The sequence below is a fragment of the Xanthomonas sp. AC360 genome (genome assembly GCF_979258225.1).
On the sequence record NZ_OZ409846.1, the window covers coordinates 4,650,478 to 4,708,148 of the forward strand.

Here is a 57,671-nt window from a genome sequence, read left to right on the forward strand (position 1 = left end):
CGTGTGGCAGCGCCAGGGTCTGGATATCGGCAGCGACAAAACTCAGCCGTTGGTCGTGGCCGAACACGCGCGCGGCCTGCGTGAGCTCGGTGCGATTGACGTCGATACCGCACACGTCACGTTGTAGGGACTGCGCCAACAGTTGGGATAACCAGCCATTGCCACACCCCAGTTCGAGAATGGCGCCCTCACCTGCACCCTCGCCTGCGCGTGCTTGCAGATGCTGCACCAGCAACCTGCTGGACAGCGCGCGCACCTGCCATTCCAGGCTGGCACCGAGCTTGCCGCTGGGGCGCGGCAGGCTACGGACCTGCGCATCGGTATATAGCCGGCCTTCCTTGCGCCGCACCTCCAGATAGCGATCCTCGAACGGATCATCGGCAAGCGTGCGTTGAACGAACACGCCATCCACGCTGTCCAGCGCGGGCAGTTGCGCCAGGCGCTCACGCAACACGGGAAATGCAACCGTCATGCGTGCCGCTCAGCGCAGCGGCTTGGCGCTGTCGGCGGGCGGATCTTCCAGCCCCACGTTGGTGGATGCCGACTCATAGACCGTCTTATCCAGCAAACCGGTTTCCTTGGCTACCAGCACTGGCACCAGCATCTGCCCGGTAACGTTGGTCATCGTGCGCATCATGTCGAGGATGCGGTCGATGGCATACAGATATCCGATCACTTCCAGCGGCAGGTTGGCAGCGCTGAGCACCACGGTGGCCATGATGACTGCGGTGCCCGGCACACCGGCAGTGCCGAAGCTGCCCAGCACCGAGGCGATCAGCACCACGAAGTATTGATTGGCCGTCAACGGCACGCCGGTGTATTGGGCGATAAACACCGCACACAGCGCCGGGTAGATCGCGCCGCAGCCATCCATCTTGATGCTGGCGCCCAGCGGGACCGCAAACGCAGCGTAGTCCTTGCTGACGCCCAGATTGTGGGTGATCGAACGCATCGCCACCGGCATCGCGGCAAAGCTCGACGAACTGACGAAGGCCACCTGCATACCAGGCGCTGCACCGCGGAAGAACTTCCACGGGTTGAGCCCGTGCACCAGCAACAGGCTGCTGTAGACCACCAGGATATGGATGGCGCAGGCCACATACAGCGCGAGCACGAAACTGCCGAACGGCAGCAACTTTGCGAAGCCATAGCTGCCGACCAGCCCGGCAATCAGGCCGAAGGTGCCGAGCGGAGTCATCTCCAGCACAAAGCGCGTCACCTGGATCATGATGTCGCTCAGTTGCCCGGTGAGCTTGCGCGCCTCGGCCACCCGCTCGCCAAGCTTGACCATCGCAAAGCCGAGCAACGCGGCAAAGAAGATCACCGGCAGGATCGACCCGCGCCCGGCCGCCAGCACGGTTTCGCCAGCCGCGTTGGTCTTGGTGCCGATGCCGGTCAGTGCGTAGAACGGGTTGGACGGCACCACATCCAGCAATACCTGGATCGGGCTGGGCACATCGCGCGGCTTCCACGCCGAGTCCACGCTCAGGCTGAAATGCCCGGCGCCCGGCTGCATGAGCGTGCCCACCGCAAGGCCGACGCCGACCGCCAGCGCGGCGGTGATCACAAACCACAGGAAGGTGCGCCCGCCGAGCGCAGCGACCGACTTTTGCCCGTGCAACGACGAGATCGCATTGATCACCGCGAAGAACACCAGCGGGATCGCAATCATCTTGATCAGGGTGACATACAGATCGCCGAGCGGGCCAAACCACACCTCGGCCGCCGGGCCCATCGCCGCACCGGCAATCGCGCCGAGAACGAAGCCGGCCACCACGCGCTGCCAGAACGGAATGCGCAACCAGGCCGCAACCAGTCTCATGTCGTCGAATCATCCGGGGGAGAGTGCATGCACCTTAGCGCAGGCCTGGCTTGCCCGCGAGGCCACGACTGGAACAGCAGCGTGTCATCTGTGCGACGGACACAGGCCGGCATAATGGGCACTGATTCAGCCACGAGTTCGAACCCGATGCGTTACCGCCTGCCTGCCCTCGCCGCCCTGACCACCCTGTGCGTGGCCGCCTGCGCCTCCACTGCCGGAACCACCGCGTCCGCACCCGCCGCCATCCGCGTGGACGTGCCGCCGGTGACGCACCCGGCCGGCGAGACCCCGCAGTGGTGGTACCGCTCCGGCGCCGCACGTGCGGCCGGCAACGGCGCCATGGCCGGCAAGGCACGCAACGTGATCCTGTTCCTGGGCGACGGCATGAGCCTGACCACGGTGGCAGCCGCGCGCATCCTGGACGGCCAGCGCAAGGGCGGGCCGGGCGAAGAGAACCTGCTGTCGTGGGAGCAGTTCCCGGCCACCGCCTTCAGCAAGACCTACAACACCGATTCGCAGACGCCGGATTCGGCCGGCACCATGACCGCGATCACCACCGGCGTGAAGTCGCACATGGGCGCGATCGGCGTCAGCAGCGGCAACCGCAGCGACTGCGCCGACAGTTTGAACAAGGGGCTGTTGAGCTGGTTGCAGTTGGCCGACAGCGCCGGCATGGCGACCGGTGTGGTCACCACCACCCGTCTCACCCATGCCACCCCGGCAGCGACCTACGCGCATTCGCCGGACCGTAACTGGGAAAACGATACCGACCTGCCCGAGGCGGCGCGCGCGGCTGGCTGCCAGGACATCGCCCAGCAGCTGTTATCCACCGCCCGCTACGGGCGCGGCCCGCAGGTGGTGCTCGGCGGCGGCCGCAGCCAGTTCCAGACCGTGCAGGAGCGCGACCCGGAGTACGACGACAAGGTCGGCCTGCGCCTGGACGGCCGCGACCTGGTCGCCGAATGGAAACAGGCGCATCCGCAAGGTGCGTACGTCTGGAACGAGCAGCAGCTGCAGGCCGCTGCCGGCGCCCCCGCGCTGCTGGGCCTGTTCGAGCCGGACCACATGCAGTTCGACCACGACCGCAATCGCGGCCCGCAGGGCGAGCCCAGCCTGACCGAGATGACCCGCACCGCGATCCAGTCGCTGTCGCGCGACCCGAATGGTTTCGTGCTGATGATCGAAGGCGGCCGCATCGACCACGCCAACCACGCCGGCAATGCCTACCGCGCGCTCGACGAAACCGTCTCGCTATCCGACGCGGTGCGCGCCGCCGTGCAGACCGCACCGGCCGACACCCTGATTATCGTCACCGCCGACCATTCGCACACGCTCAACTTCGTCGGCTACCCGGTGCGCGGCAACCCGATCCTGGGCAAGGTGCGCGGCACCGGCGGCGAAGAAGGCGACCGCAGCCAGTTGGCCACCGACCTGGCCGGCCAGCCCTACACCACCCTCAGCTACGCCAATGGCCCCGGCCACACCGGCGCGACCAACGCACAGACGGCCGGCCCGAAGAAGTACCCGCACGAGCCCAGCAGCAGCGAGCCGGCCCACGGCCGCCCCGACCTCACCCATGTCGATACCGAAGCGCCCAGCTACATGCAGGAATCGCTGGTACCGACCAAGTCCGAAAGCCATGGCGGCGAAGACGTCGGCATCTGGGCCATCGGCCCGGGCAGCGCGGCGTTCCGCGGCACGCTGGAAGAGAACGTGATCTACCACGTCATCGTGCAGGCCACCCCGCGTCTGCGCGAGCGCCTGTGCAAGGCCGGCACCTGCGACAGCGCCGGCGTGCCGGTGCAGTTGCCCACGCCGACCACGTTCGAGGCGGCGGCGAAGCGTTGATGTGCAGATGGCGGCGCAGCGGCGGCTGGTGGGTAGGCGATCAGCGCCACCGTGCCGGACACGTCTGCCGCATGGGCGGACCGCGTCTCGCATGACGTACGGCGATGTGATCTTTTCGCGGCATCGGCACGTGGTTGCCAATGCGCCACGTGCTGCGATGACCATGAGCATGACGTGGACGTGGACGTGGACGGGAACGGGGACGTGGATGGAGCGTCGATGTTCCCAGGCCGCGCGGTGCGGTCCACGGATTGCAACTGTTCGCGCACATCGGTGGTTTGCCCATCCAGCACTGTTCCGCATCGATTGAGCACCCGGTGACCGACACACCGCCACTGCTGCCCGCTACCCCACCCGGCCCGGTGCTGATCGCCTACAGCGGCGGCATGGATTCGAGTGTGTTGCTGCATGCGCTGGCTGCCACGCCGGCGTACCGTGATCGCGGCGTGCGTGCGCTGCACGTGCATCACGGGCTGCATGCCGATGCCGATGCCTGGGCCGCACATTGCCAGCGTACCTGCGAGGCGCTACAGGTGCCGCTACACGTCGTGCAGGTGCAGGTCGCGCGCGATAGCGGTCTGGGGCTGGAAGCAGCCGCACGCCAGGCGCGCCACGCCGCCTTTGCCGACCTGCTCGCACCCGGCGAATGGCTGGCGCTGGCTCACCATCGCGATGATCAGGCCGAAACGTTTCTGCTGCGTGCGCTGCGTGCATCGGGCCCGGACGGCTTGGCGGCCATGCGTGCGCAGCGCACGTTTGCCGCCGGCACGTTATGGCGCCCATTGCTGGCACATCCGCGCGCCGACCTGCACGCCTATGCACGCCTGCATGCCTTGCACTGGATCGACGATCCCAGCAACGCCGATGCCCGCTACGACCGCAACTTCCTGCGCACGCGGGTGCTGCCATTGCTGCAGCAACGCTGGCCGCAAGCCGCCGCTGCGCTGGCACGCAGCGCGCAGCTGAGCGCCGACGCCAGCGATCTGCTGCAGCATGACGATCTGGCCATGCTGCCCGGCCTGATGACCGCGAGCGGCGCACTGGACCTGCACCTGCTGCGTGCACAGCCAGCCACACGCCGGCCGCGCTTGCTGCGTGCGTGGGTCACCGCGACCGGTGCACCGCCGCTGCCCGCGCAGGGTGTGGTTGCGCTGGAACGGGAAATCGACATCCACGCGCCGGATCGCCAAGCCTGCTTTGCCTGGCAGCAGGTCGAAGTGCGGCGCTGGCGGCATTGCCTGTACCTGCTTCGTCCAACACCGGCATGGCCGGCGCAGTGGTCCGCGCAGTGGGATGGCGCGCAGCCCTTGCTGTTGCCCGATGGCGCACAGCTGCACTTGCATGGCCGCTCAGAGCTGCGCTTCGCGCACCCGCTGCTGGTGCGTGCCCGAGACGGTGGGGAGCGCATCGTGCTACCGCAACGCACGCATTCGCATCGGCTCAAACATGTGCTGCAAACGGTCGATCTGCCGCCGTGGCACCGCGATCGCCTGCCGATTCTGTGGGCCGACGACCAGGTGCTTGCCGCCGGCGATCGCATTGTCTCCGCTGCATTGACGGACTGGCTGCAGGCCAATGGCGCACGTCTGCAGTGGCGCGTCGACGCTGACGCGAATTGACCCGCCTGCGCGCGCGCCGCACACTTTAGCGATGGCCAAGAAGTCCTTGAACGAAACATCCCCGGTTGCCCGCTTCGAACAGTCGTTGGAAGAACTCGAGCAACTGGTGCAGAAAATGGAAGTCGGCGACCTGAGCCTGGAGCAATCGCTCAGCGCCTACGAACGCGGCATCGGCCTGTACCGCGATTGCCAGCAGGCGCTGGAACAGGCCGAACTGCGGGTCCGTCTGCTGACCGACCCGGCCCGTCCCGAGCTTGCCGAAGCCTTCGAGCCGCCGTCGCTGGACGGCGGCTGAGGTGAGTCCCGCGCTGTTCGAACACTGGATCGCTCGCACCGAACGCAGCCTCGACGCAGGCTTGCCAAGCGCCACGCTGGCACCGCAGCGTCTGCACGCGGCGATGCGGCACGCGGTGTTGGGCGGCGGCAAACGCATGCGGCCGCTGCTGGTGTACGCCACCGGTGCGCTGTTTGGCGCCGATGAAGACACGCTGGACACCCCCGCCGTGGCGGTCGAGCTGATCCATGCCTATTCGCTGGTGCACGACGATCTGCCGGCGATGGACGACGACGCGCTGCGACGCGGCCAGCCCACCGTGCACATCGCCTTCGACGAGGCCACCGCCATCCTGGCCGGCGATGCACTGCAGACACGCGCCTTCGAACTGCTGGCCACCGCGCAAGTCAGCGCCGAGCTGCGCGTGGGCTGGTTGCAGAGCCTGGCCACTGCGGCCGGTGCGGCGGGCATGTGCGGCGGCCAGGCCCTGGATATCGATGCCACCGGTCAGTTGCAACCGTTGGATGCGCTGCAACGCATGCATGCGCTCAAGACCGGCGCACTGATTCGCGCCGCAGTGCGCATGGGCGCGTTGACCGGCAGCGCCGCGCCGGCCGACCAGCAGCGCGTGGACGACTTTGCCGATGCGCTGGGCCTGGCCTTCCAGGTGCGCGATGACATCCTGGATGTGGAATCGAGTTCGGCGCAGCTGGGCAAGACCGCCGGCAAGGACGCCGCGCAATCCAAATCCACCTACCCGGCCTTGCTCGGCATGGACGGCGCCAAAGCCAAGCTCGCCGAGCTAGCGACCCGCATGCACGACGTGCTGCAGCCCTATGGTCAGCCGGGTGAAACCCTGGCGACCCTGGGCCGGTTTGCGGTGGACCGCGCCCACTAGGCGCGGCTAACCACGCTTAGCGAGCCGCCGCCAGGGTGCGATCAGCGCGCGGGCAGCGGAGAACGCACAACAACCGCGCCAGATCACGGCACGGCAAGACGGCAACGCATTCAGAGCGGATGCCGCACGCACCACCCCGCCCTCAACTTCGCCTCGCGCAACAGGTTTGCGCATTCCGTGCGCCACCGCACGGTCGATTGCCTGGGTCCATTCAGGCAACAGGCGAGCCTGATCACAGAACGACACATTGGTCAGTAGAGTTTGTGTCAGTCGGCGACACACAACTGGCATCTTTTTATGACAAACCACACACTTTATTGCTGAATTATCTACACCAGTGATGTTTTTTGATGAATAACCAATGCGCGACATCCAGAAATATCGCTAATTGAACAACTTGTCGCGCCCGCTCGCTCTACCTAGGTTTGGGCTGCCCGCGCTTGCGGGCATCCCCCGACCAAGGAGAGTCACTGGTGAAGAATGTTTTTCTCGCATCGTTTGCAGCAGGTACGCTCGCCGTCGTCGGCGTGCTCGGTTCAGCGCAGGCGCAGTCCGTACGCGGCCCGGTTCCGTTGACCATCGAACTGGCGCCAGTGGCCGACCAGGCCGGCCGGCATCAAGGCAAGATCGCAGTGACGGTCACCAATAACGGCAGCCAGGTTGCCCGCGTACCGACCTATCAGCTTCCGCTCAAGTCGCTGGACAACGGCATCCTGGACGTGAGCCGCGATGGCAAGCCGGTGGATTACACCGGGCGCCTGGTCAAGCGCGGCCTGCCCAAGGCTGCCGACTTCACCATTCTGCAGCCGGGCCAGAGCGTCAAGGGCGAGGTGGATCTGGCCGGTGCCTATGACCTGTCTACCAGCGGCAACTACACCATCCAGGTGCGCTCGTCGCTGCAATACGCGTCGTTGTCCGACGGCAGCCTGATGAAGGCCGCCAACGGCTTGCCTGCAGTCGCCACCAGCACCCCGCTTACCGTCTGGCTGGACGGCGCCAACCGCGGCGTGCAGCGGCAGCTGACCATCGGCCCGACCGCCGTGGTCAACGGCATCAACTATCTCAACTGCAGCACCACGCGCACCAACCAAGCCGCCAGTGGCGTCACTGCCGCGCGTAATTACTCGCAGAACGCGCGCAACTACCTCAACGCCGGCAGCACCGGTGCGCGCTACACCACCTGGTTTGGCGCCTACAACGCCTCGCGCTACAGCCGGGTCAGCTCGAACTTCGTCAACATCGACAACGCGCTGGACCAGAACAACGGCCAGCTCACCATCAACTGCAGCTGCGAAGCGGATCTGGCGGACGCCTTCGCCTACGTCTATCCGAACCAGCCGTACGAGATCCATGTCTGCAACGCGTTCTGGAGCGCGTCGACAACCGGCACCGACTCCAAGGCCGGCACGCTGGTGCACGAAACCAGCCACTTCACCGTGGTGGCCGGCACCGACGATGTAGTCTACGGCCAGAGCGGCGCACGCAGCCTGGCACGTAGCAACCCGGCGCAGGCCATCACCAACGCCGACAGCCACGAGTACTTTGCCGAGAACACCCCGGCACAGAACTGATCGCGTCAACGTCTGAAACGACAAAGGCCCGGCAGCGATGCCGGGCCTTTGCGTTACGCGGGCCGGATTACTTGATCAGGCGCAGCGTGAACGGATAGCGGTAATGCTCGCCGTTATTGGCCTTGACCGCGGCCAGGATGCAGAACACCAGGTTGGCGACCCACACCAGCGTCGGCACGAAGAACAGGATGCCGAACGACACCACGGTCAGGATCACGGCCAGCACATAGGCAATGATCACGGTGATCTGGAAGTTCAGCGCTTCCTTTGACTGATCGGTGGCAAACGGCTTGGACGGACTGGCGTCCTTGCTGATCAGCCAGATCACCAACGCGCCGATGAAGGACGTCAGGATGCCCAGCAGATGTGCGGCGAGCGCGAGGGTGCGCTCCTCCGACGGCGTGCTGGTGCCGACCGGCGGCGGTGGCGGCGCGGCGTGTGTCTCGAATTCGCTCATAGATCTCCCCGAACATGATTGTGGTGCGGCGGACTATAACAACGATTCAGTCAGCCACCAGTGCGGGAAGACATGGTCTGGTTTGCGTCACCCACCAGAGGCGATGGCACGCCCCCTACGTCGAGGCGATGACGCTAGCGATCGCGCTGCGGCATGGCGCAGCGACGTTGGGTTAGGCCCATCGTTCCTAAGTACCGGATAGGCCCACACCATGCACCTCTGGCGGGGAGCCCGGACAGCCCGCGCGCATGGCCGGCCGGGGGCTCAACGCTGCATGGTCGGCGCGGACCATTGCGCCGACCATGCCCGTCAGGCATGGCCAGACCTCAGCCCGAGCGACGGCTCAGCTGTCGCCCGCCACGGTCATCCGATTGACCAGCACCGAGCCGATCTTGACGTGCGAGCGCGGGTCGACGTCGCTACCGACCGCTTCGATGCCGGCAAACATGTCGCGCAGATTGCCGGCGATGGTCAGGCCATCCACCGGATAAGCAATCGCGCCGTTCTCGATCCAGAAGCCGCCGGCACCGCGCGAGTAATCGCCGGTCACCGGGTTGACGCCATTGCCCATCAGTTCGGTGACCAGCAGGCCGCGCGACATGCCGCCGATCATCGCGGCCAGATCGCCCGCGTTGGCGGTGACCTGCAGGTTGTGCACGCCGCCGGCATTGGCGGTGGTCTGCAGGCCGAGCTTGCGTGCCGAGTAGCTGCCCAGCACATAGCGCTGCAGCAAGCCGTCGGTGATCAGCGCCGACTGCCGGGTGGCGACACCTTCGCCATCGAAGGCGGCCGAGCGCAGCCCGCGGCGCAGATGCGGCAGCTCTTCGATGTTGAACCAGTCCGGGAACAGCTTGGTGCCGACGCTGTCGAGCAGGAAGCTGGCGCGGCGATACAACGCGCCACCGGAGACCGCACCCAGCAGATGGCCGACCAGCGAGCGCGCCACCTCCGGCGCAAACAGCACCGGCAGCTGGCCGGTGGGCAACGAACGTGGCGCCAGGCGCGCCAGGGTGCGTTCGGCGGCATGCCGGCCGATGGCATCCGGCGCTTCCAGGTCTTCGCGCGCCAGGGCGCTGCTGTACCAGCCATCGCGCTGCATGCCGTCGCCCTGCCCGGCAATCAGCGCACAACTGATCGCGTGGTGGGTGCCGCGCTCGCGCCCGATGAACCCGTGCGAATTGGCGTACACCGACAGGCTGAGCCCGGTGCTGGCCGAGGCGCCATCAGAATTACTGATGCGTGCATCCGCATCGCGACCGGCGGCCTCGCAGGCCAACGCCAGATCCACTGCCGTGTCGGCGTCCAGCGCCCACGGGTGCCAGCTGTCCAGGTCGGGGAAATCGCGCGCCATCAGCGCCGGGTCGGCCAGGCCGGACGCCGGGTCGTCTTCGGTATAGCGCGCAATCGCGCAGGCCTGGGCCACGGTGGATTCCAGGCTGGCATCCTGCAGGTCGGCGGTGCTGGCACTGCCCTTGCGCTTGCCGAAGTAGACCGTCACCGCAATACCGCGGTCGCGGGTGGATTCGACCGTTTCCACATCGCCCAGGCGCACGTTGACGTCCAGGCCGCGCTCTTCGCTGCAACTCACTTCGGCCTGGGTGGCGCCGGCCGCACGGGCGCGCTCGAGCAGGCGTTGCGAGATATCGGTCAGTGCGTCCAGACGCTGCAGGCTGTCGTCGGCGACACGGGTTTCGGAGGAGAGTGCGTTCAATGCTTTATCCTTTGGATGCGGATCCGTCCGCGAAAGCCCGGCCATCATGGCCGGACTGTCTGAATGTGGATGCGGATCCGTCCGCAGAAAGCTCGGCTATCCATGGCCGCAGTGTCTGAATGTGGTGCGGAGTCTTCCGCCGGAGTCCGGCCGTTCGTGGCCGGAAATTTAACTAACCAAGTTTCGGGATGTAGTGGCAATGCGCGGACGCGATGAAGATACCGGTGAATTTCGTGGCACCAGCCGCAGCCAGCAGCGGCGCGAGGCGCTGGAAATTTTCGACCTGGGCGAAAAGCTGGTGGCGCTCACCCCGGCGCAGCTGGCCAAGCTGCCGGTGCCCGAGTCGCTGATCCCGCATATCGAAGAGAGCAAGCGCATCACCTCGCATATCGCGCACAAGCGGCAGCTGGCGTTTCTGGCCAAGCACATGCGCCGCGAGGACGACGAGACGCTGGCCGCCATCCGCGATGCGCTGGATGCCAACAGCGACACCGCGCGCCGTGAAGTGGCGGCGATCCATCGCGTCGAGCGCTGGCGCGAGCGCCTGCTGGCCGAGAACGACGTGGCGCTGGCCGAGCTGCTGGAAGCCTACCCGGCTGCCGATCGCCAACAGCTGCGCCAACTGGTGCGCAACGCGATCCACGAACGCGCCAAGAACAAGCCCCCGCGCGCCTACCGCGAACTGTTCCAGGTGCTGCGCGACCTGTCGCAGGAGCAGGGAATCGAGAGCGAGGAGCCGGACCTGGAAGACGATCTGGACCCGGAAGACGACACCTAGGCATCGACCGGCGCAAAGGCGGAGCCGCGCAGCACGCGCCTCCACCCAGCCCGACGCACGGCTCTCACCGGCCTGCGTCCGAACCGAAGACGCCCAAACACCCGACACGCGACGTCGCGCACCCGCCGTCGCAACGGTCCAACCTCGCTTACCAAATCGCCTCCCGCGAACCGACGAATCGCAACCGCCAGAGGCACTGCTTAGCGCCCCCGCCGTTGCGAATCGCCAATCCCCACGCACCAATCCACGCCACCTCCGAACCGGAGCTCCGCAAACGCCAGACCCGCGGACAGCCGCCCCTGCCGTTGCGATTCCCGATTCCCGATTCCCGATTCCCAGCATCTCAGGCCTGCGTTCCGCCGACCGTAATGCCGTCGATTAACAGCGATGGCTGGCCGACGCCGACCGGCACGCTCTGCCCGTCCTTGCCGCACACGCCCACGCCTTCGTCCAGGGCCAGATCGTTGCCGATCATGCGCACCTTCTGCATGGTTTCCGGGCCATTGCCGATCAGCGTGGCGCCCTTCACCGGCGCGGTGACCTTGCCGTCTTCGATCAGATAGGCCTCGGTGGCCGAGAACACGTATTTGCCGCTGGTGATGTCGACCTGGCCGCCGCCGAAGTTCACCGCGTAAATGCCCTTCTTGACCGAGCGGATCATTTCTTCCGGGTCGTGCTGGCCGGCGCGCATGTAGGTGTTGGTCATGCGCGGCATGGTCAGGTGCGCGAACGATTCGCGGCGGCCGTTGCCGGTGGGCGCCACGCCCATCAGGCGCGCGTTGTGGGTGTCCTGCATGTAGCCCACCAGCACGCCGTCTTCGATCAGCGTGGTGCACTGCGTCGGCGTGCCCTCGTCGTCGATATTGAGCGAGCCACGGCGTCCGTCCAGGGTGCCGTCATCGACGATGGTCACGCCCGGCGAGGCAACGCGCTCGCCCATGCGCCCGGCGTAGACGCTGGTGCCCTTGCGATTGAAGTCGCCTTCCAGCCCGTGGCCCACCGCCTCGTGCAGCAGCACGCCGGGCCAGCCGGGGCCGAGCACCACCGGCATCACGCCGGCCGGCGCGGGGATGGCATCCAGATTGACCAGCGCCTGGCGCAGTGCTTCGCGCGCAAAGCCTTCCGGGCGGCCATCGGCAAATAGTTCGGCGTAGCCGTAACGACCGCCGCCACCGGAATAACCGGACTCGCGACGCCCGCCGTGTTCGACGATCACCTGCACGTTCAACCGCACCAGCGGGCGCACGTCGGCCGCCAGCACGCCATCGCTGCGGGCGATCAGCACCGTGTCCACGCCGCCGGACAGGCTCACCATCACCTGTTTGACGCGCGGGTCGGCGGCGCGCACGTACTGGTCGATGCGGCGCAGCAGGTCCACCTTGGTGGCACTGTCCATGTCGTCGATCGGGTCGGTGGCCGGATACAACGCGCGGCCATTGCCACGCACCAGTGCGCGGGTGGATTGCGCGCCGCCGTCACGCGAGATCGCGCGTGCCGACTGCGCCGCTTCCAGCAAGGTCTCGCGCTGGATGTCGTCGGAATACGCAAAGCCGGTTTTTTCGCCGGCAATCGCGCGCACGCCCACGCCTTGTTCGATGGAATGCGCACCGTCCTTGACGATGCCGTCTTCCACGCTCCAGCTCTCGCGTCGCGAATGCTGGAAATACAGATCGCCGAAGTCGATGCCCGGGCCCAACAGGGCGCCGAAGGTGCGGTCCAGATGGCCGGCATCCAGGCCGGAAGGAAGCAGCAGCCGGGTTTCGGCCAGAGTGAGAGCGTTATCGGTCATGCAGTCAGGATGGGGCCCGCGCGCCGGGGAGACAAGTCGTCCGGCTGAACATGTGGCGCGGCTATCATCGCCGGCTCGCTCTGCAACCATCGCCTGCGCATGAAGCTCATCGCCCACGTTCTGGATGGCCAGCACCCTGGACATCCGCCCTGCCCCGCATGCGCGCGACTGGATGGACGCCACCGATCAACGCTATGCGTACCGTTGCCTGCCACTGGCGATTGCGAACGCGCATGGCTGGGAGCTGCTGTGCCAGTCAGGCTTCCAGGCCAGTTGGGATGGCCGCGACGGGCTGGACGCGCTCCGGATCGTCACCGATGCCGGCAACGCAGCGCCGGCGATCAGCCACTTCGGCTACGGCGTGCTGACCTTCCATGTGCCCTGCCTGTTTCGCACCGACGAAGGCGTCGACCTGTTCGTCACCGGCCCGTTGAACCGGCCCAAGGACGGCATCGGCGCGTTGAGCGGCCTGGTGGAAACCGACTGGAGCCCATACACCTTCACCATGAACTGGCGCTTCACCCGGCCTGGCCAGGTGCGCTTCGACGCAGGTGAGCCGTTCTGCCATCTGTTCCCGCTGCAGCGGCAGGTGATCGAACAGGTGCAGCCGCAGTGGATGCCGCTTTCCGAAGCACCGGAACTGGCGCAGCAACATGCCGACTGGACGCACAGCCGCACGCGCTTCCTCGATGAATTACCCGATACGCAATCGGCCGCGGCGCGCGAGAAATGGCAGCGCGGGTATTTCCGCGGCGTCGCGGGGCCGGAGCAGCCAGTGGTGCCGGGCCACCGCGCGCGACTGCGCCTGCCGATGTTCACGCGTGCCGGCAGCGACGATGACGCTGCCGCCGACTGAGTGCGTCAGCGCGGCGGTGCGGCGGGCTTGCCGGCGGGCGCAGGTTTGCTCGGTGCACGCTCGCGCGTTTCGCGCTCGACCACGTCCACCTGCGGGTCTTTCCACGGCCCGGTGACGTGGTAGGTCTTGGCGCCGATCGCGCCCAACGGCTTGCCGAGCACCGCGTTGGCGGCCGCGCCCACTGCCGCGCCCACCGGCCCGCCGGCCACCGCACCGACCACGGTCAGCAGGTTGCCGGCCTTGGGATTGACGTCCACGGTCTGGTCGAAGGTCTGCGCACGCAGATCGGTCTGACCGCGGATGGCGATCTCGGCAGCGGGGCCTGCAATGCGAATGGCGTCGGTGCGCGCGAAGCCGTCGCCGAAGCGCACCTCGCCGTCCAGCGTGTTGAAGGCCAGGCCCTTGGAGAAGAAATCGCGGAAGTCGAACATCAACCGGCGCGGCAACTGCGCCACGCTGAGCAGGCCCAGCACGCGGCCGGCGCCCGGATCCACTTCCAATAGCTGGCCGTTGCGGACATCCACCTTCAGGTTGCCGTCCAGCGAGCCGAGCGCAAAACCGGTCGGCGAGCCCTGCCAGCCGGCGTTGAGTTCCAGCTGGCCTTCGCCGCCGCGCAGCTGGCCGCCCAGGGTGAGGTTCTGCAACAGGTTGCCGAGGTTACGGCTGTCCACCCGCGCCGACAGCCGCGTGCTGGCGGCATCGCCCTTGCCGCGCCAGGCGCCGGTCAGGCCGATGCTCTGGTCGTCCGAGCGCAGTTGCAGCTGATCCACCTGCATGCCGTCGGTGAGCCGGCTGCTGCGCAGGATGGCCGCGCCCAGGGTCATCTTGCCCACGCGCAGGTCGTCGATATCCAGCGCCAGCGGCGGGATGGAGACCGGATCGAACTCGGCGACCGCGCGGCGTGCCGGTTCCGGAAGGGCACCGGCCAGCGGATCGCCGGGCTCCGGGGCCGCAGGCTCGGGCGCATCGGCCACCGGCTGCCAGCGCACGGTGTTGAGCTTGCCTTGCACGATGCCGCCGTCGGCATTGGGCACGGTGAGTTGACCGGCCAGCGAAGGGCCATCCAGGGTCACCGCCACCGCATCGCGGGTCGGGCGCAGCCGCAGCCGCGTCTGCGGAAACACCCCGCCGATCATCAGCAGTTTGTCCGCCTGCACGTCCACCTGTTGCAGCGGCACGGCGTCTTTCTTGGGCGTTGCCGGCTGGCCCGGCAGTGGTGGCATGTCCTGATCGCTGCTGCCGCGCGCCAGGCTGATCCAGTCGATCGCATCCAGCGAGGCGGTGCGGCCGGTCACCACCAGCCCGTTGGCGGGAGGGCGCTCGGTCACCGTGTCGGTGCCCATGACCACGCGCACGCCGGTCTGCTCGCCATGGCTGCTGGCCTTGAGCGCCACCAGCTTGCCGAAGGCCACGTCGATATCGCCATCGCCGACCGGCAGGGCCACCTTGACCTGCGTGTCCAGCGCCTGGGCGGCCGGTTTATCCAGCGGCGCAGGCAAGTCCAACGTGGTGCCCACCAGGTCCGAGCGCAGCGTCAGCAGCGCCTGCGCATCCGCCTGACCCGGGTTTGGCAGCGGCACATTGACCCCCACCTGCCACGGCGCGCTGCCGTGTACATACGGGCGCAGCCATTCCATCTGCGGGGCGCGGTCGAACAATTCCCTGGCATCCAGGGTGGCGTCAAGGCGCGCTTCGAAGGCCTGCTTGGGGTCCTGCACAAAGCCACCGGCGCGCAGTGCCAGCTCGCCGCTGCGGCCCTGGTGCTGCACGCTCAGATGCTCGGCCGCAAACCCGGTATCGCGATACTCGGCCTGTCCGCTGACCTGGTCGAAGGCCAGATTCCAGCGCGCGTCCGCCAACTTGGCGCCCTGCAAGGCCACCGTGCCCTGCAGATGCCCGCCCACGCCCTTGGTGCGCAACGGACGCAGCAGGTCGAAGTTCACCGCCGCCGGGCCGGACACGGTGAGGTTACGCAGGGTATCGCCGTAGCGGCGCTCCAGCGGGCTCTTGCGCAGCATGCCCAGCAACTGCGCCGCGTCGGCCTGGGTGGAGGCGCGCACGTAGAGCTCGGACGTCTTGAAGCTGGGAATGCCCGCGTCCAGTTGCGCGATCGGGGTACCGGCAAGATCGCCACTGCCCTGCAACGAAAACCCATTGCCGATGAAGCGCAGATCGGCCTGCACCTGCTCCATCGCCGGCCACTCCGGGTTGAAGCGAATCACGCCGTCGCGGATCTGCCCGAACGCTTCGAAGCGCCCGTCGTTGTCGTCGAACGGCCATTGGTCCAGATCGCCGCTGACCAGGCCGGTGCCACCGGTGATCACGCCGCCGGCCACGGCCATGTCCAGCCAGTCGATGGCGGCCTTGCTCATCTTCGAACGGATCCAGAACTTGCGCGCGACCGGCAGCGCCACATCGTCCAGTTGCGCGGCAAGTTGCAGGCGCGGGCGGGTGCCGTCGTTCTGGAACCACAACCCGCCGCGCACATTGGCGCCGTAATCCTTGGCCTGCACACGCAGCGCCGGGGTAGCGACCTGCCAACCCGCTCCTTCGCGCCAGCCGACGATCTTGCCGGCCAGTTGAATCTCATGCACCACGCCAAAGCCGGTGGGCCAGTCGAAGCGCACCGTGGCGTCCGGCGCGGTTTCCAGCTCGCCGCCCTGCGCGTCGCCGTCGACGCGGCCGCGCAAACCGCTGATCCCCGGCGAGTTGCCCACCGGCAGGAAACCGAGGTCTTCGATCTGCCCCTGCGCACGCACGGCGCCGCCCTGCTCACCGGCGATCTGCAGATCGGCCACACGCAGCTGCGGTTTGGACAGGATCAGCCAGCGGCGCAGCGCAGGCGACAGCTGATCGCTCAATGCGGCGGCTGCAATCAGGCCGGAGACATCGCCCTGTCTGGCGGCCACCGCATAGCGACGCCCGCCGGCAATACTCAGCCCGTCCAGATGCTGCAACGTGGCCGCCTGCCCCAGCCGCAGCAACGGCGCGTCCAGCCGCCAACCGCCATCGATGGTCTGCCAGCGCGCACGTGCCTGCAGACGCTCCCAGCGCAGCGTGCGGCGGGCGGTCTCGCCCGCCAGCGGCGCTCCGGACAAGGCGACCTGGGTGAGGTCGGCATCGACGGTGACGCCGGTAATGCGGCGTGCATGCAGCTGCGCCCAGGCCTGCAAACGCCCACCGCCGCTTTCCACGCGCATGCCGCCGACCTGCAGCAGCGATGCCCATGCCGCCAGATCGACCGGCTCGGCCTGCACATACGCGCTGCCGTCGCCGCTGTCACGGTCGAACTCCAGGACCGCGGTCAGCGGCGCACGCGTGAGATCGATCCAGCTGCGGCTGCCCACCCTGACCGTCGAACCGCTCACGCGCAGGCGCAGGTCGATCCGCGGCAAGGCGGTGTCCAGGCCGATCGATGGCGCGTTCACTTTCAGGCGTGCCTCGGCCAACTGGATCTCGCCAAGCCGACGCAGTGCATCCAGCGGGTCGGCACCCTTCCCGCTCGGCAGGCCCTGCACCGACCACACGCCGTCGTCGCTGCGTTGCAAGGTCAGCGCCAACCCACGCAGGCGTACTTCGGTCAACGAGTGCCCAGGCAATAACCCGGCGTACATCGCCAGCAGGATCTCTGCCTGGCCCACGCGCACCTCGCCCTGCGGGCCGATCCGCAGGCCGTCCAGCCGCAGCAGTGGGCCGCGCCGGGTCCACTCGGTCTCCAGATGATCGAAGGCGATCTGCTGCCCGGCGCGCTGGCTCAACCAGTCGGCGATCTGCTGCGGATGCTCCTCAGCCAACGGCAACGCCTGGCTGGCCGCGCCCACCAGCAACGCGACCGCCACCAGCGCAAGCGCGCAGGCAGTGATCGCATAGCGGCGTAACAGACGCAGACGGCGGCGCAGCGGGGTGGGCATTAGAAGCGGGGAGTGGGAAATCGGGAATCGGGAATCGTAAGAGCGCGCATCGCGCAAAGCGCATGATCATCTGTTCGCGCGCGGCACCATTCTAAAAAAGATGTCAGTCGCGTCCCGAAGAGTGGCTTTCGCTCCACCCCCATTCCCGATTCTCGACTCTCCATTCCCCGCCTCACAGCAACACCACGTCGAACTGCTCCTGCAGATACTGGTCGTCGGACTGGAAGCGGATGCTCTTGCCCAGGAATTCTTCCAACTCGGCCACCGCCGCGGATTCTTCGTCGGTGATGCGCGCGACCACCTTCGAGGAGGCGATCACCAGCAGCCGCGCGGCATCGAACTGGCGCACCGCACGGGTGATCTCGCGGAAGATCTCGTACGTCACCGTTTCGGCGGTCTTGATGGTGCCGCGCCCGCCGCACTGGCCGCAGGTTTCCGACAACTGCCGCTCCAGGCTTTCGACGGTGCGCTTGCGGGTCATTTCCACCAGACCCAGCGGCGAGAACTCGTACACCGTGGTCTTGGCGTGGTCGCGGGCCAGCGCCTTTTCCAGCGTACGCAGCACCTGGCGGCGGTGCTCGGGATCGTCCATATCGATGAAGTCGATGATGATGATGCCGCCCAGGTTGCGCAGCCGCAGCTGCCGCGCCACCGCCTGCGCCGCCTCCAGATTGGTGCGGAACACGGTTTCTTCGAGATTGCGCTGCCCCACGAACGAGCCGGTGTTGACGTCGATGGTGGTCATTGCTTCGGTCTGGTCGATCACCAGATAGCCACCGGACTTGAGCGGCACCTGCTTGTTCAACGCGCGCCCGATCTCGTCCTCGACCCCGTACAGGTCGAAGATCGGCCGGTCACCGGTATACAGCTCCAGCCGCTCGGCCAGCACCGGCATGTACTTGGCCACAAACGCCTGCAATTGCACGAAGGTCTCGTTGGAATCGACCTTGACCTTTTCCACATCCTTGCGGATCAGGTCGCGTACCGCACGCAGCGGCAGACTCAGGTCTTCATAGATGATGCTGCACGGCGGCGCTTCGCGGCCGCGCCGCTCGACCACGTTCCAGACCCGCGACAGGTAGGCGATGTCCTCGGCCAGGGCTTCGGCCGGCTGGCCTTCGGCATTAGTACGGATGATGTAGCCGAAGCCACCGTGCTGGGCCGAGACCTCGCTGACGATAGTCTTCAGACGTAGGCGCTCGGCCTCGTCCTCGATCCGCGCCGACACCCCGACGATCTTGGACTGCGGCAGCAGCACCAGGTAGCGCGAGGGAATGCTGATCTGTGTGGTCAGCCGGGCGCCCTTGGTGCCGATCGGGTCCTTGACCACCTGCACCACGATGTCCTGGCCGTCGCGCAGCAGCTCGACAATCGGAACGGACGCTGCCGGCGGTGGCGGAATCGGGGTTTCTTCGGTATCGACCACGCTGGCCGGTGCCGGTGCCGGGCGCACCACATCGTTGGCGTGCAGGAACGCCGCGCGCTCCAGCCCGACTTCGACGAACGCCGCCTGCATGCCGGGCATCACCCGCTGCACCTTGCCCTTGTAGATGTTGCCAACCACGCCCCGGCGCCAACCGCGCTCGATATGCAGCTCCTGCAGCATGCCGTTCTCGATCACCGCCACGCGGGTTTCGCGCGGAGTGACGTTGACCAAAATCTCTTCCGACATCAATGCGCTCCGAAAGCTGTGAGCAACTGCGAGGTGTGATGCAGCGGCAATCCCATCACGCCGGAATAGCTACCCGACAAATGGCTGATAAAACGTTCTGCACGCCCCTGGATCGCGTAGGCACCGGCCTTGCCCATGGGCTCGCCACAGGCGGCATAGGCAGCAATCTGCGCGTCATCAAGCGTGTCGAAGGTCACCTCCGACACCACCAATGCCTGCGCCGGGGCGCGCTGTGCACAGACTAGAACCACCGCCGTGAGTACCTGGTGGGTGCGACCGGACAACACGCGCAGCATCGCGATCGCATCGTCGACATCGACCGGTTTGCCGAATACGCGCTCGCCCAGCGCCACTTCGGTATCCGAGCCCAGCACGATCGCATCGGGGTCGCGTGCCTGCACCTGCGCAAGGCCGGCGCGCGCCTTGTCCAGCGCAACCCGCTGCACGTACTGTTCGGGCGATTCGGCGCGCGCGCGCAGCTCGGGCACGTCCAGTTCCAGGGTCTGGAACGGCACATCCAGGCGTTGCAGCAGTTCTTGTCGGCGTGGCGAACGGGAGGCGAGATAGAGCATCCGCCCAGCATACCTGTTGGCCGTGCTCGCCCGCTGACTTCGCACCCGCGCGGCGGCGGCGCGGCGGCGTTCGACTCACAACATATTCATCGACCTCCCAACACGCTCGCACCACAGACAAGGAGATCTCATGCGTACCACCCTCAAGCCGTTGTTGCTGGCCCTGTCCATCGCTGCCGGAACCGCCATGACCGCACACGCCCAATCCGCGTCGAACTACACCATCCCCAACGACGGCACTCTGCTCAACGTGTCGGCCGAAGCGGAAGCCAAGCGCGTGCCGGATATCGCCACCCTGTCTGCAGGCGTGGTCACCCAGGCTGCTGACAGCAACGCCGCCATGCGCCAGAACGCCGAACAGATGAGCAAGGTCATGGCTGCCGTGAAGGCCGCCGGCATCGCCGACAAGGACGTGCAGACCAGCGGCATCAACCTGAGCCCGCAATACACCTACAAGGAAAACGAAGCGCCGAAGATCATCGGCTATCAGGCCAGCAACACCGTCAGCCTGAAGGTGCGCGACATCTCCAAGCTCGGCAAGGTGCTCGACACGCTGGTCGCCCAGGGTGCCAACGACATCAACGGCCCCAGCTTCTCCGTCGACCAGCCCGAGGAGGCCTACGACGAAGCCCGCGTGGCCGCACTCAAAAAAGCCCAAGCCCGCGCAGAGACCTATGCAAAATCGCTGGGACTGAAGGTGCGCCGCATCGTCAGCATCTCCGAAGGCCGCAGCGGCGGCGGCGTGGTGCGCCCGATGATGATGGCCGCCTCGATGCGTTCGGCCAAGGCCGAGATGGATACCCAGGTGGCGCCCGGCGAAAGCACGCTGTCGATCACGCTAGAGGCGACATTCGAATTGGGGCGCTGAAGAAGCGGATCTCTGCCCCAAACTTGTCACCCCACTGCCCTCTTCGGAGGGCAGTGTCGTTTCTGGAATGCGATTGCGAGGCGTATCTAAACGGAAGCGCGAAATCGGAGCGCAATACCAGGACGCAAGTTTCACTTAAAACTTGAAATAGGTAACTTTCAAGTGCCCAAGGTCACACATTATCAATGTGAATAGGCGACTTTTAAGGGTTGTGCTTAAAAGAACATGAAATTTAGCGAAATCATTCTTTAAGCAAGCCCTACAGCGCTCTAGCATCGGTTGTCAGCGCACCGTCATATTCGTGATGGCGCTCCTCTGGAGAGAGATGATGACCGGCCACCCTGTCTCGAAGCGCAGCTTCCATCCACCATCGCGCGCACGCCATGCCCGCATCAGCGTGCTCGCGCTTGCGTTGAGCGGCGCCGTCGGCGTGCTGACTTCCGGCACTGCCGCTGCACAGAGCACCACCGCCGGCATCTACGGGAGCGCGCCCGCTGCTGCTGGTGCAACCATCACTGCACAAAGCGATACTGGTTTTGCCCGGACAGCGACCGTCGACGCGAACGGGCGATACGCCATCGGCAATCTTCCCGTCGGTACCTACACGGTCACCTTGCAACGCGACGGACAGGCCGTCGAGACACGCAAGAACATTGCCCTGCGCGTCGGCGCGGGCACCGATGTGTCATTCGGCGGCGGTGCCGCCGGCGACACCGCCACCCTGGGCACGATCACCGTGACCGGCAAGAACATCTCGCCGGTGGATGTGTCCGCCACCGCCTCGCGAACGGTGATTACCGCCGAACAGCTGCAGCGTTTGCCGCTGGCGCGCTCGGGTGAGGCGATTGCGCTTTTGTCACCAGGAGCCGTGCAAGGCAGCGGCTATTTCGGCAATGCCATTTCCTTCGGCGGTGCGGGCGTCACCGAAAATGCCTATTACCTCAACGGCTACCTCAGCTCCAATCCGCTCTCCAACATCGGCGGCGTCACCTTGCCGTTCGGCGCGATCGACCAGCAGGAAACCTATACCGGCGGTTACAGCGCGCGTTACGGCCGCTCCGCAGGCGGCGTCCTCAGCCAGCTCGGCAAGCGCGGCACCAACGAATGGCATTTCGGCGCGCAAGTGCTGTGGCGTCCGAAGTCGCTGTCCAGCGACAACAAAAATGTCTTCTTCCCGAATGCGGCCCCACCTGCCGGCTATGAATACAGCGACGACAGCCTGCCCGGCACTCTTTACCGTAGCCGAAAGGACGACACTTTTTGGAATACGGTCTATAGCGTTTATGGCGGCGGCCCGCTGATCGAAGACCGCCTGTTCGTCTTTGTCGCCGCAGAGCAGGAACGCACCGAAGGCGTTTCCACCGCACGCAGGGACGACCCGGTGATCGGCCGCAACAACTACCGCACCGATGAGCCGAAGGTCTACGCAAAGATCGACTGGAACATCAACGACAGCAACATCCTCGAACTGACCGGCGTCAAGAATAATTCGCGCGATGGCGGTGTTTACAGCGATTTCAACGGATACCAGGGCCTCAACGGCGACGCCAACGGCGCATTCGCCGATACGGTCAAGGTCAACGACCGCTATTACATCGGCAAGTACACCAGCTACATCACCGACGATCTCACCTTGAGCGCCACCTACGGCAAGAGCCGTCAGACCGATTTCCGCAACAACCCCAGCACCGCACCGCTGCTGACCAACACCAATCTGCAGGACCCGGCCATCACCGGTGGCAGCGAGATCCGCAACAACCAGACCTCCAGCCAGGCGCGCGATGGCGAAAACAAGACGCGCGGTCTGCGTATCGACCTGGAATATGTGTTGGGCAGCCACACCCTCACTGCAGGTGTGGACAATATGTATTTCAATGCCAGCAACGAAGGTGTCATCACCACCGGCCCGGGCTTCCGCTGGATCTATGGACGCTCTTCGCGCCCCGCCTCGCCCATCAGCGCTGCGCTGGGCGTGGGTCCGGCCGGTGGCAATGGCTACTACGCCTATCGCTCCGTGTTCAATACCGCGACCAGTATGTCCGTCGAGCAAAAAGCATACTTCCTCGAAGACAAATGGCAGGTCAACGACAAGCTGCTGCTGACGCTGGGTATCCGCAACGACAAGTTCACCAACTTCAACGACGCGGGTGTGCCCTACGTGACCAGTGGCGATCAGTGGGCGCCGCGCTTGGGGCTGAGTTGGGACGTGTTCGGCGACTCCTCGCTCAAGGTCTACGGCAACGCCGGTCGCTACTACCTGGCATTGCCTAACAGCGTGGCCATCCGTGGCGCATCGCCGTCCACGTTTACGCGCGAGTACTTCACCTACACCGGCATCGATGCGCAGGGCAGCCCGACCGGGCTGACGCCGGTCGCGGTCGATCCATCCGCCGGATTCTCCTGTTCGGGCAATGTCGTCTCCTCCAATCTGGAATGCGGCCAAGCACCGGATGCCGCCGGTATCGCCGCCACCGACCTGAAGTCGATGTACCAGGACGAGTTCATGCTCGGCTTCGACAAGACGCTTGGCGAGAACTGGGTGACTGGTGCCAAGGCGACCTATCGCTCGCTCGGCGCCACCATCGACGACGTCTGCGATGCGGATCGGATGCGCACCAAGTTGACCGCGATCGGCGTGGATCCCAGCACCGTCAACGTGCCCGGCTGCATCATCTTCAATCCCGGCGAAACCAATTCCTTCAGCCTGGCCAACCTGGATGGCTCCGGCCGCACGTCGGTATCGATGTCGCCGTCGGACTGGGGCTTCGACAAGAAGGCCAAGCGCACCTATCTGGCGGTGGACCTGTTCCTGCAACATCCGTTCGACGGCAAGTGGGAAGGCCGCATCGATTACACCTGGTCGCGCAATTTCGGCAATACCGAAGGGCAGATCAAATCCGATATCGGCCAGACCGATGTCTCCAAGACCCAGGACTGGGATGCCGCTGCGCTGATGTGGTACTCGGGCGGCTACCTGGCCAATGATCGCCGCCATCAGATCAAGATTTACGGTTCCTACCAGATCGCGCCCGAATGGCTGATTGCGGGCAACATCCGCGTGCTGTCCGGTACGCCGAAATCCTGTCTTGGCTACGTGAGCATCAACGGCATCAGCGAGGATTCCGATGCCGGCGATCCGGTGGGTTATGGCTCCGCGTACCACACCTGCAACGGCCAACCCTCGCGCCCGGGCGACGCAGGTCGCCTGCCCTGGACAAAGATCGTCGACCTGGGCCTGACCTATCGCCCCGCGTTCGCCGACAACAAGCTCTCCATGACGCTGCAGGCCTTCAACATCTTCAACGAGCGTAAACCGCTGCAGGTCGATTCCACCTGGGAAGACAGCGCGTTCACGCTATCCAACACCTACGGTATGGGCGCGTTCTTCACCCAGCCACGCTACGCGATGTTCTCGGTGGCGTACGACTACTGACGCACTCTCCCGTCAGCGTCGTTTCCCCAGCCTGGCAACGGGCTGGGCTTTTCTACCGCAACGCCCAGCTTCGGCTGGGCGTTTGCATGCGCGAACGCTGATCCGCGTTGGCACCGCAAAGAAACTCAGCTAGCTATCGACATCGCCGTCGCGGCGATATCGATCCGCCATCGTCGGCGATATAGAAAACCCGTCGCAGCTACGCGTCGTACTTGTGCAGCCGCGCGCGCTGCGGTAAACCTACGCTACCGGATGGTGTAGTGCGTCCGGGCCGCGCAGGTCCTTTCCGCAGTTCCGTTTTGGAGGTGGATGATGGTTCGCACGCAATCGCAAGTTTCTTCCCGTCCCCTTGGCATCGACACCTCGCGCGTCCTGGCGATGAGCACCGCCGTGGCGCTGCATCTGCTGGCCGGTGGCTTGTTGCTGATCCCGCTGTCGCATCGGGCGGTTCCGCAAGCGCCACCCGAGCCGCGTTGGGTCATGCCGATCACGATACCGACCGCCCCACCACCGCCGCTGGTAATCCCGGTCACTGTGAATTTCACACCGAAGACGCATACACCACCCAAGACCGTGCCAGTCCCGGTGCAGGTGCCGACTCCTCTCATCGACCAGACATCCGTGGTCGACACCACGTCAGTTACCCTCCCGGCAACCGGCACCGCGATGGACAGCGCGCCCACGATCGCTGCACCGAGCGGGCCGATCGAGGCAGGGCAGTTGCAGTATCTGAGTTCGCCCGCACCGAGTTACCCGGTGGCTGCATTGCGTGCGGGGCAGCAAGGCACAGTGCTGCTGCGCGTGCTGGTGGGTACCGATGGACGCCCGGCCGAAGTGAGCGTGCAAACCAGCAGCGGTCATCGCGCGCTCGATCTGGCCGCGCGTAGCCAGGTGCTGCGCAGCTGGCGCTTCCAGCCGGCGATGCAAAACGGCCAGGCCGTGCAGGCCTACGGATTGGTGCCGGTGAGTTTTTCGTTGAATTGAAGCTTCGTTGAATTGAAGCGTGGACCGACGCGGCGGCCTGCAACTGCGGCCGCCGCACCACTGCGAACCTCTACGCATCCGCTGGCGGCAACTATCCCGCTACCAACGCACGCGCGCCAGGCAGCAAGCGTAGCGGCCACGCCGCAGTGTCCTTCGCCTGCCGCATGAGCACTAGGAGCGCCAGTGACGACCCGCCGCATCAATGGGCTGGGGGCGGCCAACAGAAGGAAGCGAGCGAGCGGCACGACGGATCCCGCCGACGCGATCAAAACCGGCAACAACGCGCGACACACCTCGGCCATCGCTTCGGTTCGCATTCGTCCGGAAGCTGAGCAGGCGTCGCGCAGTCGCGCTATCCAGCAAGCCGTTGCGTGCTGACGCAGATCCCGACCAACGCGCTGAATCGAGTGATTGGCCAGCATCGCCGCAGTGCGATGCAACTGCTCGGCGACACTCAAATGTACCGGTATGTGCGGCAGCGTGAGCGGGCCGATCTCGGGGGTTTGGATGATCAGCCGCTCCGATGACGCCAGCTGCACCGCGCGCGGCATCACGTCACGACGCCATTACGCCCGGTGATACGGATGATTGGCCAGCATCGCCGCAGCGCGGTACAGCTGCTCGGCCACGACCAGGCGCACCAGCATGTGCGGCAAGGTGAGCGGGCCGATCGACCAGCTTTCGTTGGCGTTTTTCAGCACCTCGGCCGCGTGGCCTTCCGGGCCGCCGATCAGGAAGGCCAGGTCGCGGCCCTGTCCACGCCAGTGTTCCATGCGCTGGGCAAGTTGCTCTGAACTCAGCGGGCGACCGGGCACATCCAGCGCCACGACATGCGCGTTCTTGGGCAGCGCGGCGATGACGCGACGGCCTTCATCGTCGATGGCGCGTTGCCCATCGCGTCCCTTGCCACGCAGGCCGGGTTCGATCTCGACCAGCTCCAGCGGCATCCAGTGCGACAGACGTTTTTGATATTCGGCAAAACCTTGCGCCACCCAGGCCGGTGCGCGCTCGCCGGTGGCGATGAGTCGGCATTTCATTCGCACATGATATCCGCGTCACAGCCTGGGCAGTCCGTGGCGATTTGTCGTTGCGTGTCATGGCGTGGTTACAGCCGGCAATTAGTGTCGCCCGACCACCCAGCCACGCAGGAGTCGTTCGATGCCGATTTTCGATCCCGCCCGCCGCCAGGTTCTCAAGGGCAGCGCCGCCGTCATGGCCGCCGGTGCCCTTGGCAGCTTGGGCGCACTGCAATCGCGTCAGGCCCAGGCCGCCACGTCCCCGTCGGTGCGGCTCGCCCCGGTCCCCAGCCGTTACGGCCCGCTCGCCCCGGTCGCCGACCAGAGCACCGGCCTGCCGCTACTGCAGCTGCCGCGCGGTTTCAGCTACCGCTCGTTCGGCTGGAGCGGCGACCGCATGGACGATGGCCAGCCCTGCCCCGACCGCCACGACGGTATGGCCGTGGTCGGTCTGCGTCGACCCGACTGGCGTCCGGGCAGCGACCCGCTGCGCGGCCTGGAATACGTGTTGATCCGTAACCATGAGCGCGGCGCCGGCAGCCCGTTCCGCGCACCGGCCATGTACGACACCGGCATCGTCAGCGGCACCCAACAGGCCGGCGGCGGCACCACCACGCTGAGCTACGGCCGCCGTGGCTGGGGCAGCCTGGAGCCGAGCTTGGGCGGCACCCTGGTCAACTGCGCCGGCGGGCCGACCCCTTGGGGCACCTGGCTGAGCTGCGAAGAGATCAAGACCAACGCGGTCTCCAGCACCGGCCGCAAGCACGGCTATGTATTCGAAGTGGACCCGGACAGCCATCGCACAACCGGCCGTCCGTTGGTGGGGCTGGGCCGTTTCAGCCATGAGGCAGTGGCGATCGACCCGCGCACCGGCACCGTCTATCTCACCGAAGACGACCGCAACAAGGCCGGCCTGTATCGCTTCATTCCCAACGACCGCCGCGGCCGCAATGGCTCGCTGGAAAACGGCGGCCGGCTGCAGGCCGCGCGCGTGCGCGGACGTCGCAATGCCGACCTCACCGTGGCCAGCATCGGCCAGCAGTTCCAGCTGGAGTGGGTGGATATCAGCGAGCCCGATCTGGACAGCATCGCGGCACCGGCCGGCTTTGCCGACATCGGCGCCAACGACACCTTGAGCGGGCCGTTTGCACAAGCCTGGGCCGACGGCGCGCTACGCATGAGCCGCGGCGAAGGCATCTGGTACAGCTACGGCAAGATGTTCATCGTCGACACCAGCACCGGTGTGGATGCGCAGGGCCGGCGCGGTTACGGCAATGGCGCGGTGTGGGTGCTGGACCTGTTCACCCAGCGCCTGAGCGCGCTGTTCGTCAGCGGCAATCAGCTGGCGGCGCATAACCCGGACAACGTCACCGTCAGTGCGCGCGGCGGCGTGGTGCTGTGCGAAGACGGCGGCGAAAGCCCGGACGAATACGGCCCCGGCGCGCGCTTGCTGGGCCTGACCCGCAACGGCGAATCGTTCTATCTGGCCAAGAACAACGTGCAGCTCACCTCGCAGCAGATCGCCGATGCCGGCAAGACCATTGCTGAAGGCGATTACCGCGACACCGAGTTCTGCGGCGCCTGTTGGGACCCGTTGGCACGCACTTTGTTCGTCAACATCCAGACACCGGGGATTACCTTGGCCATCACCGGGCCATGGGAACGCGGGCCGTTGTAAGCCTGTTCTCTGCACGACGCGACACCTGCCGGAGGGCGTATCACCGCTCATCCGGCAGGTTTCAAGCGTGCCGAAAGACCCGCAGGCCAACAGCGAAAACGTAGCGCATGCAGGCGCACAGTCGATGCGCCACCTCCGAATGTCGCGCGTGGCGGCAGGCTGGTCGCACGGTCAGCGCCGTAGGTCGCTGCAGCTAAGAGCGGCTAACAACACGTAGCGAGCAGTCGTCAGGCGGCCGTGGACGGCGCGCCCAGAACAGGCATGTACGCGTGGCACATGCCGCACCAAGCACCGGCCGCGCCCGCCTGGCGGTGAGCACAGTCGCTGTGCTGGCCACTCTAAAGCCTCGCTACCGGCGCCCGGCTGGCATCACCGGCTGTTGGGAACCGCGCATGGGCAGACGCATTCGGTCGCGCAGCGCAGCCACTCGCGTCGTTGCCGCGCGTGGTCAGAACCAGGGCGCTTCGGGCACGCTCGACATGACGCGCTGCATCTTCAACCAGCGCTTGAACAATTGCGGATCGCCCAGTTCTCGCAGGCCCTGGCGTGCCTCCATCAACTCGTCTTCGACCTCACGCTTGAGTTGCGCCATCAATCTGCCCAGCCGCTCCGGCTTCGGACGCGACGGCAGGTCCAATCCATACTCGGCGCAGAAGTCGCCCGCTTGCTGCTGCACCTGCTGCTGCAGGTCCTTGCACTGGCGGTCCAGTTCGCGGTTGTACTCCTGCAACCGCGTCGGGTTCATCGCGTCCACGCCTTGCGCGTCCATCAAGCCGATCTCGGCCTGCAGTTCGAGCAAACCCAGCAGATCGCCGGCCTTGTAGGCGGCATTGAGCCGCTGCATCAGGATGGTGCGCGAGGCATGGTCATCGTCGTTCTTGGCGCGGTCCGGATGCAGATTGCCGGCCAGCTTGCGATACAGCTCGCGCAACGGCGGGGGTTCGGCAGTGGCGGCAGTGGCCTTCCGCTCGGCGCGTTTGCGGCGCTGCGTCTGGCGTTGCTGCTGCTGGGCGTGCTCTTGCTCCAGGCGCTCGCTCACACGCTCGAAGAGTTCTTCTGGCGAGTCGATCGCATCCAGTTCGTCGGCATCCAGTCCGTAGGCCTGGCCGAGAATCTGCTTCATCAGCGCATCGGATTCGGAGACTTCCTGGTCATAGCCGACGACACTGTGGCGATCGTAGATCTGCCGCAGCGCTTCGTGGCCGGCTTCGATCAGCGGACCGGCGATGTTGCACAGCAGATCCGACAAAAATTCGCGATCGGCCTTTCCCAACTTGTAGGAAGCGTGCGCGCGATCGAGTTCCTCGACCAGGGCGATATCGGCATCGCGGCGACGGTCGAGCAAGGGCTGCAGCTCGCCGTGATAGCGCTCGCGCCATTGCGCAAGCGCCACTTGCCAGGCCTGCAATTGGGCGCGATGCAGTTCCAGGTCGCGCAGCAGCCGGTCAAAGCGTTTGCGGGCCGGCGACGCTGCTACACCGGACACCTGCGCAGCGCCACTGTGCAACCGCTGCAGCGCGTGCGAAGCAGCGGTATCCGGGGTGGCTTGCAGTTTTCTCGCCATGCCGGGGCCAGTTACTCCTCGGAATCGGCAACCACATCGTCCGGACGCTGGTCGCCCACGGTCCACAAACGCTCCAGCGCGTAGAACTCGCGGACGCGCGGCAGCATCACGTGCACCACGACATCGCCCAGGTCGACCAGCACCCACTCGGCTTCGCGCTCGCCTTCCACACCCAACGGCATCACGTCCAGGCGCTTGGCGAACTTGACCACTTCTTCGGCGATCGATTTGACATGGCGGGTCGAGGTGCCCGAGGCAACCACCATGTAATCGCAGACGCTGGACTTGCCGCGCACGTCGATCTCGACCACGTCCTTGGCTTTCAGCTCCTCCACGGCCTCGCGCACGGTGGCCAGCAGGGCCGGCACGGACGGCGGCGGATTCGGGATGGAGGTCTTGATGACTTGGGCTTGACTGGTCAAAGCGGGCAACTCGATGGAATTAGCGTGAATTATAGGCCGGTCCGGGCGGATGCGTGTTCAGCTAGCCGCGCGGGGGCAGCCGTACAGACCTTCCCGGGCGATAAAGCCGGCCACCGCAGCCGGCACCAGCGCCTGCCAGGGCCCGCCGGCAGCGATCTGCGCGCGCACCGCGCTGGCCGATTCGCCGCGCAACGGGTGGTGCAATTGCCACAACCGGCCGGCCGGCGCGGCGAGCAGTGCCTCGGTGCTGGCGGCCCAGCGCCCCTGCACCGCAGCGGCCAGGTGCGGCGCATCGCTCAGGTCCAGGGATGTGCCGGGCCGCGCGGCAATGACGAAGTGCGCCAGCTCAAACAGCGCCTCCCACTGGTGCCAGCGGTGCAGTCCAACGAAGGCGTCGGCACCCAACAACCAGGCGATGGGCGTGGTGGGCCCGAGTGCCTCGCGCAGCTCGCGCAAGGTCTCCACGGTGTAGGACGGCGCCAGCTGTTGGCTGGCACGCTGCAGCTCGCGGCTGTCCAGCTGCAGCCCGGGCTGGCCGGCAAGCGCCAGTTCCAGCATCTGCGCACGCTGCGCGGCCGTGGCACCGGGTGCGGCGCGATGCGGCGGATCGGCGGCCGGCACCAGGTGCACGAGCGCACCGAGTTCGTCGCGTGCCGCGCAGGCGATGGCCAGATGACCCAGGTGGATCGGGTCGAAGGTGCCGCCGTAGTAGAGGTGGAGCCGGGAATCGGGAATTGGGAATCGGGAATCGGAAGGGCCAGGAGCCGGTACGGCCGACTGGGGGCCGGGAACTGACGCGCTGATCGCAGTGCTGGCCGGAGCGACAAGCTGCGTGTCCTGGCTCGGCGGTGCAGTGGTTCGGGTTTCGGATCCCGTGTCCCGGATCGCGGACGCGCGGTTTCCAGGCCCGGCCTGCCCCGCTGTCACGCCAGCAATCTCACCGCGCGCGCTTCGGCCACCGCAACCAGGAGGCGTTCCAGGCCGACCCAGGCATCGCCGTCGGCGCGGCCCTTGGCCATGCGGTCGACCAGGCCGGCCTCGGCGACGAAGCGCTCCCAGCGGCGCGCCTCGGGGTGACGCTGCAGCGCGCGCTTGAACGGGGCCTGGCGAGATTCCCAGATGCCCTGCGATTTCATTTCCGCGGCCAGGTTGCCGCCGTTGGCCTGCACCTTTGCCAGTGCAGCGGTGCGCAGCAATTCCTTGATCAGGATCGGCATCAGCGCGGCGACGGCTTCGCCTTCGGCACGTAGCCCGGCGAGCATGCGGATCACCGCGGCGGGCTGGCCGGAGAAGGTGGTTTCGGCCAGGCGGAACACGTCGTAACGCGCGGCATCGGCTACCAGCGACTCCATCGCCTCCAGATCCAGCGTCTTGCCATCGGCCAGCAAGGCCAGCTTGTCGATCTCCTGCGCGGCGGCGAGCAGGTTGCCTTCCACCCGCTCGGCCAGGCGCTGCACCGCGGCTGCGTCGGCGCGCAGGCCCTGGGCGCGCAGGCGGCGCTCGATCCAGTCGGACAATTCATGCGGCTTGATCGCCCAGGCCACGGCAATGGTGCCGATGCGGCCGATCGCCTCGGCCCACTTGCCCTGGTGCGCCTTGCTCCAGTCGTTGGCGGTGATCAGCAGCACCACGTCCGGCGGCGGGTTGGCACAGAAGCGAGTGATGACCTCGGCGCCGTCCTTGCCCGGCTTGCCGCTGGGCAGGCGCACTTCCACCAGCCGGCGCGGGCTGAACAGGCTGGGCGCGTTGAAGCTGGCGTCGAGCTGGTTCCAGTCGAACTCGCGGCCGTCGGCATCGAACACCTCGCGCTCGCCGATGCCTTCGGCGCGCGCACGTGCACGCACCGCATCGGCTGCTTCAAGCACGCGCAAGGTTTCCGGACCGGCGATCAGATAGGCCGGCTGCAACGGCTGATTGGACTGGCCGGCCAGCTGCTCTGGGCGAAGTTCCATGCCTACAACCGCGCGCCAGGTCGCAGTCTGGCCGACACGCCGTCACGCGCCGCCGGCAGGCGACCGCCGACGGGACGCTGGTCACGGCCAGCACGCGCCGCGCCTGTCAGTTCCGGACAGCCGCTGCGCCCGCCTGACAGACACGCGGGAGATGCGATCGCCACGCTCAGTTGTTCGACGACGGCTGCGGCGCTGGCGGTAGCGAGGCCGGCACGCTGGATTCGGGCGTCGATGGCTGCACCGGCGGAGTGGTGGCCTGCGGCAGCGGCGCGGTCGGCGTGCTTTCAAGGCTCTCGCCACGCTGCACGCGGGCGCGCACCACGCTGTCGATACGGCGCAGGATCGAGGCCGCCATATCTTTACGCAACTCGTCGGCCAGGATCTCGCGCTCGGTGGCGGTACCGGTGGCGTCCACCGGCGGCGACACGTAGTCGCGCGACAGCTCGATCACCTGCTGCGGCACCAGCACCGCACCGTTGGCGGTGGTGACGGTAAAGATGGCGGCGTAGCGCAGGCTGTATTCCTGTGCACGGCCCTGGCTGTCGATGGCGATCGGCAAATCGCCCCAGCGCTCGGACAACACCTGCACCTGCGCAAAGCCGGTCTTGGCGTCTTCATCCGCCAGCGTGGCGCCGGCAGCCTTGAGGCCACGCCGCAGCAATTTGGCCAGTTCGCTGTACTGCACTGCGGACTGCACCTTCACGGCCGGGGTATCGGGCGGCAACGCAAGCGAATTGCGCAGGTGGAAGCCGCAGGCGGTGAGGCTGGAGACCAGCACGAGGGACGCAGCGAAAGCAGTAGGAAATCGAATCATGGGCACAGTCTGGATGAGCGCCCCGGCGGCGGCAACAGGCGGCTAGCCTGACGCAGCCCGCGTGAACGGGGCTTGATAGGGCGCCGCGGAACAACGCGGCGCCCAGGAATGACAAACGCGTCGCCACGCGCCGGTGAAACGAATGACCAGAAGCCACCCCAACAATCTCACCTGCACGTCGCCGAGCGCGACTGAAATGACGTACCAGGAACCATCGCGGCAACTTCACCCATGCGTCGCGACGCACCAGCGCAGTTAATCGCAGACAACCACTGCAGCGCGCGGACTTGCGCAGCACCACGCGCCAGTGCAACACATTGCCGTCACCGCAGCAGCAACCTTGCACCGCGTCGCCACGCCGCTCCGGGAAACTACCCGGATCGGCAATGGCAACCGGACCGATCAGCCGCCATCACCCCGCCACGATGTTCACGATCTTGCCCGGCACGATGATGATCTTGCGGATCGTCAGCCCATCCAGGAATTTCGCGGCATTGGGCTCGGCCTGGGCCAGCGCTTCGATGTGTTCGCGCGCGGCGTCCGCCGTCACCTCGATGGTGCCGCGCAGCTTGCCGTTGATCTGCACCGCCAGCGTCAATGCGTCACGCACCAAGGCGCTGGCATCGACCTGCGGAAACGCCACGTCTTCCAGCAACGTTTCGCCACGGCCCAGCACCTGCCACAACGCGTGGCTGGCATGCGGGGTGATCGGGTTGAGCAGCAGCACCATCGCTTCCAGTGCTTCCTGCCGCACCGCCCTGCCCTGGTCGCTGGCGTCGTCGAACTTGGCCAGCGCGTTGGACAACTCCATCACCGCGGCAATGGCGGTGTTGAAGCTGTGGCGGCGGCCATAGTCGTCGCTGACCTTGCCGATGGTTTCGTGGGTCTTGCGGCGGATCGCCTTTTGCTCGGCACTCAGGCTGGCGGCGTCCAGCGCAACGGCCGCGCCCTCGCCCACATGCTTGTGCACCTGCACCCACAACCGGCGCATGAAACGCGCCATGCCGTCGACACCGGCTTCGTTCCACTCCAGCGATTGCTCCGGCGGTGCGGCAAACATCGAGAACAACCGCACGGTGTCGGCGCCGTACTTGGCCACCATCGACTGCGGGTCCACGCCGTTGTTCTTGGACTTGGACATCTTTTCGGTGCCGCCGATATGCACCGGCTGGCCGTCGGCGACCAGCACCGCGCCGGTGACGCGGCCGCGCTCATCGCGCTGGACCTCGACATCGGCCGGGTTGATCCAGTCCTTGCCGCCGTTGTCGGCGTCACGATAGAACGTGTCGGCAATAACCATGCCCTGGGTGAGCAGGTTGGTCACCGGCTCGTCGCTGTCCACCAGCCGCGCGTCGCGCATGAGCTTGTGATAGAAGCGGAAGTACATCAGGTGCAGGATCGCGTGCTCGATGCCGCCCACGTACAGATCGGCCGGCATCCAGTAATTGGCGCGGCGGTCGACCATGTCGCGTGCGTTGGGGCTGGTGTAGCGCGCTACGTACCAGCTCGATTCCATGAAGGTATCGAAGGTGTCGGTCTCGCGCTCTGCCGGGCCACCACAGTCTGGGCAGGTGGTCTGGCGCCAGGTCGGATCGGTCTTGATCGGCGAACCGGTGCCGGCAAATTCCACGTTTTCCGGCAGCACCACCGGCAACTGGTCTTCCGGCACCGGCACCGCACCGCACTTGGCGCAGTAGATCACCGGAATCGGGCAGCCCCAGTAACGCTGACGGCTGACGCCCCAATCGCGCAGACGGTAGTTGATGCGGCGCTGGCCCTGGCCCTTGCGCTCGAAGCGCTCGGCCAAGGCTTCGAAGGCGCCGCCGAAATCCAGGCCATCGAACTCGGCCGAATTGATCAGCTCCAGCTCGCGGCTTTTTTCGGTGTACCAGTCACGCCACTGGGTGGCGTCCCAGGTCTGTTCGTCTTCATTGCGCGGCTCGCGCAGCTTGACCACCTGCACGATCGGCAGGGCGTACTTGTTGGCGAACTCGAAATCGCGCTGGTCGTGGCCGGGCACCGCCATCACCGCGCCGGTGCCGTAGCCCATCAGCACGAAGTTGGCCACCCATACCGGCACCTGCTCGCCGCTGATCGGATGCACTGCGCTCAGGCCGGTGGCCATGCCGCGTTTTTCCTGGGTTTCCAGCTCGGCTTCCGAGACACCGCCATGCTTGAGCGTTTCCAGCAGCGCGGCCAGTTCCGGATTGGATTTGGCCGCATGCAGCGCCAGCGGGTGCTCGGCGGCGATCGACACGAAGGTCACGCCCATCAGCGTGTCCGGGCGGGTGGTGAACACGCGCAACGGGTCCAGCGGCGCGCCATCGATGTCGCGCACGTCGAACTGGATTTCCAGCCCTTCCGAGCGGCCGATCCAGTTGCGCTGCATGGTCTTGACCGAGTCCGGCCAGCCGTCCAGTTGGTCCAGGCCGTCGAGCAGTTCCTGTGCGTAATCGGTGATGCGCAGGAACCACTGCGGAATTTCACGTTTTTCGACCAGGGCACCGGAGCGCCAGCCGCGGCCGTCGATCACCTGCTCGTTGGCCAGCACGGTCTGATCGATCGGGTCCCAGTTCACCACCGCGTTGCGGCGGTAAGCCAGGCCCTTGCGCATCAGCCGGGTGAACATGCGCTGCTCGTGCACGTAATAGTCCGGCGTGCAGGTGGCGAACTCGCGCGACCAATCGATCGCATAGCCCAGCGATTTGAGCTGGCCGCGCATGTGCTCGATGTTGGCGTAGGTCCACTTGGCCGGCGCGGTCTTGTTTTTGATCGCGGCGTTTTCGGCCGGCAACCCGAACGCATCCCAGCCCATCGGCTGCATCACGTTGTGGCCGGTCATGCGCTTGTAGCGGCTGACCACATCGGAGATGGTGTAGTTGCGCACATGGCCCATATGCAGCGCACCGGACGGGTACGGCAGCATCGACAGGCAATAGAACTTGGGTTTATCCGAGTTCTCGTCGACCTGGAAGGCGCGGGTGGCGTCCCAGAACTGCTGGGCGGAGGATTCGACCTGCTGCGGGTCGTAGGCGTTGGGTTCGACGGTGGACATTGGGAGCGGATGCTCGGGCGGTGCAAAGCGGGACAGGGTACCGCAGTGCAGCAGGTGCTCCAAACCGCTCGCTCAGATCGCAGGCTTTGCCGGCCAGATCCAGGCGGCCACAGCCAGCCAGCCGACCCAGGCCAGAAACGCCAGGCGTTGTGCGATGGCCTGCCGCAGCAGGCCGGGCGGGCCAAATGCCAGCACCGCCACCAGCAGCCCGGCCGCCAGGCTGAGCCAGGCCAGCGCGCGGGTCTCGGTAGCATTGAGCAGCGCTGCGGCAATCAACAACATGCCCGGCACAAACGCCACCGCCCACAGCAACCAGGCCGTGGCATGCGCCTGACTGGCGCGGCCGTCCAGATCGGTGGGATCCAGCGGCAGCATGCCCATGCCGACAAAGGCCAGCCCGGCCAGCACGATGAGCTGCCCGCCCACACGCAGGCTCCAGCCGGCCTTGGGCGGCATGCGCGCCAGCAAGCTGACGCCGGTGATCATGCCCAGCGCACCGACCAGCACGAACGCCAGCAAATTGAAGCCCAGCGCATGCGGCACACCCTGCGCGCCCAGCAACGCGACCGGGTGGCTGGCCTGCAGATAGCCCGGCAGCGTGGCCCCGAACCCGGCCAGCGCCAGCACGAACACGGTTGCCGCGATCAGGCCCAGGTAGCGCTGCGCGCTGTCGGTACTTCCCATTGTGGTGCTCCGCTGCGGGGCGCGTTGGCGCCACCAGGACGCGGCATTGTCGTGCCGGGCGCGCACGGCGTGAACCCCCTTCGGCGTCCCGGACTGGCCTTGTGTCGGCCGGGTTTGCCACCATTACCACCCATTGTTGCCGTCACCTCATACAGGAAGCCCATGTCCGACAAGCCGCATGTATTCGATGCCACCACCGACACCTTCGAGACCGAGGTCCTGCAGAAATCGTTGACGACACCGGTACTGGTGGATTTCTGGGCCACCTGGTGCGGGCCGTGCAAGTCGCTGACGCCGATCCTGGAAAAGCTGGCAGGCGAGTACAACGGCGCATTCGAGCTGGGCAAGGTCGATGTGGACAAAGAACAACAGATCGCCGCGGCGTTCCAGATCCGCTCGGTGCCGACGGTGTTCCTGGTCAAAGGTGGCGAGATCGTCGACGGCTTCCCCGGTGCGATGCCGGAAGGCCAGGTGCGCGAATTCCTGACCCAGCACGGCGTGCTGCCGGCCGAGCCGCAGATCGCCGAAGAGGTGCTGCCCGAGGCGCCGCTGGCCCCCCAGGCACAGGCCGCCGCGTTGCGCGAGGCGATCGCCGCCGAGCCGGACAAGGACGAGCTCAAGCTGGATCTGGCGCTGGCGCTGCTCAAGACCGGCGACACCGCCGAGGCCGAGCAGTTGATCGACGCCCTGCCCGCCAACCTGGCCACCGACGACCGCGCGGTGCGTGCCAAGGCCCGCCTGAGTTTTGCCAATGTGCTCAAGGACGCCCCGGACGCCAGCGTGCTGCAGGCCACCGTGGACACCAACGGCGCCGACCTGCGCGCGCGTCACCTGCTCGGCGTGCGCCATCTGCTCGACGGCAACGACGAAGCGGCGCTGGAACAGTTCCTGGAAATGCTGCGGCAGGATCGCGCCTTCGACGAGAACCTGCCGCGCCGCAGCCTGATCGATGCGTTCCGCGTGATCGAAGACGAAGACCTGGTCGGCCGCTACCGCCGCAAGATGTCGGCGCTGGTGTTCTGACAGCGACGGGCACTGTGGCGTGAGCCGCGGCTTCGCACGCCTGAGAGCAGTTGCATGCGCTGAGATCGGTTGCATGCAGCGTGTCGATTGCACGCATTGCACGCGGCGTGTCGGTCACAGGGTCCGGCACGCCGCGGTGCGGTGCGAGGCCTGCATCCTGCCGCTACCAAGCCGCGCAGACCGGCCTATCCAAACAGGTCCCCCGCCCACAGTTCCGACATCCTGAAAACCGACCCGACGAAGACGGCCAACCCCATGAACGCGTAGGAGCGGACCTGGCCGCGATGATGCATTCCCAGTCGCGATGAAGCGTCATGCGATAACGGTGACGCACCGTCGCGGCCAGGTCCGCTCCTACGAGAGAATGCGGGTGGTCGAGCCTTCTGCGCGAGGCGGCGCGACTTGCGCGGCCGGAGATGACGCGACGCCTGGACAGACTCACATCACGGGCACAGCCGCTTCCCTGGACGGTCATCGCCAACCATACGCATGCGAATGTTATGCTGCGAGCCCGACCCGCCATGGAACCCGGCCCGCATGCGCGCTTCACTGTTCAAGCTCGGCATCAACCTGTGGCCGCCGTATCTGTTTTCAGGCATCCACGTCACCGTGTTGTCGGCCGACTATCGCTTCGCGCGTGTGGAACTGCGGCAGCGCCCATGGAATCGCAATTACGTCGGCACCCATTTCGGCGGCAGCCTGTTCGCGATGACCGATCCGTTCTGGATGCTGCTGGTGATGCAGAACCTGGGACGCGACTACTACGTGTGGGACAAGGCCGGCAGCATCGAATTCGTCAAACCCGGGCGCGGCACGGTGAGCGCGGACTTTGTGATCGACAACGCCATGCTCGCCGAACTGCGCGACGCCACCGCCAGCGGAGAGAAGCATCTGCGCTGGTTCGAAAACACGATACACAACCGCGATGGCGAGGTCGTTGCGCACGTGCGCAAGCAACTCTACGTCAAGCGCAAACCGGCACGGTAACTGCAGCACTGTCGCTCTGCTGCAAAGCAGGAGAGCGATAAATCCATGCGCCAATCGGACATGACGCGCCCGCTCGATGCGGACACGTCATGTCTGCGCCAGGTGCGCAGCAGGGCACGCAATCATCATTGCCACGACGCTGGTGTAGCGCGTCGGCGCCGTGGCGCGCGCATCACCGCTTTGCGTCCTTGCGCGCATTGGTCAAGAATCAACCACCTTTCCTTCGCTGGTTGCCTTCATGCTGCTGCGCACTGTTGTTTCTGCCTGCCTGCTCGCGCTGGTATTGCCCGCTGCCGCGCATGCGGCCTACCGCAGCCCGCAACAGATCCTGGACAGCTCGCCGGCCAACGCCTGGCGCGTGCTCGATCCCGATCGCACGCTGTACCTGGAACTGGATACCGGCCGGGTGATCATCGAGCTGGCGCCGCAATTTGCGCCCGAGCACGTGGGCAACATCCGCACGCTCGCCCACGAGCGCTTCTGGGATGGGCTCAGCATCTATCGCTCGCAGGATAATTTCGTGGTGCAGTTCGGCGACCCCGATGGCGAGACGCCGGACAAGGCCAAATCATTGGGCTCGGCCAAGACCCATCTGCCTGCCGAGTTCGAACGCGCCGCGCAAGGCCTGGATTTTCAGCGCCTGCCCGATAGCGATGGCTGGGCGCCACAGGTCGGCTTTGTCGAAGGCTTCCCGGCAGGCCGCGACAGCGCCACCGGCAAAGCCTGGCTGGCGCATTGCTACGGCACGCTGGGCGCGGGGCGCAACAATGACGAAGACAGCAGCATCGGCGCCGAATTGTATGTGGTCACCGGGCAGTCGCCACGGCAGTTGGACCGCAACATCACCGTGGTCGGCCGCGTGGTCAAGGGCATGGAGTTGCTGAGCGTGATTTCCCGTGGGCCGGACCCGATGGGCTTCTACGAAGACACCACGCAACGCTCTGCGATCCGCGCGATACGCCTTGCCAGCGAAGTGCCGGTGCCGGAGCGCACGCCGTTGCAACTGTTGCGCACCGATAGCCAGAGCTTCCGCGATGTGGCCGAAGCACGCCGCAATCGCAAGGACGACTTCTACAAGCGTCCGGCCGGACATATCGATCTGTGCAACGTGCCGCTGCCGGTGCGGACACCGCCGGCGGGCTGAGTCGGGAATCGGGAATCGCAAAAGCGGGGCGCGCGTGCTTAGCGCGCGCGCTGGCTGAAAGCGACGCTGCCCAGAATCAGCACCGCGGCCAGCAACATGGTCCAGGTCAGCGGTTCGCCCAGCAGCGACCACGCCAGCAGCGCGCCGAATACCGGCACCAGATAGGTCACGGTGGATGCCCGCGCCGGACCGATGCGCTGGATCAACCGGTAATACATCAAGAATGCCAAGCCGGTGCAGACCACGCCCAACGCGGTCGCGCAGGCCCAGGCCACTGCCGGCACCGGCATGGTCGGCCACTGCAGCCAGGCCAACGGTGCCAGCAGCAATGCACTGCACCCCAGCGTGGACGCCGCCGATGCAGCCGGTGGCAGGTCGCCCATGTGGCGCTTCACCAGGTTGTAGCCGATGCCGTACAGCAACGAAGCGGTGGCGCCGGCCAATGCAGCCGGGCCCACGCTCAACCCGGCTGACTTGCCGGTCGCCAGCACCAGCACGCCGATGAATCCCACCAGCAAGGCCAGCGCGCGCCGCGTACCGATGCGTTCGCCAAAGAACAAGAACGCGATCAAGGCAGTGAACAACACCGTCATCGCATTGCAGATCGCACCGACGGCGGCCGGCGCATGTTGCGCGCCCCAGGCAAACAACAGAAACGGCAACGCGGAGTTCAACACGCCGATCGCCGCCAGCATCGGCCAACGGTGCAAGGGGAACCGATCGCGCGCCAACCACAGAAACGGCAGCAGGACCGCAGCGCCCAGCGCCAGGCGAATTTCCACCAACGCCACCGTGCCGAACTTGGGCGCTGCCACACGCATGAACAGGAACGAGCACCCCCACACGATGCCGAGAAAACCCAGCTCGAGCGGGGTCCGCCATTCGCGTGTTGTCACGACCGGCTGCGTCGACGAGTGCGCGCTCATGGCTGTGCTCCCGCGGCATGCCGTGCGGCGCTGAAACGGCAGAGGACAAGCTCGGGCGGACAGCTGGACATGGCACGATCATCGCGACGGGATGACGCAGCATCGGCTGCTGCCGCAGGCCCGACAAGCGCGTAGTATCGCGGTCAGCCACAAATCTGACTCATGTCTCGATGAATCTGCGCCCGACCCTGCTGCCCGCATTGGGCGTGTTCGCCGCCGCCGCGCGCCATCAAAATTTCGCGCATGCGGCCGAAGAACTGCATCTCACCGCCAGCGCGGTCAGCCACCATGTGCGCAAGCTCGAAGCGCTGCTCGGGGTCACCTTGTTCCAGCGGCTGCCGCGCGGGGTCAAGCTCACCGCCGAAGGCCGTCAGCTGGCCGATGCCGCCACCGCCGCACTGGCCGAGATCGCCGCGGTGGCCGGCAACCTGCATCCGCGCGAAGACGCCATCCCGCTGCGGGTGACCACGCTGCGCTCGCTGTCGTATTGCTGGCTATTACCGCGCCTGCCGCGCTTTTGCCGCGCCCATCCGCATGTCCGCCTGGACCTGCAATCGGACCCGGCGTTCTCGCGTTTCGAAGAAGGCGGCCCGGAACTGGGCATCCGTTATGGGCAAGGCGCATGGCCGGGGCTGACCTCGCACCATTTGATGGACGATGAGCTGTTTCCGGTGGCCTCGCCCTCGTTGCCGGAAGTGGCGGCACTGCGCACACCGGCGCAGATTGCCCAGTTGCCGCTGCTGAGCGATATGTCGCCGCAAGGCTGGCGCGACTGGTTTCGCGCCGCCCAGGTGCGCGGCACCACGCTGCCGCCGATGCATACCTTCAACGACAGCACCGATGCGATGCGCGCAGCGGTGTACGGCCTGGGCGCGGTGCTGGCACGCAAGCACATCGCCCAACCCTATCTGCAACGCTATGAACTGGTGCGGCTGCCAGGCCCCACCCTCAAGGCCCGCTACGCGTACTACATCGTGCACCCCAGCCACCGCGAGCCCAGCCCGGCGGCGGCGTTGTTCATCGACTGGCTCAAACGCGAGGCGCTGGACGAACGCACCCCGATGCCCGCGTTGCCGGCAGAACTGATGGCACTGCCGGCGGCGTGAGAGTGGCCGTTTGAACCGCTGCAGTCTCGCCGGCCAGGCGTCGCGTCATTGGATCACCTGAGCGTGACGTTCTCGAAGCGCGCGCGGTTGTTCCCGGACTGAGGTGGTGTGCCAGTCGTGCAGGCCATGGGCGGCAAAGGCACTCATCGCCAATCGGCCGCACCCTGCGCCACAGCGTCGGTAGATCCCGCGCGCTCCCGGCGTAAGCCGCCGCGAAATCCTCCATCGCAGCAATGCTTGCGGCATTCGCCAGATGCACCCGGCCGTGGCCCGGGAGCACCACCCAAAAAAAACGCTTGACATCGGCCGCCATAAAATCAATTAATTAGCTAATTCGTTAATTACTTAACCCCTTATGTCCATCGACCGCGTCTTCGAAGCCCTCGCCTCCCAACCCCGCCGCAAGATGCTGGCGTGCCTGGCAGACCAGGAACTCACCGCCGGGCAGATCGGGCAGTTGTTCGAAATGAGCGCGCCGGCGATCTCGCGGCATCTTTCGGTGCTGGAAACCGCCGGGCTGGTGTCCAGCGAGCGTCGCGGCCAGTTCGTGATCTACCGGCTCACCCCGGACAACCTGGTCAACACCCTCAGCAGCTTTGCCTTCGAGGTCTGCCCGGCCTCGGCACCGATCAAACGCAAAGCGCGTGCCCTGACCAAGAAGACCTCCTGACCCACCTCCGGCCGCAAAGGACTCATGCCGATGTTCAGCACACCCCAGCACCGCCCTGCCGACGCACACGCAGGTTTTCCGTCCGTCCGTCTGGAGTCCTACAGCGGCGGCCTGCCGGTGGAGGTCACGCTGATCGCACAGCTGGGCGTGGGCGCGGGCAACCCGCTGATCGACCAGGCCTGCCGCCGCCAGCGCGCGCATCCCAGCTTTCACGATGCGCTGGACGAGCCATCGGCACGCCTGGCGGCCACCGATTTTGCGCACGGCGAATCGACCGCGCTGTTCTCGTTTGCAGTGGGCGCCAATGGCCACCCGTTCCATCGCCATGCAGGGCATCGCATGTTCACCGCTATCACCGGCAGCAGTGGCGCGCAACTGCGCTTTTGCACCGCCTCGATGGAGCAGATTGAACAGGACCCGCAGCACTTTCTGGCGGCGCTGCGGCATATCGATCTGCCGGCCGATTGCCTGTTTACCGTGCGCTTTGGCGGCGGCACCTGGCATCAGTTCGCACCGCTGAAAGCGCAGGCCGCACACCCGGCGTTTTTCGCACTGTCCTGCCACAGCGATGAGGCCGGCGGCGAGTTGAGCGATGCGGTACGCGCACGGGTGCTTGCCGGTACCGCCGATATCGCAACGCTCACCGAAACGCTGCCCGAGTCAGTGATTGCGCTGCTGGCCTCGGCGCAGGCGCGTGCGCTGCAGATTCCCACCGTGGGCCTGTCGCTGGCCGCATCGCCGGGCAGCAGCCGGTTTGCCTGGTGCGGCCGGCTGCGCTCCTTCAGCGGCAGGCTGCGCCAGGCGTTGAGCCGGCTGCGGCGGCCGGTGGGGTTTGTTGCGCTGGCACCGCAGCGGGCACAGGTCAGCGTGCATGCCGAGCCCAAGCCCGGCTCGCTGCTGACCCGTCATCTGCAACGCTTCGATCATCAGGACAGCGTGCGTCTGCGCCTGCAGCCGCATCAGTTACGTCAGCACGGTGCGCACACCTTGATGGCGTTGCTGCTGGAAGGATTCACCGAGCGCGCGCCGCCGGGTGTGACCTGGCTGATGCGGCTGCGCAATGCGCTGGTGGCGCCATTGCAGTTGCGGACCTCGCCGCTGGGCTGCCCGGTGTCGTCATTGCTGTCGGCGCAGCGCGACTGTCTGTTCGCGGGCCGGTTCCCGGTGCTTGCGCAAGACACCGCGCCACTGGGCCGACGCGTACAGGTTTTGCTGGGCGCCGACGACCGCCACCTGGTCTTCCGCAGCAGCGTGGGCGTGGAGGTACTGGAGGATGGCAGCGTGGAGCTGAGCCTGGAGACGCGGGTGGCCTGCCGTAATACGTTTGGCCGCGTCTACATGGCCTTGGTGGACGGCGTGCACCATCGCTACATCGCGCCGGCACTGCTGCGCACTGCCGCGCAGGCGCTGCTGGTGCCGGTGCTGGATACCGCCCCGGTACAGGCGACAGCCAAGCGCGCGTGAGCAGCCGGCGCACGCAGCCATCACCCGATCTTGCCTGACCGCTGCCTAGGCTTTGGGTCCCCAATCCAAGGAAGCTTTCCCATGCCGACTCTTCGCATGCGTATCACCGGCACCGACGACGACGCACGTGCCATCGCCAACCTGCTGCAGAGCATCGAAGGTATCGAGCACGTCGAAGAAGTGGACGACCTGATGCCGCATCTGGACGACGACGATTCCAGCTCGGCCGGCCTGTCCGACGACGAAGGTCCGGGCAGCCACGAATTCGAAGTAGAAGCCGGCAACGAAGCCACCGCGCAGAAGGTGCGCGACGCGGTGCAGGAACTGGCCTTGCAGCTGGACGTGTTTGTCGAATACGAAGTCGACGAAGGCTGAGCCTGCGTTGGGCGCGACTGCAGCATCGGTGGATGTCTGCGGTCGGCCTGCCTTTTCCGACGAAGCCTACGGCCCGCTGGCGCCTTGTTTCAGCGAGCGGTGCTCGCACCGGAGGCCTACAGCACGCTGGAAGCGACACTGGCCGAACAGCCCTGTTACACGCGGCCATGCCGATGCGCATACCACAGTGCATGCGCTGTGCATCTGTGCCCTGCACTACTGACCCAGCGCGGCTTTCCACATCGTACGACGGCGCCAACCACGCGCGGCTGGTGCGGCAGTGCCGCCCAGCCTCGCGCAGGTCGTCAGGACATCCGGCGACGCCGCGCGCGCCAGCGCCACGCCTGCAACAGCAGCCAGCCGACGATCGCCGCCACCAGTGCCACTGGCAGCAATGCCGCAACCGCACGGATCACGAACGCCACGCTGGACGAAAACACCTGTCCGAACTCGGCAGCTGCCTGCGCAATCTCACTTCTGCCCTGCTCCCCGCCGGTACTGCGGAAGTTGAGCGTCAGTAACTGGGTGCGGATACGGCGTTGCTGCTGCGCCGCTTCTTGCTGGGTTTGCTGCGCTTCGGCCTCGATCTCGGCCAGGCGCTTGGACAACGCAAGCAGATCGCTCACCGCCAGATCGCGACGTTGCTGCAATTCCAGCAGACGCGCGTGTTCTTTCTGCAGCCGCGCCTGTGCCAGACCGGTATCGGCAATCTGCTGGGCCAGATCCTCGGCGTGCGTGCTGCGTGCCGCTACATCGCCGTGCTGGCCGGCCAGTTGCACCAGTGGCTCGATGCCCTCGGGCACCGTGCGCACGCGAACGCTGCCGCTGGGCTCGCGCCCACCATCCTGTTCCACCGCCAACAGCGCGCAGGTGCCGAACTGTGCGCTCTGGCAGGCAGCACGGACCGCCGCGATGCGCTCGCCGATCTGATCGGCCGGCAACTCGATCCGCACATCGTGTTCGTAAGCCAGTGCATTGCCCTGCGCAGCTGGCGGCGCCGGCGCTGGCGCACCGCCGTCTGCGGCCATCTCTCCCTGAGGCCGCGCACATCCGCACAGGGCCCAGCAGACCAGCAGCGCGATGCCGGGCCAGCGCACGCCGCGCCTCATCGGCTGGCTCCATCGACCTGTTCCACGCGCAAGGTGGTCAGATCCAGCGCGGGCAGGCAGCGCACGTTGACCGCAACGCTGGCTTCGCCGGTCTTGGGGTTGGCCCCCTCGCTGAAGGGCGCAATGCCGCACTGCGGGCAATGATGATGCTCGATATGGTGGTGATTGAAGCGGTAGGTGCCAACCGCCTCCGCGGCCGCCTGCAGGCGCAGTTGGGTGCGTGTGCCGAACCAGAGCAGACCACCGCGGCGACGGCAAAGCGAGCAATTGCAGTCGTAGACCTCGGTGATCGGCGCATCGGTCTCCAGTTCGAACGCGATGCTTCCGCAATGACAGCTACCGGCATACAGCATGGGTATTCCTCCTTGGAAAGCGCCACCTGACTGTGGCGTACAACGGGCAAACGGTGGGACGCGACAGCGGGCATGGCAGCGGCGAGGGTTCGCCCGCTACCGGCCGAACCGGACAACGGCTGCGGCCGCCTTTGTGGGCGGCGCACCGATTCGATCGCCACTCTAAACCAATGGTGGATGCGGACAACCGCACAGTTGCCTATGCTGGCGGATTGATTCCATCAGGACCCACCATGCGTCAACGCCTGCTTGTCCTCGCCCTGATCGCCGGCCTGAGTGCCTGCCAACAGCAGCCCGCATCGCCGAGCGCCGGCACCACGCCGCCCGCGGGCGCGCACGACGCGCAGACCGCGGATGCGCGCTTTGCCGCGCTCTCCAAGCAGGCCCTGGACACCTGGATGCAGCTGTCGCCGGTCACCGCCACCCAGACCGGCGATCATCGCTTCGATACGCAGATCGACGATCTCAGCACCGCCGGGCGCCAGCGCAGCCTGGATGCCGGCAAGAAGCTGCTGACCGAGCTGGAGGCGATCGACATCGCCAAGCTGTCGCGCGAAAACGAGGTCGATGCAGCGATCTTGCGTAACCAGTTGCAATCGGAAATCTGGAATACCGAGGTCCTGCAGAGCTGGGCCTGGGACCCGCAGGTCTACAACGGCCTGGCCGGTAGCGCGTTGTACGGCCTGATGGCGCGCGAGTTCGCGCCCCTGCCCGAGCGCCTGGCGTCGGCCACGCAGCGCATGGAAAAAATCCCGAGCATCTTTGCGCAGGCGCGCGAGAACCTGGACCCGGCGCGCGTGCCCAAGATCCACGCCGAGACGGTGGCCAAGCAGAACAAGGGCATCTTGAGCATTGTCGATACCTTCATCGCGCCCAACATCGGCCAGCTTGGCCCGATCGAAGCGGCGCGTGCGCAGGCGGCCATCGACAACCTGCGCAAGGCGGTGACCGAGCAGCAGACCTGGCTGGACACCGTGCTGGTGCCCAATGCCAAGGGGGACTTCCGTGTCGGTGCGGAAAAGTACGATCAAAAGCTGAAATTCGCGCTGCTGTCGTCGCTGTCGCGCGCCGATATCAAACAACGTGCGGAGTCCGAACTCAAACGCGTGCGCAGCGAGATGTACGGCATTGCGCGCACCGTGCTCAAGGATAAACCGGGCGCACCGAAGCTGCCCGCCTCGCCGACCGACGATCAGCAACAGGCTGCGATCGAAGCCGCGCTGGAACTGGCGTATGCCGACAAGCCCGCGCGCGACAAGGTGGTGGACGAAGCCAAGGCAGCGCTGACGCAGTCCACCAACTTCGTGCGTCAGAAAGATTTGATGACGCTGCCGGATTCGCCGGTGGACATCATCCTGATGCCGGAATTCCAGCGTGGCGTGGCGGTGGCGTATTGCGATTCGCCCGGCCCGCTCGACAAGAATCTCAAGACCTTCTACGCGGTGTCGCCGATTCCCGACGACTGGAACGACAAGCAGGTCGATTCGTTCCTGCGCGAATACAACACCCGCATGATCCAGCTGCTCAGCATCCACGAGGGCACGCCAGGCCATTACCTGGAAGGCTGGCACTCGGCCAAGTTCCCCTCCACGCTGCGCGCGGTGCTGCGCTCGGGCATGTTCGCCGAAGGCTGGGCGGTGTACACCGAGCGCATGATGCAGGAGCAGGGCTACCTGGATAACGACCCGCTGTTCCACCTGGTGCAGCTCAAGTTCTACCTGCGCACCATTGCCAATGCCATCCTCGACCAGGGCGTGCATGTGGACGGCTGGGATCGCGACAAGGCGATGCACCTGATGACGCACGACACCTTCCAGCAGGAAAGCGAAGCCTCGGGCAAATGGGTGCGTGCGCAGCTGTCGTCGGCGCAACTGCCAACCTACTTCGTCGGCGTGCAGGAACATCTGGACACGCGCAAGGCGGTGCAGGACAAGCTGGGCAAAGACTTTAACCTGAAGGCCTACCACGACAAGATGCTGTCCTATGGCGCCCCGCCGGTGCGCTTTGCACGCGAGCTGATGCTGGATCAGCCGATTAAGTAAGCACTCCCTTCCCCCTCGGGAGAGGGGCTTGCTCCAACAGATGGCTGAAGCGCTGACTATCTCCCTTCTCCCGCATGCGGGAGAAGGTGCCCCGCAGGGGCGGATGAGGGCGCGAGCGAAGCCTGATGTCGCCGAACTAGCGAGTGGCTCCGCCCCGCACCCTCACCCCAACCCCTCTCCCGCTGGGAGAGGGGCTTGGTCCAACAGTCGGATGAAGTGCTGACTCTCTCCCTTCTCCCGCACGCGGGAGAAGGTGCCCCGCAGGGGCGGATGAGGGCGCGAGCGAAGCCTGGTGTCGCCGAACTAGCGAGCGGCTCCGCCCCGTACCCTCACCCCCAACCCCTCTCCCGCTGGGAGAGGGGCTTGCTCCAACAGACGGATGAAGCACTGACTCTCTCCCTTCTCCCGCACGCGGGAGAAGGTGCCCCGCAGGGGCGGATGAGGGCGCGAGCGAAGCCTGATGTCGCCGAACTAGCGAGTGGCTACCCCCCGTACCCTCACCCCAACCCCTCTCCCGCTGGGAGAGAGGCTTGCTCCAACAAACGGCTGAAGCGCTGACTATCTTCCTTCTCCCGCATGCGGGAGAAGGTGCCCCGCAGGGGCGGATGAGGGCGCGAGCGAAGCCTGGTGTCGCCGAACTACCAAGTGGCTCCGCCCCGCACCCTCACCCCAACCCTCTCCCGCTGGGAGAGGGGCTTGCTCCAACAAACGGCTGAAGCGCTGACTATCTCCCTTCTCCCGCATGCGGGAGAAGGTGCCCCGCAGGGGCGGATGAGGGTACGGGCGAACTGACTTCTCTCGCATCGAGCACTCGAGCACTCGAGCACTCGAGCACTCGAGCATCGTTCACCTCACCCATCCGCCGCAACAAATCCACCGGTCTGCCGCGCCCACAGGCGTGCATACAGCCCGCCCTGCGCAATCAGCTCCGCATGCGTACCGGTTTCGACGATGCGGCCGGCGTCCATCACCACCAGGCGGTCCATGCGCGCAATGGTGGACAGCCGGTGCGCGATGGCGATGACGGTCTTGTTGCCCATCAATGCGTCGAGGCTGTCCTGGATTGCCGCTTCCACTTCCGAATCCAGCGCCGAGGTAGCTTCATCCAGAATCAGGATCGGCGCATCTTTCAACAGCACGCGCGCAATGGCGATGCGCTGGCGCTGACCGCCGGAGAGTTTGACGCCGCGCTCGCCAACATGCGCATCGAAGCCCTGACGTCCTTCGCCATCGACCAAGGCGTCGATAAAGCTCTCCGCGCGCGCCTTGCGCACGGCTTCGAGAATCTGCGCGTCGCTGGCCTGCGGCCGGCCATACAGCAGGTTGTCGCGGATCGAACGATGCAGCAGCGAGGTGTCTTGCGTCACCAGACCGATCTGCCCGCGCAGGCTTTCCTGCGTGACCTGCGCGATGTCCTGCCCGTCGATCAAAATACGCCCCTGCTCCAGGTCGTACAGCCGCAGCAGCACGTTGACCAACGTCGATTTACCCGCACCGGAAGGGCCCACCAGGCCGATCTTTTCGCCCGCGCGCACCTGTAGATCCAGCCCGGCGATCACGCCGCCGCGCTTGCCGTAGTGGAAATGGACCTGGTCGAAGTGCACCTGACCCTGGGTGACCCGCAGCGGCACCGCATCCGGCGCGTCCTGCACGGTCAGCGGCTGCGCGATGGTTTGCATGCCGTCCTGCACGCTGCCGATGTCTTCGAAGATGCCGTTGACCGTCCACATGATCCAACCGGACATGTTGTGGATGCGGATCACCAGACCGGTAGCCAGCGTGATCGCACCGACGCTGATCTGCCCACGGTTCCACAGCCACAGCGACAATGCGCAGGTGCCCACGATCAGGAACCCGTTGGCCACCGCGATGGCAGTATCCATGGCGGTGGTCACCCGTGTCTGCAGGCGATGCTTGACCGCCAGCTCATCGAGCGCGTCGTGCACATAGGCTTCTTCGCGGCCTGCATGGGCGAATAACTTGAGCGTGGAAATATTGGTATAGCCATCGACGATGCGCCCGGTGGCCTTGGAACGCGCGTCCGATGCGACCCAGGCACGCGCCTTCATGCGCGGCACGAAGAACGCCATCAACCCGACATACACCACCAGCCAGATCAGCAGCGGCGCCATCAACCACGGGTCGGCCTGCGCAAATAACCACAAGGCACTGCCGGTATAGACCACGATGTACCAGAGCGCATCGACCATCTGCACCGCCGATTCGCGCAACGAGGTACCTGTCTGCATCACGCGGTTGGCGATGCGGCCGGCGAAATCGTTGTTGAAAAAGCCCAGGCTCTGGCGCACCACGTAGTTGTGCATCAACCAGCGCGAGCGGTTGCTCAGGCCCGGGACGATCGCCTGATTGACCAGCAGATTGTGCAGGCCGGTGAACAAGGGCCGCGCCACCAGCGTGATCGCTGCCATCCATAGCAACTCGCCCGCATGACGACGGAAGAAGTCCGGTCCCGGTCGCTCGGCCAGCATGTCCACGATGCGAGCGAGGAAGTCGAACATCGCCACTTCCACCAGCGCCAGCAGCAGCCCTGCGACCAGCGTGACCAACAGAATCGGCCACAACGGCCGCAGATAATGCAGATAAAACCGCCACACGCTGCGGGGCGGCATCTCCCGCTCGATGGGCGGAAAGATATCGATCAGGGACTCGAACCAGCGGAACATTGCACGCACTTCGCTAACACCGGGCGGTCAGGCTAGCCGATTGGGCGTCAAGCCGCAGTGCGTTGATGCGGCGAGTTCCGCCTGGGAGGTCGCGCTGCGGGTGCCCAGTGCTGCTGTGGATGACGCGGCGCCGGCACTGCATGGCGCAGCTGTGTCAGCACCTGCGTTTAGAGCGGCTAACAAACCTAGCGAGCAATCGTCAGGCGGGTGCGGACGGCGCGCTCAGAATCGGAGTGGACGCGTGGTCCATGCCGCACCGAGCACCGAGCACCGGCCGCGCCCGCCTGACGGTGAGCACAGTCGGTTTGTTCGCTGCTATCAGTCGCGAACACGCGCAAGCAGCCGGTTGATCTCGACCAGATCGAAGTGACCCGGATCGAAACGCCCACCGAGCGTGGCAAGTTCCTGCACATGCTGCGGGTGATCCGGGTTGGCGATGATCTGCAGAAATTCCTGGTAGTCATCGATCCCGCCGCGGCTTTCCGGCGGGCAGGCATTGGCCCCATCGATGCAGCGTGCCACGCGCAGCGCTGCATCCGGCGGCAAGACGGCCTGCACCTGCACCGTATGCTGCCAGCCGGCGCCGGCCCCATAGAAATAGCCAAATGCATCGAGCTCGCCCAGCGCGCTCTCCAACGTGACCCGCGCGGCATGCTTGAGCCGGGAGCGATCCGGCACATCCAGGCCGGACTCGCCATAGCGCCCGCCGCCAACGTCGAATTCGTACGGATGCGCACCGCTCCAGCCCATCACCGGCTGCAGCACGCGGTGCAAGGTCGCCAACCGCACTGCACCGGACACCAGCACGCTGCGCCACACCAGCGGTGCACTGCCCGCCAATGCGATCTGCAACTGATAGATCGGCACCGGGACCTGCACCGCCTGCTGGGCGGCCTTCTTTTTTGCCTTGGTCATGACGACTCGATGACTGATATCTGACGCCAGTATGGCGGCGGTGGCATGCTCGCCTCAATGCGCTTCAATACGCCTGCACTGCGACTGCGCCAGCAACTAGCCGACATCGCTCCATCCTGGTCAAGCAGGTGCGTTCGTTCGGAGCATGCAGCGCACGGCGCGGCGCGCTCGCGCGCGCTGTGCAGCAGCTAATGCGCAGCCTTCAAACGTCAGGATTGCCCGCACGGCCAAGCAACCGACAAGCGCTGCCTCTCACCAGCAGCGCAGCTGCCTCGCCAGCGCAGCAGCTGCCGGCGTTCAGCGCTGTTGCAGGCTCGGCACCGCGTCGGTCACGTTGGCGTGGCGACGCATGATCCAGTTGAACAGCGGCGTGGCCATCAGCGTGGACAGGATCGCCATCAGCACCAGCACCGAGAACAAGCCCTGCTCGATCACCCCGGCCTGCAAACCGATATTGATGATGATCAGCTCCATCAGGCCGCGTGCATTCATCAGCGAACCGATCGCCATCGCGTCGCGGTTATTTTCGCCGGTGGCGCGCGCCGCAGCCCAGCAGGCCACGCCCTTGCCGATGAACGATGCCGCCAGGATGGCGACACCGGCCAGCATGATCTGCGGCTGCAGCAACACACTGAGCTGGGTTTTCAGGCCCGAATAGGTGAAGAACAACGGCAGCAGCAACACCACCACAAACGGCTGCATCATCTCGCGCAGCTTCTCGGTCAATGCGCCCTTGGGCAGGCAGACACCCAGCAGGAAGCCACCGAACACGGCGTGGATACCGATCGCATCCATCGCCCAGGCGCTGAGGCAGAACAGCATCAGCACGATCGCCAGCATGCTGTTGCTGAGCGGCTGATCCGGCACGACATGATCGGCCAGGCGACGCAGCAGATGCCGGCCGACAAACAGCATGAACAGCGCATAGGCAACGCCGCCACCGATGGCCAGGTACGCACTGCCCCAGCTGCCGCCGAAGCTGGCCAGCACCACCGCCAGAATGCACCACGCCGCCGCATCGTCGAACGCACCGGCAGTCAGCGCCAGCGTGCCCAACGGGCTATTGGTCAGGCCGCGCTCGTGAATGATGCGCGCCAGCATCGGGAATGCGGTGATCGCAATGGCCGCGCCCAGGAACAGCGAGGCTTCCATGAGCTTGGCTTTTTCCGAGAACAGGCCTTCCACATTGAGCAACCACGGGCACATCGCAAATGCCAGCGCAAACGGCACTGCGATACCGGCCAGCGACACGCTCATCGCGCTGCGATAGCGCGCACGGAAGTGATCGCCGCGGAAGTCGGTACCGACCAGAAACATGTACAGGCCCACGCCAAACTGCGCGAACACGTACAGCACATCCATGGTCTGCTTGGGGAACAACGCTGCCTGCGCACCCGGTGCCAGCAGGCCGAACAACGACGGCCCCAGCATCACGCCGGCGATCATCTCGCCCACCACCTGCGGCTGCCCGAGGCGCTTGGCCAGCATGCCGACCAACCGGCATACCAGCAGGATCGCTGCAGCCTGCAGAAAAAAATACACCGACATCTGCGGAGTGGTCATGCGTATGGGGACATCCCTGAGAAGTGCGCGGATCATAGCGAGCCGCGCCGGTGGACGGTAGCCGCATAGCCACCGAGCGCGGCGATTGCCGCGCCAGCAGGCCAATTCAGCTGCTCTGGATGGACACGGCACCCCTCCGCTTGGCGGTGAGCGCACCGCACGGCAGATGCGCTGGCGCCGCACTCAGACGCATATCACTGCGATGCGGGCGATGCCGCCGGCACCGGGGTCAGCACCAGATCCTGAAAATCGAAACTGAAATCGGTCAACGGCGAGATCGCCTCCATGCGCATCTCGCGCACCGCGCCGTCCGCAGTGAGTGCGAAGTTGACGAAGGCATCGGCGTTCAAGGAACGGTCGTCCCAGCGCACGATAAAGCTGTCGTGCTGCCAGTGCTCCAGCGTGCCGATCAGCTGCGCCGTCTTGGCAAACTGCAGCCGCAACCGCTTGCCGTCCTTGCGGATCACCACGTCGCCATACCACGGGTCGCGATAGGTGGCCGCATAACCGCGCAGCGGCAACGACGGCGTCGAGCGTGCGGTGCGTGCATCCTGATGCTTCTTCCAGCTGGTGTCGGCATCGCTGTCGGCCTTGGCCACGGCCTTGGCGTACGCGTCGGTCCAGTCGGTGGGCGGCACTTGCAAGAACGCATCCAGCACCTGCAGCGTCACCGCGTTGAACGCTGCACCCACTTCCTGATTGGTCAGCACCACTACACCCAGTTTCTGGTCGGGCACCAGGGTCAGGCGCGACACCATGCCGGGCCAGCCGCCGGTGTGCCACACCAGCCGATGGCCGCGATAGTCGCTCAGGCTCCAGCCCTCGCCGTAACCGGCAAAGTTGGGGCGTGCCGCCGCCAGCTCCGGCACCGCCGGGTCGGCGATCGCGATCGGTGTGATCATCGACCACATCTCCTGCTGCCGTTTGGCGCTGAACAACGCTTTCCCATCGGGCAATACTCCACCGGCCAATTGCACGTTCATCCACAACGCCATGTCGTGCGCACTGGAATAGATGCCACCGGCACCGGAATTGTTCGACCAGGTCAGCGGTGCGGCCGTGCGCAGCTCGGTGAAGTCGTACTTGGCATGGCCGACCGCCGCGGCGTCGCCGGGCTGCAACTGGTCGGCATTGAAGCGCGTCCCACGCATGCCCACCGGAGCGAAGATCCGCTGCTGCAAAAACGCGGCATAGGACTGCCCGGAGACCTGTTCGATCACCTTCTGCGCGACGGCGTACAAGATATTGTCGTACGCGTAGCGGTCACGAAACCCGCCTTTCAACGGCACCTTGGCCAGGCGCTGCACGACCTCTTCGGTGCTGTAGCTGGTGGTCGGCCAGAACAACAGATCGCCGGCACCCAGGCTCAGCCCGCTGCGGTGCGCAAGCAGGTCGCGCACGCGCATTTCACCGCTGACATAAGGGTCGGACATCCGAAACCACGGCAGGTGGTCGATGACCTTGTCGTCGAGCGACAGCTTGCCCTCGTCGGCCAGAATCGACAGCGACGCGGCAGTAAACGCCTTGGTGTTGGAGGCGATCGCAAACAATGTGTCTGCCTGCACCAGCTCGGGTTTGCCGATCTCGCGCACGCCGTAGCCGCGCTCCAGCACTACCTGACCATCCTTGACGATGGCCACCGCAATGCCGGGCACATCGAACTGCTTGCGCACCCGTTCCATCTGCGCATCGAACTGCTGCATGCCGGCCGGAAGCTCAGCCGCGTGCGTTGTTGTCACCAGGGTTGCCAGCATCAGCACGCCTCCCGTCAGCCATCCGTTCAAGGTCATTCTCACGCTCTCTTAGTGTCGATCAGATTGCGACGCTGGCACTGTCCAACAACAGCGGCAGCGGCGTTACCAGCACGCCGTTGGCGTCGGCGTACAACCAATGACCGGGCACGAACGGGACACCGGCAAAGTTCACCGGCACATCCACATCGCCCAGATCGCGCCGCTCGGTGCGCCGTGGGCAGGCGGCCAGTGCCAGCACGCCCAGCGGCAGCGTGGCCAGGATCTCGACATCGCGCACGCAGCCGTGGATCAACACGCCGGCCCAGCCATTGCCCACCGCCTGCGCCGCGATCTGGTCGCCCAGCAGCGCATGCTTCAACGAGCCCTGGCCGTCCACCACCAGTACCCGCCCATCGCCCGGCGTAGAGACCAGCTCGCGCACGCGCGAATTGTCTTCGAAACAGCGCACCGTCGCGATCGGCCCGGAGAACACGCTGCGCCCGCCAAAGTGGCGGAACAACGGCTCGGCAACGGTCACCTCGGGAAAGCGGTCACACAGATCGGGCGTGGTCCAGGTCATCGGCGCGGTCTCAAGCGGCTGAGCAGGCATGGTAGCCGGCTGCGATGGGGTCCGGGTGTCGGTTGATGTCGTCTCGGCGCTGACTGCTCGGCAGCCTCCTGCTGCGCTGGCATCGCGCAGAACGACCGACAGGCGACTGCGGCCACCGGTAGGCGCGCGTGGACCGGGCTTGATCGGGATATCGGGCTTTGCGGTAAAGATTCGCTGGCGCTGCCGTCCTCGCTTGGTGCCGCGCCAACGGTGCAATGCCGGTCGCACGCCATCGCGACCCGCGTCATGGGAACGCTAGCGAAGATGCCGCTTGGCTGTGCGTCGTCGCGCAGACTGGCACGGCGAGCGCTGCCATTGGCCGCATCGCCAGCCGGCGGCTTCGCTGTCACACCGCATCCAATCGCGCTACGCCACGCGATAGGCTGTGACTGCCACTCCGCGCCACACCACTGCGGCACCTCATCGTGCACACCTTTGCCAGCGAGTCTCCCTGCGATGTCTGATCTGTTCGCTTCCGCACCACCCGTCCTGGACGGCATCCATGTCGGTATCGGCGGCTGGGTGTATGCGCCATGGCGCGCAGGCATGTTCTATCCCGACGGCCTGGTGCAGCGGCGCGAGCTGGAATACGCCAGCCGCCAGGTCAACGCCATCGAAATCAACGGCACCTACTACGGCGCGCAGAAACCGGCGACCTATGCGAAATGGCGCGATGACGTGCCGCCCGGCTTCGTGTTTTCTGCCAAGGCGCCGCGGCGCATTACCCAGTCACGCACACTGGCGGGCACCAAGGCGCAGGTGGACGACTTCGTCGGCGGTATTGTCGAGCTCGGCGCGACCCTGGGGCCGCTGGTGTGGCAATTCGAGCAAGGACATCGGCTGCAGGCCGACGACCTGGAAGCCTTTCTGGCGTTGCTGCCTCAACGCGCAGGCGGTCGCACGCTGCGGCATGTGCTCGAAGTTCGCGACCCTGCGGCGGTGGATACGTCGCTGCTCGCGCTGGTGCGCCGCTACGGCGTGGCTACCGTGTTCACCGATTCGGACGAACATCCCTCCTTCGCCGATCTTTCCACCGATTTCGTTTACGCGCGTCTGATGCGTAGCCAGGCACGTCTGCATGCCGGTTATCCGGCGCCAGCATTGGCGCGTTGGGCCGAGCGGATCCAGGCCTGGCGACGCGGCGACGACCCGGCCGACCTGCCGCATATCGACTCCACGCCACAGGCCACAAACACGCCGCGCGAGGTGTTCGTGTTCTTCATCAGTGCGGCGAAGGAGCGCAATCCGGCTGCGGCGATGGCGCTATTGAAAGAACTGTCTGCCAGATGACGTGTTGCTGGCAGCGATATCTCCCTGGCCGGCTGACGTGTGTGGCGAACACGTTTTAGAGCAGCCAACAAAACAACTGCGCTCACCACCAGGCGGGCGCGGCCGGTGTGGCATGGACCATGTGTACATGCGGTTATGAGAACGCCGTCCGCCCCCACCTGACGACTGCACGCTAGGTTTTGTGAGCCGCTCTTGGTGAAGCCACGAGTGATTGCGCGGATGCGTCGTTGGCTGATGTTAGGCAGCACATGACCCAGCGGCCATTTACATGGTCTTGAGCAATGTGGTCGTTGGGCATCAACGTCGTGAAAACATTACAACGTGCGTGCTGTGGGACGCGGCCTTCTTTGAGTTGCCAAGCGGCCTGCGCACGATTGAGTCAATCGCTGGAGTAGACCGTACCCTCACCCCAACCCCTCTCCCGCAGGAGAGGGGCTTGGAGCAGCTGACAAGATGACTTTGCAGCCGCCAGGCGAGCGCGGTTGATGCTTGGTGCGGCATGTACCACGCATACACTCCGGTTCTGACCGCGCCGTCCCTACCCACCTGACGACTGCTCGCCAGGTGTTGTCAGCCGTTCCAATAAGGCTCATTGCACGGCGCCGATCTGCGGCTTTTCGGCGACAATGGCGCATGCCCACGACCGACCTGCGCAAGGCGCAACTGCAAATTCATTTCTGCGTGCTGCTTTGGGGCATCACCGCGATCCTGGGCAAGTTGATCACGCTGCAGGCATTGCCGCTGGTGTGGTGGCGCATGTTGATCGTGGTGGTGGCCTTGGCCTTGTGGCCGCGGGTGTGGCGCGGCTTGCGCGGTTTGTCTGGCCGTGTGGTGCTGGGCTATTGCGGCATCGGCGCGTTGGTGGCGCTGCACTGGCTGACCTTCTATGGCGCGATCAAACTGGCCAACGCCTCAGTGGCGGCCACCTGCATCGCCTTGGCGCCGGTGTTCACTGCCGTGATCGAGCCCTGGGTGACGCAGCGGCCGTTCCGCCCGCGCGAGTTGCTATTCGGCCTTGCGGTGTTGCCGGGAGTGGCGTTGGTGGTCGGCGGCGTGCCCGATGGTATGCGTGCAGGGGTGGTGGTCGGCGCGATTTCGGCCGTGTTCGTCGGGCTGTTCGGCTCGCTCAATAAGCGCATGGTGGCGCATGCCGACCCGCTCACCGTCACTGCATTGGAGCTGGGCGCCGGCACGCTGACCTTGACCGTGCTGGCACCGGCCATGCCGCTGCTGCTGCCATCGCTGCATGGCGATCTGTTGACCCTTCCCAGCCTGCACGATGGCGTGTTGCTGCTCGTCCTGTCACTGGCCTGCACCCTGCTGCCGTTTGCGCTGGCGCTGGTCGCGCTGCGTCATCTCAGCGCGTATTCGGTGCAGCTGGTGACCAATCTGGAACCGGTCTACGCCATCGTGCTGGCTATCGCCCTGC

General features: G+C 65.9%; 45 protein-coding genes, 4 other RNA genes and 1 pseudogene (2 of these 50 only partly in view). 23 read left to right on the forward strand and 27 right to left on the reverse strand.

Annotated features, from left to right (window positions below; translation table 11 throughout):
- Nucleotides 1–472, reverse strand: partial view of a class I SAM-dependent methyltransferase gene (locus tag ACZZ0O_RS19940; protein WP_463591647.1) — the 5' portion only. 368 nt of this gene lie to the left of the window's left edge; the window shows 472 of its 840 coding nt (coding positions 1–472); the start codon lies at nucleotides 470–472; the stop codon falls past the left edge of the window.
- 9 nt (nucleotides 473–481) lie between these two features.
- The gene (locus ACZZ0O_RS19945) at nucleotides 482–1,822 is read right to left on the reverse strand and encodes a dicarboxylate/amino acid:cation symporter (protein ID WP_115513372.1); all 1,341 of its coding nucleotides are present in this window, start codon (nucleotides 1,820–1,822) and stop codon (nucleotides 482–484) included.
- 114 nt (nucleotides 1,823–1,936) lie between these two features.
- On the opposite strand from ACZZ0O_RS19945, the gene ACZZ0O_RS19950 reads away from it, so the two are divergent.
- From ACZZ0O_RS19950 to ACZZ0O_RS19970, 5 genes are all read left to right on the forward strand, one after another.
- Nucleotides 1,937–3,670 carry an alkaline phosphatase gene (locus tag ACZZ0O_RS19950; RefSeq protein WP_463591648.1) on the forward strand — a complete coding sequence of 578 codons (1,734 nt, stop codon included), beginning with the start codon at nucleotides 1,937–1,939 and terminating at the stop codon, nucleotides 3,668–3,670.
- 317 nt (nucleotides 3,671–3,987) lie between these two features.
- Nucleotides 3,988–5,289 carry a tRNA lysidine(34) synthetase TilS gene (tilS, locus tag ACZZ0O_RS19955; protein ID WP_463591649.1) on the forward strand — a complete coding sequence of 434 codons (1,302 nt, stop codon included), beginning with the start codon at nucleotides 3,988–3,990 and terminating at the stop codon, nucleotides 5,287–5,289.
- Between the two features lie 31 nt (nucleotides 5,290–5,320).
- A complete protein-coding gene (locus tag ACZZ0O_RS19960; protein ID WP_005995187.1) occupies nucleotides 5,321–5,584 on the forward strand; it encodes an exodeoxyribonuclease VII small subunit in 264 nt (87 codons plus the stop codon).
- Between the two features lies 1 nt (nucleotide 5,585).
- Nucleotides 5,586–6,461: a polyprenyl synthetase family protein gene (locus tag ACZZ0O_RS19965; RefSeq protein WP_463591650.1), complete on the forward strand. Its 876-nt coding sequence runs from the start codon at nucleotides 5,586–5,588 to the stop codon at nucleotides 6,459–6,461.
- Between the two features lie 473 nt (nucleotides 6,462–6,934).
- The gene (locus ACZZ0O_RS19970) at nucleotides 6,935–8,032 is read left to right on the forward strand and encodes a M35 family metalloendopeptidase (RefSeq protein WP_463591651.1); all 1,098 of its coding nucleotides are present in this window, start codon (nucleotides 6,935–6,937) and stop codon (nucleotides 8,030–8,032) included.
- A 67-nt stretch (nucleotides 8,033–8,099) separates the two neighbouring features.
- Here the strand turns inward: ACZZ0O_RS19970 and ACZZ0O_RS19975 are convergent, their stop codons facing one another.
- The gene (locus tag ACZZ0O_RS19975) at nucleotides 8,100–8,489 is read right to left on the reverse strand and encodes a DUF4870 domain-containing protein (protein ID WP_055849960.1); all 390 of its coding nucleotides are present in this window, start codon (nucleotides 8,487–8,489) and stop codon (nucleotides 8,100–8,102) included.
- Between the two features lie 343 nt (nucleotides 8,490–8,832).
- The gene (gene pmbA, locus ACZZ0O_RS19980; RefSeq protein ID WP_463591652.1) at nucleotides 8,833–10,200 is read right to left on the reverse strand and encodes a metalloprotease PmbA; all 1,368 of its coding nucleotides are present in this window, start codon (nucleotides 10,198–10,200) and stop codon (nucleotides 8,833–8,835) included.
- Between the two features lie 199 nt (nucleotides 10,201–10,399).
- On the opposite strand from pmbA, the gene yjgA reads away from it, so the two are divergent.
- Nucleotides 10,400–10,978, forward strand: a complete 579-nt coding sequence (yjgA, locus tag ACZZ0O_RS19985; RefSeq protein WP_055849956.1) for a ribosome biogenesis factor YjgA — start codon at nucleotides 10,400–10,402, stop codon at nucleotides 10,976–10,978.
- A 343-nt stretch (nucleotides 10,979–11,321) separates the two neighbouring features.
- Here yjgA and tldD read toward each other — a convergent pair whose 3' ends face one another.
- Nucleotides 11,322–12,767, reverse strand: a complete 1,446-nt coding sequence (gene tldD, locus ACZZ0O_RS19990) for a metalloprotease TldD (protein ID WP_115513378.1) — start codon at nucleotides 12,765–12,767, stop codon at nucleotides 11,322–11,324.
- 99 nt (nucleotides 12,768–12,866) lie between these two features.
- On the opposite strand from tldD, the pseudogene ACZZ0O_RS19995 reads away from it, so the two are divergent.
- Nucleotides 12,867–13,623, forward strand: a pseudogene (locus ACZZ0O_RS19995) (DUF6065 family protein).
- A 5-nt stretch (nucleotides 13,624–13,628) separates the two neighbouring features.
- Here the strand turns inward: ACZZ0O_RS19995 and ACZZ0O_RS20000 are convergent.
- The 3 genes from ACZZ0O_RS20000 to ACZZ0O_RS20010 all read right to left on the reverse strand — a co-directional run bounded on the left by ACZZ0O_RS20000 (nucleotide 13,629) and on the right by ACZZ0O_RS20010 (nucleotide 19,778).
- Nucleotides 13,629–17,534, reverse strand: a complete 3,906-nt coding sequence (locus ACZZ0O_RS20000) for a YhdP family protein (protein WP_463591654.1) — start codon at nucleotides 17,532–17,534, stop codon at nucleotides 13,629–13,631.
- 172 nt (nucleotides 17,535–17,706) lie between these two features.
- Complete coding sequence (gene rng / locus ACZZ0O_RS20005) at nucleotides 17,707–19,206, reverse strand: ribonuclease G (protein WP_055849948.1); 1,500 nt, start codon at nucleotides 19,204–19,206, stop codon at nucleotides 17,707–17,709.
- Complete coding sequence (locus ACZZ0O_RS20010; RefSeq protein WP_463591655.1) at nucleotides 19,206–19,778, reverse strand: Maf-like protein; 573 nt, start codon at nucleotides 19,776–19,778, stop codon at nucleotides 19,206–19,208. The genes rng and ACZZ0O_RS20010 overlap by 1 nt, the downstream gene beginning before the upstream one ends.
- Before the next feature lie 130 nt (nucleotides 19,779–19,908).
- Here ACZZ0O_RS20010 and ACZZ0O_RS20015 point away from each other — a divergent pair, with 130 nt between their 5' ends.
- The 3 genes from ACZZ0O_RS20015 (at nucleotide 19,909) to ACZZ0O_RS20025 (ending at nucleotide 25,063) form a co-directional block, all read left to right on the forward strand.
- On the forward strand, nucleotides 19,909–20,646 hold the full coding sequence (locus ACZZ0O_RS20015; protein WP_323518378.1) for an SIMPL domain-containing protein: 738 nt from the start codon (nucleotides 19,909–19,911) through the stop codon (nucleotides 20,644–20,646).
- A 328-nt stretch (nucleotides 20,647–20,974) separates the two neighbouring features.
- Nucleotides 20,975–24,079 (forward strand): TonB-dependent receptor domain-containing protein, encoded by a 3,105-nt coding sequence (locus ACZZ0O_RS20020; protein WP_463591656.1) that lies wholly within the window; start codon nucleotides 20,975–20,977, stop codon nucleotides 24,077–24,079.
- Nucleotides 24,080–24,388: 309 nt separating this feature from the next.
- The gene (locus tag ACZZ0O_RS20025) at nucleotides 24,389–25,063 is read left to right on the forward strand and encodes an energy transducer TonB (RefSeq protein ID WP_323537383.1); all 675 of its coding nucleotides are present in this window, start codon (nucleotides 24,389–24,391) and stop codon (nucleotides 25,061–25,063) included.
- Here ACZZ0O_RS20025 and ACZZ0O_RS20030 read toward each other — a convergent pair.
- Both ACZZ0O_RS20030 and rlmH read right to left on the reverse strand, forming a co-directional pair.
- Nucleotides 25,027–25,614 (reverse strand): hypothetical protein, encoded by a 588-nt coding sequence (locus tag ACZZ0O_RS20030; protein ID WP_463602947.1) that lies wholly within the window; start codon nucleotides 25,612–25,614, stop codon nucleotides 25,027–25,029. The two genes, ACZZ0O_RS20025 and ACZZ0O_RS20030, sit on opposite strands and share 37 nt — an antisense overlap.
- Before the next feature lie 15 nt (nucleotides 25,615–25,629).
- Nucleotides 25,630–26,100: a 23S rRNA (pseudouridine(1915)-N(3))-methyltransferase RlmH gene (gene rlmH / locus ACZZ0O_RS20035; protein WP_323537384.1), complete on the reverse strand. Its 471-nt coding sequence runs from the start codon at nucleotides 26,098–26,100 to the stop codon at nucleotides 25,630–25,632.
- 121 nt (nucleotides 26,101–26,221) lie between these two features.
- Here rlmH and ACZZ0O_RS20040 point away from each other — a divergent pair, with 121 nt between their 5' ends.
- Nucleotides 26,222–27,757, forward strand: a complete 1,536-nt coding sequence (locus ACZZ0O_RS20040) for an alkaline phosphatase PhoX (RefSeq protein WP_055849936.1) — start codon at nucleotides 26,222–26,224, stop codon at nucleotides 27,755–27,757.
- Nucleotides 27,758–27,958: 201 nt separating this feature from the next.
- On the opposite strand, the gene ACZZ0O_RS20045 is transcribed toward ACZZ0O_RS20040, so the two are convergent.
- The 8 genes from ACZZ0O_RS20045 to ACZZ0O_RS20080 form a co-directional block, all read right to left on the reverse strand.
- Nucleotides 27,959–28,035: non-coding RNA, sX9 sRNA (locus ACZZ0O_RS20045), on the reverse strand.
- 170 nt (nucleotides 28,036–28,205) lie between these two features.
- A complete protein-coding gene (locus ACZZ0O_RS20050) occupies nucleotides 28,206–29,321 on the reverse strand; it encodes a J domain-containing protein (protein ID WP_463591659.1) in 1,116 nt (371 codons plus the stop codon).
- Nucleotides 29,322–29,332: 11 nt separating this feature from the next.
- Nucleotides 29,333–29,743: a ribosome silencing factor gene (gene rsfS, locus ACZZ0O_RS20055; RefSeq protein ID WP_055849932.1), complete on the reverse strand. Its 411-nt coding sequence runs from the start codon at nucleotides 29,741–29,743 to the stop codon at nucleotides 29,333–29,335.
- A gap of 57 nt (nucleotides 29,744–29,800) precedes the next feature.
- On the reverse strand, nucleotides 29,801–30,628 hold the full coding sequence (gene nadD, locus ACZZ0O_RS20060) for a nicotinate-nucleotide adenylyltransferase (protein WP_463592497.1): 828 nt from the start codon (nucleotides 30,626–30,628) through the stop codon (nucleotides 29,801–29,803).
- Between the two features lie 38 nt (nucleotides 30,629–30,666).
- The gene (gene holA, locus ACZZ0O_RS20065) at nucleotides 30,667–31,695 is read right to left on the reverse strand and encodes a DNA polymerase III subunit delta (protein WP_055849929.1); all 1,029 of its coding nucleotides are present in this window, start codon (nucleotides 31,693–31,695) and stop codon (nucleotides 30,667–30,669) included.
- 166 nt (nucleotides 31,696–31,861) lie between these two features.
- Nucleotides 31,862–32,509, reverse strand: coding sequence for an LPS-assembly lipoprotein LptE (locus ACZZ0O_RS20070; RefSeq protein ID WP_463591660.1), 648 nt, complete (start codon nucleotides 32,507–32,509; stop codon nucleotides 31,862–31,864).
- A 412-nt stretch (nucleotides 32,510–32,921) separates the two neighbouring features.
- On the reverse strand, nucleotides 32,922–35,564 hold the full coding sequence (gene leuS / locus ACZZ0O_RS20075) for a leucine--tRNA ligase (RefSeq protein WP_463591661.1): 2,643 nt from the start codon (nucleotides 35,562–35,564) through the stop codon (nucleotides 32,922–32,924).
- 72 nt (nucleotides 35,565–35,636) lie between these two features.
- Nucleotides 35,637–36,248 (reverse strand): DUF998 domain-containing protein, encoded by a 612-nt coding sequence (locus tag ACZZ0O_RS20080; RefSeq protein WP_463591662.1) that lies wholly within the window; start codon nucleotides 36,246–36,248, stop codon nucleotides 35,637–35,639.
- A 162-nt stretch (nucleotides 36,249–36,410) separates the two neighbouring features.
- Between ACZZ0O_RS20080 and trxA the strand changes: the two genes are divergently transcribed.
- The 3 genes from trxA to ACZZ0O_RS20095 all read left to right on the forward strand — a co-directional run bounded on the left by trxA (nucleotide 36,411) and on the right by ACZZ0O_RS20095 (nucleotide 39,402).
- Complete coding sequence (gene trxA, locus ACZZ0O_RS20085) at nucleotides 36,411–37,271, forward strand: thioredoxin (protein ID WP_463591663.1); 861 nt, start codon at nucleotides 36,411–36,413, stop codon at nucleotides 37,269–37,271.
- Nucleotides 37,272–37,808: 537 nt separating this feature from the next.
- Complete coding sequence (locus ACZZ0O_RS20090) at nucleotides 37,809–38,258, forward strand: DUF4442 domain-containing protein (RefSeq protein ID WP_115528456.1); 450 nt, start codon at nucleotides 37,809–37,811, stop codon at nucleotides 38,256–38,258.
- A gap of 238 nt (nucleotides 38,259–38,496) precedes the next feature.
- Complete coding sequence (locus tag ACZZ0O_RS20095) at nucleotides 38,497–39,402, forward strand: peptidylprolyl isomerase (protein ID WP_463591664.1); 906 nt, start codon at nucleotides 38,497–38,499, stop codon at nucleotides 39,400–39,402.
- 38 nt (nucleotides 39,403–39,440) lie between these two features.
- Here the strand turns inward: ACZZ0O_RS20095 and ACZZ0O_RS20100 are convergent, their stop codons facing one another.
- Entirely contained in the window at nucleotides 39,441–40,328 is an 888-nt protein-coding gene (locus tag ACZZ0O_RS20100) for a DMT family transporter (RefSeq protein WP_463591665.1), read from the reverse strand.
- A 170-nt stretch (nucleotides 40,329–40,498) separates the two neighbouring features.
- Between ACZZ0O_RS20100 and ACZZ0O_RS20105 the strand changes: the two genes are divergently transcribed.
- From ACZZ0O_RS20105 to ACZZ0O_RS20120, 4 genes are all read left to right on the forward strand, one after another.
- Nucleotides 40,499–41,434, forward strand: a complete 936-nt coding sequence (locus ACZZ0O_RS20105; RefSeq protein WP_323537391.1) for a LysR substrate-binding domain-containing protein — start codon at nucleotides 40,499–40,501, stop codon at nucleotides 41,432–41,434.
- A 355-nt stretch (nucleotides 41,435–41,789) separates the two neighbouring features.
- Nucleotides 41,790–42,104, forward strand: a complete 315-nt coding sequence (locus ACZZ0O_RS20110; RefSeq protein ID WP_055849910.1) for a metalloregulator ArsR/SmtB family transcription factor — start codon at nucleotides 41,790–41,792, stop codon at nucleotides 42,102–42,104.
- A 30-nt stretch (nucleotides 42,105–42,134) separates the two neighbouring features.
- Nucleotides 42,135–43,568, forward strand: coding sequence for a DUF2867 domain-containing protein (locus ACZZ0O_RS20115; protein ID WP_463591666.1), 1,434 nt, complete (start codon nucleotides 42,135–42,137; stop codon nucleotides 43,566–43,568).
- 81 nt (nucleotides 43,569–43,649) lie between these two features.
- A complete protein-coding gene (locus ACZZ0O_RS20120) occupies nucleotides 43,650–43,943 on the forward strand; it encodes a hypothetical protein (protein WP_023903350.1) in 294 nt (97 codons plus the stop codon).
- A gap of 305 nt (nucleotides 43,944–44,248) precedes the next feature.
- On the opposite strand, the gene ACZZ0O_RS20125 is transcribed toward ACZZ0O_RS20120, so the two are convergent.
- Nucleotides 44,249–45,052: a DUF4349 domain-containing protein gene (locus tag ACZZ0O_RS20125; RefSeq protein ID WP_463591667.1), complete on the reverse strand. Its 804-nt coding sequence runs from the start codon at nucleotides 45,050–45,052 to the stop codon at nucleotides 44,249–44,251.
- Entirely contained in the window at nucleotides 45,049–45,405 is a 357-nt protein-coding gene (locus tag ACZZ0O_RS20130; protein ID WP_463591668.1) for a GFA family protein, read from the reverse strand. The genes ACZZ0O_RS20125 and ACZZ0O_RS20130 overlap by 4 nt, the downstream gene beginning before the upstream one ends.
- 233 nt (nucleotides 45,406–45,638) lie before the next feature.
- Here ACZZ0O_RS20130 and ACZZ0O_RS20135 point away from each other — a divergent pair, with 233 nt between their 5' ends.
- On the forward strand, nucleotides 45,639–47,447 hold the full coding sequence (locus ACZZ0O_RS20135; RefSeq protein ID WP_463591669.1) for a DUF885 domain-containing protein: 1,809 nt from the start codon (nucleotides 45,639–45,641) through the stop codon (nucleotides 47,445–47,447).
- 851 nt (nucleotides 47,448–48,298) lie between these two features.
- Here ACZZ0O_RS20135 and ACZZ0O_RS20140 read toward each other — a convergent pair.
- The 6 genes from ACZZ0O_RS20140 to rraA all read right to left on the reverse strand — a co-directional run bounded on the left by ACZZ0O_RS20140 (nucleotide 48,299) and on the right by rraA (nucleotide 54,922).
- Nucleotides 48,299–50,131, reverse strand: coding sequence for an ABC transporter ATP-binding protein (locus tag ACZZ0O_RS20140; RefSeq protein ID WP_463591670.1), 1,833 nt, complete (start codon nucleotides 50,129–50,131; stop codon nucleotides 48,299–48,301).
- 174 nt (nucleotides 50,132–50,305) lie between these two features.
- Nucleotides 50,306–50,381, reverse strand: a non-coding RNA gene (locus ACZZ0O_RS20145) — sX9 sRNA.
- 68 nt (nucleotides 50,382–50,449) lie between these two features.
- Entirely contained in the window at nucleotides 50,450–51,046 is a 597-nt protein-coding gene (locus ACZZ0O_RS20150) for a plasmid pRiA4b ORF-3 family protein (RefSeq protein ID WP_463591671.1), read from the reverse strand.
- 297 nt (nucleotides 51,047–51,343) lie between these two features.
- On the reverse strand, nucleotides 51,344–52,609 hold the full coding sequence (locus ACZZ0O_RS20155) for a cation:proton antiporter (protein WP_323518485.1): 1,266 nt from the start codon (nucleotides 52,607–52,609) through the stop codon (nucleotides 51,344–51,346).
- A gap of 194 nt (nucleotides 52,610–52,803) precedes the next feature.
- Complete coding sequence (locus ACZZ0O_RS20160) at nucleotides 52,804–54,399, reverse strand: serine hydrolase (RefSeq protein WP_463591672.1); 1,596 nt, start codon at nucleotides 54,397–54,399, stop codon at nucleotides 52,804–52,806.
- A gap of 22 nt (nucleotides 54,400–54,421) precedes the next feature.
- A complete protein-coding gene (gene rraA / locus ACZZ0O_RS20165; RefSeq protein ID WP_463592498.1) occupies nucleotides 54,422–54,922 on the reverse strand; it encodes a ribonuclease E activity regulator RraA in 501 nt (166 codons plus the stop codon).
- 486 nt (nucleotides 54,923–55,408) lie between these two features.
- On the opposite strand from rraA, the gene ACZZ0O_RS20170 reads away from it, so the two are divergent.
- From ACZZ0O_RS20170 to ACZZ0O_RS20185, 4 genes are all read left to right on the forward strand, one after another.
- A complete protein-coding gene (locus ACZZ0O_RS20170; RefSeq protein WP_463591673.1) occupies nucleotides 55,409–56,242 on the forward strand; it encodes a DUF72 domain-containing protein in 834 nt (277 codons plus the stop codon).
- A gap of 112 nt (nucleotides 56,243–56,354) precedes the next feature.
- A non-coding RNA gene (locus tag ACZZ0O_RS20175) (sX9 sRNA) lies at nucleotides 56,355–56,430 on the forward strand.
- Between the two features lie 311 nt (nucleotides 56,431–56,741).
- A non-coding RNA gene (locus ACZZ0O_RS20180) (sX9 sRNA) lies at nucleotides 56,742–56,818 on the forward strand.
- A 57-nt stretch (nucleotides 56,819–56,875) separates the two neighbouring features.
- Nucleotides 56,876–57,671: the 5' portion of a DMT family transporter gene (locus ACZZ0O_RS20185; RefSeq protein WP_115554184.1), read on the forward strand. The gene runs 152 nt beyond the window's last position; only the first 796 of its 948 coding nucleotides appear in the window; it begins with the start codon at nucleotides 56,876–56,878; the stop codon falls past the right edge of the window.

What these genes read in the sequence shown, in the direction of transcription:
- ACZZ0O_RS19945 (WP_115513372.1), bottom strand. Translation starts at nt 1,822, where the DNA reads ATGAGACTGGTTGCGGCCTGGTTGCGCATTCCGTTCTGGCAGCGCGTG.
- ACZZ0O_RS19950 (WP_463591648.1), top strand. Translation starts at nt 1,937, where the DNA reads ATGGGCACTGATTCAGCCACGAGTTCGAACCCGATGCGTTACCGCCTG.
- ACZZ0O_RS19960 (WP_005995187.1), top strand. Translation starts at nt 5,321, where the DNA reads ATGGCCAAGAAGTCCTTGAACGAAACATCCCCGGTTGCCCGCTTCGAA.
- ACZZ0O_RS19975 (WP_055849960.1), bottom strand. Translation starts at nt 8,489, where the DNA reads ATGAGCGAATTCGAGACACACGCCGCGCCGCCACCGCCGCCGGTCGGC.
- yjgA (WP_055849956.1), top strand. Translation starts at nt 10,400, where the DNA reads ATGCGCGGACGCGATGAAGATACCGGTGAATTTCGTGGCACCAGCCGC.
- tldD (WP_115513378.1), bottom strand. Translation starts at nt 12,767, where the DNA reads ATGACCGATAACGCTCTCACTCTGGCCGAAACCCGGCTGCTGCTTCCT.
- ACZZ0O_RS20000 (WP_463591654.1), bottom strand. Translation starts at nt 17,534, where the DNA reads ATGCCCACCCCGCTGCGCCGCCGTCTGCGTCTGTTACGCCGCTATGCG.
- rng (WP_055849948.1), bottom strand. Translation starts at nt 19,206, where the DNA reads ATGTCGGAAGAGATTTTGGTCAACGTCACTCCGCGCGAAACCCGCGTG.
- ACZZ0O_RS20010 (WP_463591655.1), bottom strand. Translation starts at nt 19,778, where the DNA reads ATGCTCTATCTCGCCTCCCGTTCGCCACGCCGACAAGAACTGCTGCAA.
- ACZZ0O_RS20015 (WP_323518378.1), top strand. Translation starts at nt 19,909, where the DNA reads ATGCGTACCACCCTCAAGCCGTTGTTGCTGGCCCTGTCCATCGCTGCC.
- ACZZ0O_RS20020 (WP_463591656.1), top strand. Translation starts at nt 20,975, where the DNA reads ATGACCGGCCACCCTGTCTCGAAGCGCAGCTTCCATCCACCATCGCGC.
- ACZZ0O_RS20025 (WP_323537383.1), top strand. Translation starts at nt 24,389, where the DNA reads ATGATGGTTCGCACGCAATCGCAAGTTTCTTCCCGTCCCCTTGGCATC.
- ACZZ0O_RS20030 (WP_463602947.1), bottom strand. Translation starts at nt 25,614, where the DNA reads ATGCCGCGCGCGGTGCAGCTGGCGTCATCGGAGCGGCTGATCATCCAA.
- rlmH (WP_323537384.1), bottom strand. Translation starts at nt 26,100, where the DNA reads ATGAAATGCCGACTCATCGCCACCGGCGAGCGCGCACCGGCCTGGGTG.
- ACZZ0O_RS20040 (WP_055849936.1), top strand. Translation starts at nt 26,222, where the DNA reads ATGCCGATTTTCGATCCCGCCCGCCGCCAGGTTCTCAAGGGCAGCGCC.
- ACZZ0O_RS20050 (WP_463591659.1), bottom strand. Translation starts at nt 29,321, where the DNA reads ATGGCGAGAAAACTGCAAGCCACCCCGGATACCGCTGCTTCGCACGCG.
- holA (WP_055849929.1), bottom strand. Translation starts at nt 31,695, where the DNA reads ATGGAACTTCGCCCAGAGCAGCTGGCCGGCCAGTCCAATCAGCCGTTG.
- ACZZ0O_RS20070 (WP_463591660.1), bottom strand. Translation starts at nt 32,509, where the DNA reads ATGATTCGATTTCCTACTGCTTTCGCTGCGTCCCTCGTGCTGGTCTCC.
- leuS (WP_463591661.1), bottom strand. Translation starts at nt 35,564, where the DNA reads ATGTCCACCGTCGAACCCAACGCCTACGACCCGCAGCAGGTCGAATCC.
- ACZZ0O_RS20080 (WP_463591662.1), bottom strand. Translation starts at nt 36,248, where the DNA reads ATGGGAAGTACCGACAGCGCGCAGCGCTACCTGGGCCTGATCGCGGCA.
- trxA (WP_463591663.1), top strand. Translation starts at nt 36,411, where the DNA reads ATGTCCGACAAGCCGCATGTATTCGATGCCACCACCGACACCTTCGAG.
- ACZZ0O_RS20090 (WP_115528456.1), top strand. Translation starts at nt 37,809, where the DNA reads ATGCGCGCTTCACTGTTCAAGCTCGGCATCAACCTGTGGCCGCCGTAT.
- ACZZ0O_RS20095 (WP_463591664.1), top strand. Translation starts at nt 38,497, where the DNA reads ATGCTGCTGCGCACTGTTGTTTCTGCCTGCCTGCTCGCGCTGGTATTG.
- ACZZ0O_RS20100 (WP_463591665.1), bottom strand. Translation starts at nt 40,328, where the DNA reads ATGAGCGCGCACTCGTCGACGCAGCCGGTCGTGACAACACGCGAATGG.
- ACZZ0O_RS20105 (WP_323537391.1), top strand. Translation starts at nt 40,499, where the DNA reads ATGAATCTGCGCCCGACCCTGCTGCCCGCATTGGGCGTGTTCGCCGCC.
- ACZZ0O_RS20110 (WP_055849910.1), top strand. Translation starts at nt 41,790, where the DNA reads ATGTCCATCGACCGCGTCTTCGAAGCCCTCGCCTCCCAACCCCGCCGC.
- ACZZ0O_RS20115 (WP_463591666.1), top strand. Translation starts at nt 42,135, where the DNA reads ATGTTCAGCACACCCCAGCACCGCCCTGCCGACGCACACGCAGGTTTT.
- ACZZ0O_RS20120 (WP_023903350.1), top strand. Translation starts at nt 43,650, where the DNA reads ATGCCGACTCTTCGCATGCGTATCACCGGCACCGACGACGACGCACGT.
- ACZZ0O_RS20125 (WP_463591667.1), bottom strand. Translation starts at nt 45,052, where the DNA reads ATGAGGCGCGGCGTGCGCTGGCCCGGCATCGCGCTGCTGGTCTGCTGG.
- ACZZ0O_RS20130 (WP_463591668.1), bottom strand. Translation starts at nt 45,405, where the DNA reads ATGCTGTATGCCGGTAGCTGTCATTGCGGAAGCATCGCGTTCGAACTG.
- ACZZ0O_RS20135 (WP_463591669.1), top strand. Translation starts at nt 45,639, where the DNA reads ATGCGTCAACGCCTGCTTGTCCTCGCCCTGATCGCCGGCCTGAGTGCC.
- ACZZ0O_RS20140 (WP_463591670.1), bottom strand. Translation starts at nt 50,131, where the DNA reads ATGTTCCGCTGGTTCGAGTCCCTGATCGATATCTTTCCGCCCATCGAG.
- ACZZ0O_RS20150 (WP_463591671.1), bottom strand. Translation starts at nt 51,046, where the DNA reads ATGACCAAGGCAAAAAAGAAGGCCGCCCAGCAGGCGGTGCAGGTCCCG.
- ACZZ0O_RS20155 (WP_323518485.1), bottom strand. Translation starts at nt 52,609, where the DNA reads ATGACCACTCCGCAGATGTCGGTGTATTTTTTTCTGCAGGCTGCAGCG.
- ACZZ0O_RS20160 (WP_463591672.1), bottom strand. Translation starts at nt 54,399, where the DNA reads ATGACCTTGAACGGATGGCTGACGGGAGGCGTGCTGATGCTGGCAACC.
- rraA (WP_463592498.1), bottom strand. Translation starts at nt 54,922, where the DNA reads ATGACCTGGACCACGCCCGATCTGTGTGACCGCTTTCCCGAGGTGACC.
- ACZZ0O_RS20170 (WP_463591673.1), top strand. Translation starts at nt 55,409, where the DNA reads ATGTCTGATCTGTTCGCTTCCGCACCACCCGTCCTGGACGGCATCCAT.